The sequence below is a fragment of the Sulfuricurvum sp. genome (assembly GCF_049587615.1).
Taxonomy (GTDB): Bacteria; Campylobacterota; Campylobacteria; order Campylobacterales; family Sulfurimonadaceae; genus Sulfuricurvum.
This window is the reverse complement of sequence record NZ_JBAVEF010000028.1, coordinates 57,672-103,316: the sequence shown is the minus strand read 5'-3', so window position 1 is coordinate 103,316 and position 45,645 is coordinate 57,672. Positions and strand designations below refer to the sequence as shown.

At 45.7% G+C, this 45,645-nt stretch carries 51 protein-coding genes and 1 tRNA gene (1 of these 52 cut by a window edge); 27 read left to right on the top strand and 25 right to left on the bottom strand.

Annotation, left to right across the window (positions count from 1 at the left end):
- From WB308_RS06615 to dxs, 3 genes are all read left to right on the top strand, one after another.
- Positions 1-449: FliG C-terminal domain-containing protein (locus WB308_RS06615; RefSeq protein ID WP_424190199.1), on the top strand; the 449-nt coding region annotated here is incomplete at its 5' end.
- 5 nt (positions 450-454) lie between these two features.
- On the top strand, positions 455-1,231 hold the full coding sequence (gene fliH / locus WB308_RS06610) for a flagellar assembly protein FliH (RefSeq protein WP_424190197.1): 777 nt from the start codon (positions 455-457) through the stop codon (positions 1,229-1,231).
- Between the two features lie 73 nt (positions 1,232-1,304).
- Entirely contained in the window at positions 1,305-3,125 is a 1,821-nt protein-coding gene (gene dxs / locus WB308_RS06605; RefSeq protein WP_424190195.1) for a 1-deoxy-D-xylulose-5-phosphate synthase, read from the top strand.
- On the opposite strand, the gene pgeF is transcribed toward dxs, so the two are convergent.
- A complete protein-coding gene (gene pgeF, locus WB308_RS06600; protein ID WP_424190193.1) occupies positions 3,109-3,858 on the bottom strand; it encodes a peptidoglycan editing factor PgeF in 750 nt (249 codons plus the stop codon). The two genes, dxs and pgeF, sit on opposite strands and share 17 nt — an antisense overlap.
- A gap of 77 nt (positions 3,859-3,935) precedes the next feature.
- On the opposite strand from pgeF, the gene WB308_RS06595 reads away from it, so the two are divergent.
- Positions 3,936-4,013, top strand: a tRNA-Pro gene (locus tag WB308_RS06595).
- Between the two features lie 321 nt (positions 4,014-4,334).
- Positions 4,335-4,895: a hypothetical protein gene (locus tag WB308_RS06590; RefSeq protein ID WP_424190191.1), complete on the top strand. Its 561-nt coding sequence runs from the start codon at positions 4,335-4,337 to the stop codon at positions 4,893-4,895.
- Positions 4,896-5,371: 476 nt separating this feature from the next.
- On the opposite strand, the gene WB308_RS06585 is transcribed toward WB308_RS06590, so the two are convergent.
- The 6 genes from WB308_RS06585 to WB308_RS06560 all read right to left on the bottom strand — a co-directional run bounded on the left by WB308_RS06585 (position 5,372) and on the right by WB308_RS06560 (position 8,995).
- Positions 5,372-5,761 carry a terminase small subunit gene (locus WB308_RS06585; RefSeq protein WP_424190189.1) on the bottom strand — a complete coding sequence of 130 codons (390 nt, stop codon included), beginning with the start codon at positions 5,759-5,761 and terminating at the stop codon, positions 5,372-5,374.
- 97 nt (positions 5,762-5,858) lie between these two features.
- Positions 5,859-6,542 (bottom strand): hypothetical protein, encoded by a 684-nt coding sequence (locus WB308_RS06580; RefSeq protein WP_424190187.1) that lies wholly within the window; start codon positions 6,540-6,542, stop codon positions 5,859-5,861.
- Positions 6,543-6,640: 98 nt separating this feature from the next.
- The gene (locus tag WB308_RS06575; RefSeq protein ID WP_424190185.1) at positions 6,641-6,907 is read right to left on the bottom strand and encodes a hypothetical protein; all 267 of its coding nucleotides are present in this window, start codon (positions 6,905-6,907) and stop codon (positions 6,641-6,643) included.
- Positions 6,907-7,128 (bottom strand): helix-turn-helix domain-containing protein, encoded by a 222-nt coding sequence (locus WB308_RS06570; RefSeq protein ID WP_424190183.1) that lies wholly within the window; start codon positions 7,126-7,128, stop codon positions 6,907-6,909. The genes WB308_RS06575 and WB308_RS06570 overlap by 1 nt, the downstream gene beginning before the upstream one ends.
- Positions 7,129-7,254: 126 nt before the next feature.
- Positions 7,255-7,896: a hypothetical protein gene (locus WB308_RS06565; protein ID WP_424190181.1), complete on the bottom strand. Its 642-nt coding sequence runs from the start codon at positions 7,894-7,896 to the stop codon at positions 7,255-7,257.
- The gene (locus WB308_RS06560) at positions 7,889-8,995 is read right to left on the bottom strand and encodes a tyrosine-type recombinase/integrase (protein ID WP_424190179.1); all 1,107 of its coding nucleotides are present in this window, start codon (positions 8,993-8,995) and stop codon (positions 7,889-7,891) included. The genes WB308_RS06565 and WB308_RS06560 overlap by 8 nt, the downstream gene beginning before the upstream one ends.
- 430 nt (positions 8,996-9,425) lie before the next feature.
- Here WB308_RS06560 and WB308_RS06555 point away from each other — a divergent pair, with 430 nt between their 5' ends.
- Together WB308_RS06555 and WB308_RS06550 are read left to right on the top strand one after the other, a co-directional pair.
- The gene (locus tag WB308_RS06555) at positions 9,426-9,653 is read left to right on the top strand and encodes a CopG family ribbon-helix-helix protein (RefSeq protein ID WP_424190177.1); all 228 of its coding nucleotides are present in this window, start codon (positions 9,426-9,428) and stop codon (positions 9,651-9,653) included.
- Positions 9,640-9,981, top strand: coding sequence for a type II toxin-antitoxin system PemK/MazF family toxin (locus WB308_RS06550; protein WP_424190175.1), 342 nt, complete (start codon positions 9,640-9,642; stop codon positions 9,979-9,981). Before WB308_RS06555 ends, WB308_RS06550 begins: the two co-directional genes overlap by 14 nt.
- Before the next feature lie 30 nt (positions 9,982-10,011).
- On the opposite strand, the gene WB308_RS06545 is transcribed toward WB308_RS06550, so the two are convergent.
- Together WB308_RS06545 and WB308_RS06540 are read right to left on the bottom strand one after the other, a co-directional pair.
- Positions 10,012-11,223 (bottom strand): sensor histidine kinase, encoded by a 1,212-nt coding sequence (locus WB308_RS06545; protein WP_424190173.1) that lies wholly within the window; start codon positions 11,221-11,223, stop codon positions 10,012-10,014.
- The gene (locus WB308_RS06540) at positions 11,204-11,854 is read right to left on the bottom strand and encodes a response regulator transcription factor (protein WP_424190171.1); all 651 of its coding nucleotides are present in this window, start codon (positions 11,852-11,854) and stop codon (positions 11,204-11,206) included. The genes WB308_RS06545 and WB308_RS06540 overlap by 20 nt, the downstream gene beginning before the upstream one ends.
- Before the next feature lie 122 nt (positions 11,855-11,976).
- Here WB308_RS06540 and WB308_RS06535 point away from each other — a divergent pair, with 122 nt between their 5' ends.
- Entirely contained in the window at positions 11,977-13,833 is a 1,857-nt protein-coding gene (locus WB308_RS06535; protein ID WP_424190169.1) for a hypothetical protein, read from the top strand.
- Between the two features lie 163 nt (positions 13,834-13,996).
- Here the strand turns inward: WB308_RS06535 and WB308_RS06530 are convergent, their stop codons facing one another.
- Positions 13,997-15,901: a methyl-accepting chemotaxis protein gene (locus WB308_RS06530; RefSeq protein WP_424190167.1), complete on the bottom strand. Its 1,905-nt coding sequence runs from the start codon at positions 15,899-15,901 to the stop codon at positions 13,997-13,999.
- Positions 15,902-16,080: 179 nt separating this feature from the next.
- Between WB308_RS06530 and ovoA the strand changes: the two genes are divergently transcribed.
- Genes ovoA through WB308_RS06510 form a run of 4 tightly spaced genes read left to right on the top strand, consistent with a single transcriptional unit; the run spans position 16,081 to position 20,372 of the window.
- A complete protein-coding gene (gene ovoA / locus WB308_RS06525) occupies positions 16,081-17,514 on the top strand; it encodes a 5-histidylcysteine sulfoxide synthase (protein ID WP_424190165.1) in 1,434 nt (477 codons plus the stop codon).
- Complete coding sequence (locus tag WB308_RS06520; RefSeq protein ID WP_424190163.1) at positions 17,486-18,682, top strand: PatB family C-S lyase; 1,197 nt, start codon at positions 17,486-17,488, stop codon at positions 18,680-18,682. Before ovoA ends, WB308_RS06520 begins: the two co-directional genes overlap by 29 nt.
- Positions 18,675-19,943: an MgtC/SapB family protein gene (locus WB308_RS06515; protein ID WP_424190161.1), complete on the top strand. Its 1,269-nt coding sequence runs from the start codon at positions 18,675-18,677 to the stop codon at positions 19,941-19,943. The genes WB308_RS06520 and WB308_RS06515 overlap by 8 nt, the downstream gene beginning before the upstream one ends.
- A 9-nt stretch (positions 19,944-19,952) precedes the next feature.
- Complete coding sequence (locus tag WB308_RS06510; RefSeq protein WP_424190159.1) at positions 19,953-20,372, top strand: hypothetical protein; 420 nt, start codon at positions 19,953-19,955, stop codon at positions 20,370-20,372.
- A 44-nt stretch (positions 20,373-20,416) separates the two neighbouring features.
- Here the strand turns inward: WB308_RS06510 and WB308_RS06505 are convergent, their stop codons facing one another.
- The gene (locus WB308_RS06505) at positions 20,417-20,593 is read right to left on the bottom strand and encodes a uracil-DNA glycosylase (RefSeq protein ID WP_424190157.1); all 177 of its coding nucleotides are present in this window, start codon (positions 20,591-20,593) and stop codon (positions 20,417-20,419) included.
- A 45-nt stretch (positions 20,594-20,638) separates the two neighbouring features.
- On the opposite strand from WB308_RS06505, the gene WB308_RS06500 reads away from it, so the two are divergent.
- Entirely contained in the window at positions 20,639-21,325 is a 687-nt protein-coding gene (locus WB308_RS06500) for a dUTP diphosphatase (RefSeq protein WP_424190155.1), read from the top strand.
- Here the strand turns inward: WB308_RS06500 and WB308_RS06495 are convergent.
- Positions 21,313-22,194 (bottom strand): lipid A biosynthesis lauroyl acyltransferase, encoded by an 882-nt coding sequence (locus WB308_RS06495; RefSeq protein WP_424190153.1) that lies wholly within the window; start codon positions 22,192-22,194, stop codon positions 21,313-21,315. The two genes, WB308_RS06500 and WB308_RS06495, sit on opposite strands and share 13 nt — an antisense overlap.
- Positions 22,195-23,184, bottom strand: coding sequence for a lipopolysaccharide heptosyltransferase I (gene waaC / locus WB308_RS06490; RefSeq protein ID WP_424190151.1), 990 nt, complete (start codon positions 23,182-23,184; stop codon positions 22,195-22,197). It abuts the gene before it with no gap.
- A gap of 66 nt (positions 23,185-23,250) precedes the next feature.
- On the opposite strand from waaC, the gene WB308_RS06485 reads away from it, so the two are divergent.
- The 8 genes from WB308_RS06485 to pssA all read left to right on the top strand — a co-directional run bounded on the left by WB308_RS06485 (position 23,251) and on the right by pssA (position 30,148).
- Complete coding sequence (locus WB308_RS06485) at positions 23,251-24,159, top strand: PDC sensor domain-containing protein (protein ID WP_424190149.1); 909 nt, start codon at positions 23,251-23,253, stop codon at positions 24,157-24,159.
- On the top strand, positions 24,156-24,767 hold the full coding sequence (gene hisH / locus WB308_RS06480) for an imidazole glycerol phosphate synthase subunit HisH (protein WP_424190147.1): 612 nt from the start codon (positions 24,156-24,158) through the stop codon (positions 24,765-24,767). The genes WB308_RS06485 and hisH overlap by 4 nt, the downstream gene beginning before the upstream one ends.
- Positions 24,768-24,776: 9 nt before the next feature.
- The gene (hisA, locus tag WB308_RS06475) at positions 24,777-25,475 is read left to right on the top strand and encodes a 1-(5-phosphoribosyl)-5-[(5-phosphoribosylamino)methylideneamino]imidazole-4-carboxamide isomerase (protein ID WP_424190145.1); all 699 of its coding nucleotides are present in this window, start codon (positions 24,777-24,779) and stop codon (positions 25,473-25,475) included.
- A gap of 72 nt (positions 25,476-25,547) precedes the next feature.
- A complete protein-coding gene (locus WB308_RS06470) occupies positions 25,548-25,922 on the top strand; it encodes a chemotaxis response regulator CheY (protein ID WP_424190143.1) in 375 nt (124 codons plus the stop codon).
- Positions 25,922-26,758 (top strand): 50S ribosomal protein L11 methyltransferase, encoded by an 837-nt coding sequence (locus tag WB308_RS06465; protein WP_424190141.1) that lies wholly within the window; start codon positions 25,922-25,924, stop codon positions 26,756-26,758. The genes WB308_RS06470 and WB308_RS06465 overlap by 1 nt, the downstream gene beginning before the upstream one ends.
- 1 nt (position 26,759) lies before the next feature.
- The gene (ftsH, locus tag WB308_RS06460) at positions 26,760-28,712 is read left to right on the top strand and encodes an ATP-dependent zinc metalloprotease FtsH (protein WP_424190139.1); all 1,953 of its coding nucleotides are present in this window, start codon (positions 26,760-26,762) and stop codon (positions 28,710-28,712) included.
- Between the two features lie 13 nt (positions 28,713-28,725).
- Positions 28,726-29,373, top strand: coding sequence for a phosphatidylserine decarboxylase (locus WB308_RS06455; RefSeq protein WP_424190137.1), 648 nt, complete (start codon positions 28,726-28,728; stop codon positions 29,371-29,373).
- 52 nt (positions 29,374-29,425) lie between these two features.
- Positions 29,426-30,148, top strand: coding sequence for a CDP-diacylglycerol--serine O-phosphatidyltransferase (pssA, locus tag WB308_RS06450; protein ID WP_424190135.1), 723 nt, complete (start codon positions 29,426-29,428; stop codon positions 30,146-30,148).
- Here the strand turns inward: pssA and WB308_RS06445 are convergent.
- From WB308_RS06445 to WB308_RS06435, 3 genes are read right to left on the bottom strand one after another with little or no spacing between them, the layout of a single operon-like run.
- Positions 30,136-32,487, bottom strand: coding sequence for a tetratricopeptide repeat protein (locus WB308_RS06445; RefSeq protein WP_424190133.1), 2,352 nt, complete (start codon positions 32,485-32,487; stop codon positions 30,136-30,138). The genes pssA and WB308_RS06445 overlap by 13 nt on opposite strands.
- A 17-nt stretch (positions 32,488-32,504) precedes the next feature.
- Positions 32,505-33,749, bottom strand: a complete 1,245-nt coding sequence (gene serS, locus WB308_RS06440) for a serine--tRNA ligase (protein ID WP_424190131.1) — start codon at positions 33,747-33,749, stop codon at positions 32,505-32,507.
- 55 nt (positions 33,750-33,804) lie between these two features.
- Positions 33,805-34,707, bottom strand: coding sequence for a methylenetetrahydrofolate reductase (locus tag WB308_RS06435; protein ID WP_424190129.1), 903 nt, complete (start codon positions 34,705-34,707; stop codon positions 33,805-33,807).
- A gap of 53 nt (positions 34,708-34,760) precedes the next feature.
- Between WB308_RS06435 and serB the strand changes: the two genes are divergently transcribed.
- The 5 genes from serB to WB308_RS06410 all read left to right on the top strand — a co-directional run bounded on the left by serB (position 34,761) and on the right by WB308_RS06410 (position 37,814).
- Positions 34,761-35,390: a phosphoserine phosphatase SerB gene (gene serB, locus WB308_RS06430; RefSeq protein ID WP_424190127.1), complete on the top strand. Its 630-nt coding sequence runs from the start codon at positions 34,761-34,763 to the stop codon at positions 35,388-35,390.
- 107 nt (positions 35,391-35,497) lie between these two features.
- Positions 35,498-35,833 carry a hypothetical protein gene (locus WB308_RS06425; RefSeq protein WP_424190125.1) on the top strand — a complete coding sequence of 112 codons (336 nt, stop codon included), beginning with the start codon at positions 35,498-35,500 and terminating at the stop codon, positions 35,831-35,833.
- A gap of 65 nt (positions 35,834-35,898) precedes the next feature.
- Positions 35,899-36,225 (top strand): c-type cytochrome, encoded by a 327-nt coding sequence (locus WB308_RS06420; protein ID WP_424190123.1) that lies wholly within the window; start codon positions 35,899-35,901, stop codon positions 36,223-36,225.
- A gap of 206 nt (positions 36,226-36,431) precedes the next feature.
- Complete coding sequence (locus WB308_RS06415; protein ID WP_424190121.1) at positions 36,432-36,764, top strand: c-type cytochrome; 333 nt, start codon at positions 36,432-36,434, stop codon at positions 36,762-36,764.
- A 186-nt stretch (positions 36,765-36,950) separates the two neighbouring features.
- Positions 36,951-37,814 carry a TIGR01777 family oxidoreductase gene (locus tag WB308_RS06410; RefSeq protein WP_424190119.1) on the top strand — a complete coding sequence of 288 codons (864 nt, stop codon included), beginning with the start codon at positions 36,951-36,953 and terminating at the stop codon, positions 37,812-37,814.
- On the opposite strand, the gene WB308_RS06405 is transcribed toward WB308_RS06410, so the two are convergent.
- The 7 genes from WB308_RS06405 to WB308_RS06375 form a co-directional block, all read right to left on the bottom strand.
- Complete coding sequence (locus WB308_RS06405) at positions 37,768-38,751, bottom strand: 6-phosphofructokinase (RefSeq protein WP_424190117.1); 984 nt, start codon at positions 38,749-38,751, stop codon at positions 37,768-37,770. The genes WB308_RS06410 and WB308_RS06405 overlap by 47 nt on opposite strands.
- Positions 38,748-39,350 (bottom strand): ABC-type transport auxiliary lipoprotein family protein, encoded by a 603-nt coding sequence (locus tag WB308_RS06400; RefSeq protein WP_424190115.1) that lies wholly within the window; start codon positions 39,348-39,350, stop codon positions 38,748-38,750. Before WB308_RS06400 ends, WB308_RS06405 begins: the two co-directional genes overlap by 4 nt.
- A gap of 2 nt (positions 39,351-39,352) precedes the next feature.
- A complete protein-coding gene (locus WB308_RS06395) occupies positions 39,353-40,321 on the bottom strand; it encodes an MlaD family protein (RefSeq protein ID WP_424190113.1) in 969 nt (322 codons plus the stop codon).
- On the bottom strand, positions 40,305-41,060 hold the full coding sequence (locus WB308_RS06390) for an ABC transporter ATP-binding protein (RefSeq protein WP_424190111.1): 756 nt from the start codon (positions 41,058-41,060) through the stop codon (positions 40,305-40,307). The genes WB308_RS06395 and WB308_RS06390 overlap by 17 nt, the downstream gene beginning before the upstream one ends.
- The gene (locus tag WB308_RS06385) at positions 41,057-42,175 is read right to left on the bottom strand and encodes an ABC transporter permease (protein ID WP_424190109.1); all 1,119 of its coding nucleotides are present in this window, start codon (positions 42,173-42,175) and stop codon (positions 41,057-41,059) included. Before WB308_RS06385 ends, WB308_RS06390 begins: the two co-directional genes overlap by 4 nt.
- A 64-nt stretch (positions 42,176-42,239) precedes the next feature.
- Entirely contained in the window at positions 42,240-43,649 is a 1,410-nt protein-coding gene (locus WB308_RS06380) for a hypothetical protein (RefSeq protein ID WP_424190107.1), read from the bottom strand.
- Positions 43,650-43,701: 52 nt separating this feature from the next.
- Positions 43,702-43,971, bottom strand: coding sequence for a hypothetical protein (locus tag WB308_RS06375; protein ID WP_424190105.1), 270 nt, complete (start codon positions 43,969-43,971; stop codon positions 43,702-43,704).
- Positions 43,972-44,125: 154 nt separating this feature from the next.
- On the opposite strand from WB308_RS06375, the gene WB308_RS06370 reads away from it, so the two are divergent.
- Positions 44,126-44,926, top strand: coding sequence for a D-alanyl-D-alanine carboxypeptidase family protein (locus tag WB308_RS06370; RefSeq protein ID WP_424190103.1), 801 nt, complete (start codon positions 44,126-44,128; stop codon positions 44,924-44,926).
- Positions 44,927-45,002: 76 nt separating this feature from the next.
- On the opposite strand, the gene WB308_RS06365 is transcribed toward WB308_RS06370, so the two are convergent.
- Positions 45,003-45,506, bottom strand: coding sequence for a DNA-deoxyinosine glycosylase (locus WB308_RS06365; RefSeq protein WP_424190101.1), 504 nt, complete (start codon positions 45,504-45,506; stop codon positions 45,003-45,005).
- Positions 45,507-45,599: 93 nt separating this feature from the next.
- Positions 45,600-45,645, bottom strand: partial view of a DUF1987 domain-containing protein gene (locus WB308_RS06360; RefSeq protein ID WP_424190099.1) — the end only. It continues 326 nt past the right edge of the window; the window shows 46 of its 372 coding nt (coding positions 327-372); the start codon falls outside the window, past its right edge; its stop codon occupies positions 45,600-45,602.

Sequence of the window (45,645 nt, the reverse complement as noted above, 5' to 3'; positions counted from 1 at the left end):
TCGAAGCGTTGGCCAGTTATAAAGTCGAAGTGGGCGGACCGAGATCGGTTGCCGATGTCTTTAACCGTTTGGGTGCGAAAGTATCCAAAACAACCCTGGCACAAATCGAGCAGTTGGATCAGGAACTTGCCTCATCGATTAAAGAGATGATGTTTACCTTTGATGATATCGTCGATCTGGATGGAAACAGTATCCGCGAGATTCTCAAATCGGTAGATAAAAACGATCTTATGCTGGCGCTTAAAAATGCGGTTGAAGAGCTTAAAGAGAAATTCTATGCTAACATGTCCCAGCGGGCTAAAGATGCTTTTATCGAAGAGATGCAGTTTTTGGGTGCGGTTAAAATGAAAGAAGTCGAAGGGGCCCAGCGAAGAATCGTCGATGCGGTTCAGGTATTGGCCGAACAGGGCGTATTGCAGCTGGGCGAATCTGAAGAGATGGTGGAGTAAAGACAATGGATGTGGTCCTTCAGCACAATTCTCAGGGTGCTCATGCCATCAGCAAATATCAGTTTAAAATTCTCTCGTCCCTCTCGGGAATGAGTATCGGTGAAGCAACCCATGAAATTAACCATTTTGCGGGTGATGAGCCGCCGGTTGAGCGAGTGAGAGAGACCGCCCATTCATCTAAAGACGAGCTGATCGAATCGTTGTTAAAAAAAGCCGATGAGATGAGTTCGAATGTTATTAAAATGCAAATGCGGCTTGAATCGATGCAAGAAGAACATGCGTCCGCACTTGAAGAGGCCAAAAAAGCCGGATATGCAGAGGGATTGAGTGCCGGAATTGCCCAAGAGCAGGCTCAGCATGCGGGGCAAAGCGCACAGTCACATGAGCTGTTGGCACAGTCGGTTAAAACGCTCGAAAATGCGGCTTCAGAGTTTGTCATTGCGTTGGATTCCATTCAAAAAGAGCTTACCCATACGGCCCTTGATATCGCGAAAGAGGTGATTGGGATCGAGACTCAGGAACATAGCGCCAAAATAGCCGCTAAACTCTCCAATGATTTGATCGAAGAGTTGAAAGATGCGTCCAAAGTCACCCTCCGTGTGAATCCTGCTGATCATGGGTTTATCTCTGAAAAAGTGGGCTCGCTGGCCCACATTGAGGTGTTATCCGATCGTGCGATCAGTCCCGGAGGGGTAGTCGCAATCAGCGATGCCGGTAATATCGATTCGGAGATTAAAAAGCGTTACGAGAGACTTAAGCGGTCATTGTTGCTTGAATCGTAAAGCATTTTTGCAAACATTCGCTTTTATACTATGACATTTGTTATATAACTATTTTTTAGGACACTACCCAACAATGAATATCAAAAATTTTACCTTGCCGGAACTGGAAGCGTTATCCCAAAAAATACGGGACCGTATTTTGGAAGTGGTGAGTACAAACGGCGGGCACTTAAGTTCTACGTTGGGTGCGACAGAGATTATCGTCGCCATGCATAAAGTATTTGATGCTTCCAAAGATCCCTTTATTTTTGATGTATCTCACCAAGCGTATGCCCATAAACTGCTCACCGATCGATGGGAGGAGTTTTCAACACTTCGTCAATTCGGCGGGCTCAGCGGTTATACGAAGCCCTCTGAATCGGAGATGGATTATTTTGTTGCGGGGCACAGTTCGACCTCCATATCTTTGGGAGTCGGTGCGGCAAAAGCGATCGCTCTGAAAAATGAACAAGAGAGCCGTATTCCGGTCGTAGTGATCGGTGATGGTGCCATGTCGGCGGGGATGGCGTATGAAGCACTTAACGAACTCGGTGATCGAAAATATCCGATGGTGATTGTCCTCAACGATAATGAAATGAGTATTTCCAAACCGATCGGAGCGATCAGCCGAATGCTCAGTTCGGCGATGGCAAGCCCTTTTTATCAGCGGTTTAAACGAAAAACGGAGCAATTTGTCGATAACTTCGGTGAGGGAGCCCATTATCTTGCCAAGCGGTTTGAAGAGTCGTTCAAATTGATCACGCCGGGGATTATGTTTGAAGAGATGGGGATTGAATACATCGGTCCGATCGACGGGCATGATCTTAAATCCTTGATTGAGACGTTTGAAATCGCCAAAGGGATGGGGAAACCGGTACTGGTCCATATCCAGACCATTAAGGGCAAAGGGTATGAGATTGCGGAGGGAAAACACGAAAAATGGCATGGTGTATCCCCGTTTGATCTCAAAAGCGGTACGGCCAATGCCAAAAGTTCGTCAAAAAGTGCGACACAGATTTATGCCGATGCTCTGATGGAACAGGCAGCTGCAAACGATAAGATTGTTGGGGTTACGGCCGCAATGCCAAGCGGTACCGGATTCACACAGCTGATGGAGAGCTATCCCAACCGTTTTTGGGATGTCGCGATTGCCGAACAGCATGCGGTAACCTCCATGGGGGCGTTGGCAAAAGAGGGGTTTAAGCCGTTTTGTACGATCTATTCGACCTTTCTGCAACGGGGATTTGACCAAGTGATCCACGATGTCTGTTTGATGGATTTACCGGTGGTTTTTGCGATGGACAGAGCCGGTATCGTCGGAGAAGACGGTGAAACCCATCAGGGGGCATTCGACATCAGCTTTTTACGCTTGATTCCCAACATGACGTTGTGCGCTCCGCGTGATGAACTCTCGTTTCATCAGATTGTCGATTTCGCCTGCGCGTATGAACACCCTTGTGCGATCCGTTATCCGAGAGGGTCATTTTTTGAAGCCGATCTTCCTGTATCGGTTCCGTATGAGACCGGAAAATCGCAATTGCTCGTTTCGAACGATTCCGATCGGTTGTTTATCGGATACGGTAACGGTGTCGGACGTGCGGCACAAACGATGGCATTGATGGAGGATCAGCCCTCATTGCTTGATCTGCGTTTTGTGAAGCCTTTGGATACGCAGATGCTACACCAAATGGCGTTACAGCATAAACGATGGTATGTATTCAGCGACTCGGCACGGATGGGAGGGGTCGGAAGTGCCCTTTTGGAATGGCTGTCCGAAGCAAAGATTACCGATGTACAGGTGGTGAGTTTCGAATACGGGGATACGTTTATCAAGCACGGCAATACGAAACTCGTGGAAGAGTCGCTCGGATTGCTTCCTGTGCAATTGGCGGCAAAGGTTATCGCAGGAGAATAACTCCCGCAATCCTCCCCGTATGCTGTTGATCGGCTCGATACGAGAAGTATCGGTCATGATGGCATGCGGTACACTCCTCTATGACTTCCACGTTTTTAACCTTCATCCGCTGCAACTGCATGAGCAATATGGTGTTCACATCCAAAAAGATTTTTTCTCCCTCTTTGCGGAGGGCTTCAGAATACCCTTTTGAAGTGGTTTCTTCCGCTATTGTCGGGTTGATTTCATAACAGCAACCGCTGATGGAGGGACCTAAAACGGCATGGATATCAGATGCTACCGAACCGAAATGCTCCCTCATCATCATAATCGTTTTGGGCAGGATCTCGTTTAACGCTCCCGCACGCCCCGCATGGATCGCAGCACACGCATGGTGAACCGGATCATAGAGCAAGATCGGGGTACAATCGGCGCTCATCACCATAAGCGGAGTATGGAGACGGTTTGTGATCAGCGCATCGCATTCGGGCGGGGTATCAAAGGTGAACGTCTCATCGATGATGACGATCCGATCCGAATGGATTTGGCGCATATGGATCAGCCGACTCCGTTCATATCCGAGTGTTTGGGCGAGAAGATCATGGTTTTTTACAACATCCAGAGGATTGTCGCCGACATGAAAGGCGAGATTGGCGCTGGAATAGGGGAGTGATGAGACGCCGCCTAGACGGGTAGTAAAAGACGCTGTGACATTCGTGTACGATGATAAAAGAGAAGGGGATATCGTTTTCATGCGGTGAGTATACCCATAGAGCGTTTTAGTTGGAATTAAAGATCATTTGATTATTCTTCCATTCCGCTTTTTTATGTCGGGGCGTAGCGCAGTTTGGCTAGCGCACTACCTTGGGGTGGTAGAGGTCGCCTGTTCGAGTCAGGTCGCTCCGACCATGTAGAACCCCTTAAAATAGGGTTTTTGCTTCTTGATAATTGCTTTGGGTCTCCTCTTTGGTCTCCTATCTTTCAAAAAAATGCTTTTCTACGTACCTTTTACCTCATCGATATACTCAATTCTTTAAGCTCAAAATTGAGCGCATCATTCTGATATTAAAATTATGATGTTTCACGCTCTCCCCAAGTATGGGTCTATTGAATTTCATCCGCTTAGTGTTGATTTCTTTTGATGAAGCTCTAATAGATATCAGCCGATACTTCTATAAATTAACGTAAAAAATGATATCGTATTAACTAAAATTACAAGGGAAAAATTAAATGTCTGAAGAAAATCATAATTTAAATTTAGTATCTACACTACCAAAAGCTTCAGGGTGGAATAAATGGAAAATATTAGCTGTTGCAAATAGTATTGTAATCATAGCATTGACTATTGCCATGATTAATTATGTACATAATTTTAAAATAGAAATGGATAAGTCACATAAAATTATTTCAAATCATGGAGACTGGATATTTGAGTTAGCCACACAAGATGAATTTCATATGGTAAAAACTTTTGATTTACATGTAACTACTCTTCAGTATGTGAATCCTTTTGTATCAGTAGAGGTCATCAAAGCTGCACAATTTATAGATGGTCAAAAATTGACTATTGGCATATTGAATACAAGCGGAGCAGGAATGAGTGATATTACAATGAAAATTACCAAGGTCGACGATACAAATGATACAGGTGGCATCGATTTGAACTATTTAAATAAAATCCCTTCAGGTTTTATGGGTCAAACAACTGTTGTATTGCCAAAAGATTATGTAGGGCAAAATCTTGGAATTTCGTTTATTAGAAGTAATTCAGAATTCCAAATGATTCCATGAAGATAAAATATTTTTAGGGCTTAAAACATAATGAGAGTGCGCTTTAAGCATTCTTTTATTGTCCTTTTTTTCTGCTGACATACCCTTTGTGTACCTCATTAAATAACTAAATATTCCCTTTTTAATGAATAAAAAATGTTTTATAAGATACTATGATCGCTCCATAAAAAGAGGGAAACATGAAAGTCACTACTATTTTACTATTCATTGGAGTAATGTTGATGAGTGGATGCGCTCGTAGCATTGCTGATATTGATGTAAGTCACGCTGATAAGGGTTGCGTGCGCCAATGTACTATGGCATATTCGTCCAGCGTATCGCTACCTTTTGCTAATACCATAGCAATGAATAGAGCTGCTGATTCATATGAAATTTGTGTAAAGACGTGTACAACGGATAAATAACTTTGAGTCGATAGGCGCATTGTGCTACTGTCCTATCGACTATCATTTTCCCTTGTGTAAGGGTAGAGTCTATCAAATATTATCATCTCGCTTGGGTATGTAGATATGCAATTGCCCTCTTTCTTCAACTTCTATTTTTTGCGGAGCGTTATAGCCGTGCATAGCGTTTAACTCCTTCACGACGGATACAATGTCTGTTGCCTTGTCTGCTATGGATAAAGCCTCTTTGAGTTTTTTAACACTGTCTTCTCTACTCCATATTCCTGACTTAACAAGCTCGTTCCGTAATTCTCCGATACGTGCCGTAATATTGCCGTTCTGCATTAGTTCGGTTGCTTTACGATTAATGCTTTCAGGTTTCATATTTTGAACTTCATACGATACTCTGTACGCTTCGGAAGCGTTGCCCGTTTCAAGATATGAAGATACGAAACGCTCTTGTTTCAATGTAAGTTTTTCCATTTATTAATCCTTTTTTCTTGTACAAAGTGAAATACCCTCTTAAACCCGATGGTTACGGACTTTCAAAGTGGTTTTTAAAGACTGATTTTCTTATCACTTAACGGAATACCCTCTTTATAAAAGCATCCGTTTTGAGTGTTGCCGCTTCGATGATCTCATCCGCATTAATAGCTTCACCATTACGCCAAAATTGACCTATAAACGAGTATTCTATCCGTGTTAATGGATAGCTCAATCGGTTGGCGTGTTGTTTATCATACGCCGTTACCTTTGCATATTTCGGCTTGGGTGGTTGGTAGTAGATGGTTGTTTTTTCAAACACCGCCGCCCCGTGTCTTTTGCATAGCGTCCGATGAGTTCGGCTATTTGAGTAATCACACCACTTTAAGCCGATAAGGTCGATACAACGATCAAAGCGGGATAATCTGAGCGGTTCATCCCATACGCTCAAAAACTCCTCCAGTATCGCCCGTCTTTGGATTGCTCCATCATTCAAGGCGTGTTCGTTTCGTTCGTATTGCTGTAAGCCGTGAAAATGTAGCTCTATTCCCTTACCGTTGCCATATCGTACCAATGGGATAGATTGACCCCGTTCGTGATGCAAGAGAGCTACAAACGCCGCCGTCTTTGGTAGTGTTCGCCCCGTAATATTTCGCCATTCTTTCCGCTGTTCTTTTATCGGTCTGATCGGTGAACATTTCAAGATTTCAAGCTGTCCGCCTAAAATCGCCTCGATCTTCTTTGCCGTATGTAAATCAGCATCGCCCGTTATTACTTGCAAGACGACGCTATCAATAGCCGTCACCCGTTGCATATTCAGCACGGCAGGGGTATAATGACGGTATCAAACTTCCCGCATTACTCCCCGCCTGTCTCGGTTTAGGCGGATTTCTTTTTCGGCTTATACTTAGCTCTACAGTCGAATTGCGGATTATCTTCGAGTAACTGATTTTTAATCCTGCTCACCGTTGAAAGAACACTGTAAAATCTCGGCTCTAACTGCATAACATAACTGTTGGGATAAAACTCGTTTGCGTATTCGTGCATTATTAAAGCGTTACTATTATCACCGCCAAACTTTTGAGGGTTTGACTTGATTTTGTCATACGTCCAAACGTAAAGTTGTTTTTTAAAAAACTTATCCATTACGCCACCTTTGCTGATTCAAACAATGCGTCAATCTCTTGGCGTTTGTAGCGGACGACGTTTCCTATACGGTAATAGGGTAGTTTCCCTTTTGATCGCAGGTTTGCCTGTGTTTTGAGAGATAGCCCTGATTCGTCTTTTAACTGAGAGGGGTTCATCCACTCGCCTTTTAGGTATTCTTTGACGACTTCGATGAGTTGAGAAAGTTGTTTTGATTCCATAAAGTAATCCTTTGGAAAAGACTACTAAGCGCTTAGTGTAGTGGCATGATACGGGAATGGATAGGATATTGTCAGGTTTGTAAATCCACATTTGCGTGGATTCTCATTCTTGCGAAATTGAGTGATTTATGATACGTATTTCTTTTTAGATTTTTCTATTGCTTCTACAAGTTCCGTAATATTATTCCCACCTTTTAAGTTATATTTTTCTGTGAGTGATTTTAAGAACTGACGTAGCTCATCATTATTAGAACCTTCGATTTTTGGTTTGCAATACCGTCCAATCTGCAAATTGTTAAATAGCGATTGGTCTTTTTCATGTTTAGTACCTAATTTTTGCATCATATCTATTTCTTTGAGAGAATTATCGATAAATGTATTGAGTATTTTTTTAAAAGTATCATTTATGCCCGTCTCTATAAACTCTGTTCCATTCATCTGATATGGTAATTCTTGGTCATCAAAGAACTCTCGAAATCGTTCAAGCGTTTCTTTATCGCGTTGTAAAAGTCTTTTAGGATTTTTACAGGTATCTAATGTCTTTGAAAATTCCTTTAAATTACTTCCACTGAACACTATAATCAACTGCTTTACAAATGCTCTTACTTCTATTTCTTTGTAGATATCGGGAATATCGTTTAAAAACTCTAAATAACCTGTATTCAAAAAAGGGGGATATGATTCTTCCTCATCGTAATCAAAAATGAAGTATTCATCTTCTTTACACACTCGAATAAATACATCATAAAAAGAGTTTTGATTACCCATTAATCAATCCCCCCATCTTATCTGCCACAACGTCGCCCGATGCGGTGTTTTGTAGTGTGAGATACTTTCGTACCGTTGCCCCGTCCGTATGTCCTAAAATAGCCGATAAATGGATACTCTCTACTCCTTCAGCGGATGCGGCACTCACTAAAAGATTTCTCATCCAGTGAAACGAAAATTCAGCTATTCCACTTTTATCCCTGATGCGGTCTATACGGCTATTAAAATCATCCATCTTTGTCCCTTTGAGGGTAAGGAATATGTAGCCGCTTTTGGTAGGATGCAACGAATACCACTCCATAAGCGCATCGCGTACCATCGACGGTAATCGGTACTGCTGATCTCGCTTTACTTTATTATTCGCGGCTCTGACGACGTAGGTATCGTTATCGATGTCCTCCCATTGTAGTCCCGTTACTTCACTCTTACGGCGACCGCTAAATCCAAATAGAAATAATGCACGGCTCATCGGGTCGTTTGAAAATTCGCTAATGATTGTTTGGTAAATCTTTTGGTACTTTACTCCGGCATTGAGTACGATTTTCTTTTCGCTCATTTGATCTCGCTTGATACGATGCCCCGCCAAAAATGGGGACTCCGTAATAATGCGGTCTACGGTGAGGGCGTGTTTAAATAGGGGGATGAGTATTTCATCGTTTTGTTTTCGCGTCCCTTGGGAGAGGTGAGAGGTAGAGGTGACGATTTTGGTAATGTCCGATGAGGTTATATCGATGATGCGTTTCGCTCTGATAACGGGTGCAATGTAATCGCGCCAAAATGAACTATAAACGGCGTGACGCTTTGCCCCCCATGCTGTCCCCTTGAACTTTTTGAACCGTTCCCAATACTGAGACGCGGTTAATGTCCCCGCCTCTACGTTATCAATACCTTTGAGTTTTTTTAGTTCTTGTTCTAAATGTGCAATGTGATCGCGTTTACTAATATGCACGGGGACGGTAATAATCTTTACTCTGCGTTTGCCATCGTCATGGCGAAACTCTATTTTGTATTTTCCCTCATCGTGTTTGTGACGCTGAAAATAGCTTACTTCTTTACCACCTCGTTTGATAGGTAGCCAGTCATCCCGATTGATTGCCATTTGGTCGGTCTCCTCTTGGGTCTCCTCAAATTACGTTTTAGGTCTCCTCTGAGGTCTCCTAAAATTATATCTGATTTAGGAATAAATAGTATAAAAATGGGAATATACCCCATAAAATAGGGGTTTGTTTGGGAATGTATTTTCGCTTAAGGGAAAGGGTTGTTACCTGTTCGAGTCAGGTCGCTCCGACCATGTAGAATGCCTATAAATAGGGATTTTATCTCTTCAAGAAACTTTTTCCAAATCTTCATTTTTTCCAAAGTCACCCAAAATGTCACCCAACCCTTCAAAGAGATCAATCGAACGTTAACTTGCAGATGCAAAGGCCCAAAGTATTTCTCGTCATGAAAAAAAGATTTTCGTCCAAATGGTATGAATACCGATGTAGTGTATAATACTGTATTACAAAATTCACATTTGGAGAATATAGATGACAGCAACTGTTCGACTGGACAAAACACTGGAAGAAAAACTCGATTTTATTTCTCAATCGCTCCACAAAAAAAAGAGCGACATTATCCGTGATGCCATTTCATTTTATGCCGACAGTATTGAAAACAGTCAAAAAAGCCGCATTTTAAAAGCGGTAGCCAAAACCAAAGATGCCGATAAAGCTGAAAACAGTGAGTTCGAAGGAACCCTCGATGACGGTCTGTAAAGGGGAGATTTGGCTGGTCAATCTCAATCCTCAGAAAAAATCGAATGAAATCGGGAAAACCCGTCCTGTTGTTGTGATTCAAAATGATTTGCTGAATCACAGTGATTATGCCACGGTGATCGTTTTACCGATGACGACGGTTTTGATTGATGATGCAGAACCGTTACGGTTTCGAGTCAAAAAGAGAGCAAGTCTTGAATCGGATTCGGATGTTTTAGTGGCTCATGCAAGAGCGGTTGATAAAGAGCGATTGCTTCATAAACTTGGAGAACTTTCAACTGCCGAAATGGATAACGTCCGAAAATTATTTCACGAAGTTGTTTTTTAACACATTGCAATATCGTGCAAGGGAGCTACTTTATCCGTTGTGAGAGGGTGACGCTGCAAGTGAAAGGGTTGCACTGTAATGCTTCTCATCCTGTACATCCCTCAACTGCCATCCATAATAATCGCACAGTGTCTTGGCAATCTCCAGCCCGACTCCGGTGGAGTGGATGATCGGGGTATTCCGGTCACATACCGGATTTTCAATCTCAAAGACTCCATTATCGCATCTGAGGTAAATCGTGCTTCCATAACACGCATGGTTCAACGCATTTTCGATCAGAATCCGTGTTACCCGCTCAAACGGTGCTTTGGGAAGAAGAGCTGCCGATGTCTCCGGTATCGTGAGTTCAAAATGGAGCTCGCGGTGCTGCCAAAGGGGTTTGAGTTCTTCTATCCATCGCTCCACCGATTCTTTTAAATGGATAATTTCCATCCCTTCCGAACGCTGGGTCGCATGTAAAATAAGGGTTATTTTTTCGGCGATGGTATCAATCTCTTCACGGGCTTGCACGATGGCCTCAGGGTTCCACTCCCCCTTTTGATCGGCAATATCGATGCGAAGCCGCAGCTGTGCCAGAGGGGTTTTGAGCTCATGGGTCAATGCTTTCATCGAATCGTGCTGTGTCTTCTGGAGTCCGCTGATCCGCTGCTGCAACGAAGAAATGGCATCTCTTAATGCCATAATCTCCACTCCTCCTCCCGCAATTTCAGGCTCTTTATCGGGATCACTGCAGGTCAGGCAGTGATGGACAAGTTCGTTAAAAGGGGTAAACAAAAGACGGATGAAAAAATAGATGATTCCGCTTGTTAAGACAAATCCAAACAAAAAGAAAAACCATCGGCTGATGATCATCCGAATAAGCTCTTCATTGATTTTTGCCGTTGATGAACTGATGGTTAAATAGCGGCCGTCGTGGAGTTGCATGGATTGGGAGAGTCGATCGGGCGTCTGTTGAGAGATCTGCGGGAGCAATTCTATCCGTAAATCATCGATCACTCCCCCCTTTGAGAGGAGATCTAAATGGGGGTCGCTAAGAACTAAGGCAATGGTTTCAACACTCACCTCTTGCGGCATATGTTCATGCGTCACTTCGTTGATCAAAAACGAGAGGCTGCGTGAAAGGGATTGTTCCATGTGATGGTAATAAATACTTGCCAGCCCATATCCAAAGATCGTGACTGATACGATCGTCATTCCCAGCGAAACTGCGAGGATTCTCCCTTTAAACGTTTTTAAGAACATATCCTCGCCCTTTTACCGTTTCAATCGGATCGATCGGCAGCTTTTTGCGAATATTGCTGATGACAACATCAATCGTGTTAGAGGTCATTGCGCTGGGATCGTCATAAATCGCATTGGCAATATCCTCTCGTGTGAAAACTTTATCGGGTCTGGACGCGAGAAAGAAAAACAGATCGTGCTCTTTTTTGGAAAGGACGATCGGCCTTCCCTCTGTGCTTACCGTTTCATTTTTCATATCGATGCACAGCGGTCCTATCGTGATAACATTCGGGGTGTAACGCCGGATCAGTGCATCGAGCCTCATTTTAAGCTCCCGTAGATCATAGGGCTTCTCCAGATAATCATCGGCCCCCGCACTCAAACCGGCAATCCGTTCTTCTACCCCTCCGTAGGCACTCGCAATCATCACGGCGCATGCGGGCTGAAGCTTTTTGAGCTTGGGGATGATCTCCATTCCGCTGTCGGTTCCGGAGAGATTCCGATCCAGTAAAATCGCTTCATACGCATAGCTCTGAATCAACTCAAAAGCCTCTTTGAGGGTTCCTGCCGTATCAATGGTATGGAACACCTCCAATGCATCTTTTAGCATCGATCTCAATTTTAAATCGTCTTCAATAATTAATACTCTCATCTTTTTATTGTAATCTATTTTATTCTTTTTTGAGCTTTAAAAATTGTAAATAATATTTTTTCATGATTTTTTCATCTACTACCAGTACGATATAGGGGTTAAATGACCGAAGGAGTTCAATCATGAGAAAATTATATCATTCCCTTATAGGGACGATGTTAGGGGCAAGTATTCTTGCCCTATCCGGATGCGGAGGTGAGGATAGCACCACTTCCGATGTCAGTACCGCGTATTTCGTGGACAGCAATGTCGGTGGAGTGAACTACACCTGTGGAACCCAGTCGGGCGTTACGGGAGCGGACGGCTCATTTCGTTACCAGCACGGGCAATCGTGTACGTTTAGTATCGGTGCGACAAGTTTCACGGTTTCCGCCGATAGACTCTCGGCAGGAAAATCGATTACGCCGTTTGATATATTTGCAGGCGATGATGAAAAGGTGGTCAATCTTGCCCGTATGCTTCAAACGCTTGATAGCGATAAGAATGCAACCAACGGTATCGATATCAATGCCACAGCCCATGCCCTCATCCAAAATCCAATCAACTTCGGATCGAATTTTGATACGAATCTAACCTCCGCATTAAGCGGAAGCGTCTATCTCCCCATCGTTACCCCCGTAGCAGCACTTGCCCATCTCGCACCCAATGTTCCGGTACCAACGAGCTACACGACGTTTGAACGGATTGCTGAGATTGATGCATCGGACATTGCAGCAGATTCGGGATTTACCAACCCGACCGATCAAGCACGCTACGTCGCGCAGAAAATCGCCAAATATTTTTATCAGACGAATGATACGAATGTAACCTCGGCAGCGGATTGGGTGTTAGGCGGCGCTCCTGCTTCGATTACGGCTCTTGATGTGAATAGCACGGTTAAGCTTCTGAATCCTTACATTCTTGAGATCCCATCACCGGATAACAACAAGACGATGATTGTCGAAGTATGTAACAAGGCCCATGCCGGCGGTGCGATTTCCGGAAATACAATTCCTGGCGGAGAAGTTCATGGTGCGGCATTGCCGTGTGAAATCGCTATTTATACCGATACGACGACCGGGAAAATCTATGTCGATATCCTTGATCCTGTCGGAAGCTTCGCCGTATTCTTTAACGATTTAGGGAGTAACCCGGAATTAGCGGCAATGGCGTTGCAGGTCAAAACCGAAATCAAGTTGATCACCTACAAAGGTCTTGATACGGGAAAAGTGGACCATGTCAAAAAAGCGACCGGGATGGGGGCAACATTTACACCGACAGAAATTGCTGCACTTTCAGGACAGTATTTGACTTACACCTACGAGATCAACAACAATGATCCTATCTGGAATGGTAAAACGGCTGTCCAAAAACGTGCTGTTGCTCAAATAGCAGCGCAAGAGATGATCAAAGCAATGACCATCAATGTTCCTTACGATTATAACGCTACCTCGTATACGACTCTTTTGGGCGGTTCACTTTACGGAAGTTTGACATTTCCTCCGTATGTAACGGCTACAGAATCGGGTATTAATGCAAATACGGCAATCTATCCCTATCTGATGGATGATTATAATATCTCTTCGGCAGGTAAGTGGCGTTCGGCACGTTATGCACCGCTTAATGTTCCGCGTGCTGTGGATACGGCTACTTACGGATTTATGTACACCGTTGAAGCATGTTCGCCGACGTATGCCAAACTGGCACTCAGTATGGGGGGAGACAGCCGTGATCATGCGACAGCGCTTCCATGTCAAATGACGTTTTACATCGATGACAGTAATCAGTCATCCCCGAAACTCAAAGTGGTATTCTTGAACCCTGTTTTTATGTTCCAAACGCTCTTTAAAGACAAATTGGCAACACTCCAACCTAATGAGCAAGCGTCTCTGAGTACGATGGCTACAACGGTCAAAAATGACCTCGTCAACATGACCCGATACGTGATGGATCACAACCTGACCTGGGTTGTCCCTAATCCGACCATTACGGCAGATTAATCTCTTCGATTATCCCCCCTTTGGGGGATACATCACTGTATTGCACTTCCCCAAACCGATTCTGAAATCCATTTTAGTTTATAAAGTTTCAAGAGCGCCGTTCGATTCACGCGAGTTGATTTGCGATAGGGCTGAGTGAAAGATTCCGATACAACTTTGATCTTTATGACTCTGCCAGCATATTGTCCATCAACACAAACAATTCGTGAGATGCTTTTTCCATTGCTTCAAAGTTGGCAATAATCTCGTCGGCATGAGCGACACACTCCTCTTTTTTATGATGGACGAATTCCAAATTGATATTGGCTTTTTTGTGTACCAACACATGCGGCTCTTTTAGTTTTGGATAGCTGTTTGTTTTTCCAAAGCGTCGTTTTCCTTCATCATCATACCATTTGCCCATACGACATTGGTGCGAATCCATGGTGTCGAGTTGCTGTTCACAGGTCATGATGCTGTTGTACGCACGTGATTTGTAGAGGATATGATCGATTTTTGCCAATACGATAAATACATTGTTCTCCATTTGATAGGAAGAATTAACGATACGGGATGAACTTTCGTTGAGCTGGATGAGTGTGTCCTCAAAATTATTTATTTTTTCACTGGAGCTCTCTACGACACTGTTCATCTCTTCCGCACTGGTCTGAATATCACTCATATCCTGCTGCAACGAGTTAATGGAGACAGAGATCTCTCCGGTGGCTTTATGGGTTCGTTCGGCAAGCTTGCGCACTTCATCGGCAACAACGGCAAACCCTCGACCGTGTTCTCCTGCACGCGCCGCTTCGATAGCGGCATTGAGTGCCAATAGATTGGTTTGATCGGCGATATCGGTGATAAGCCGGATAATCGATGTGATTTCTGTCGTACGGCTGGCGATATGAGTGATGGCATCATTATTGTTGCTGACTTTTTCCGTCAGCATTCCGAGTTCCGCAACAATATCTCCGATCGTTTGACGGCTGTCATCGGCTAAAACTGCTGCCTCTTTCGTTGCCGAAGTAACTTGTTTGAGATTTTGTATATTGTTTTGCAGGTCATTTTGGATAACACTGAGGCTTTCGGTCACTTGGATGCTCAGACGGCTGAGATTGGCGTTAAGAGCATCACGCTGTTTTTTCCCTTCTTGCTCTTTCATGATATCGATACTCTCCCGTACCCGCGCTATGGCATCGATAAAGGCTCCGTGCATTCCAGCCTCGCTGATCGGGCGGGAGAAATCACCTACCGTAGCATTACTGATAGAGGTATTGATTTGGGAAATAAAGTTTTCGATTTGACCGAGAAGTTGTTGAAGCGCATCGGCCATGATTCCCAGTTCGGTTCCCGGAGTCGCATCGATATGGGTATCGGAAAAATTCCCCTCTGCCACCCGTTTGATAACGCGGGTAAAGCTCTCCAATGCCTTCACGATCGAAGATTGAACAAGAGTTGCAAACGCAAAAATAAGAATAGCAACGGCAATCCCGCAGACAAGAACGAAAAGTTTGTAAAAGCTGATTTCGTTATGTAAATCGGAAGAGGAACTCTCAAGCGCGGCTTGTTTGATAGTAACCACTTTCTTAAAATCATCGCGTGAAGCATCTGCATAATGGGTGAGATCGTCTTTGTACTTTTTGTAAATATTGACGGCATCCGATGCAATCGACCCGGGTTTGAGCGATTTCATCATCGCATACGAGTTATCCAGGAAGAGAACGGTGCTCTTTTTGGCATGGGTCACTAGGGTTTTGGATTCCATATCCTCAGAAGTGGCTTCGAGTTTACTGAAATCGGCTTTGATGGAGGCGATGGCATCATCCAGTTTGGCCATATTCTTTTCGTAGTCTCCCCCCAACATAATGTCCCGATTGGTTCGGCTGACGTAGTTGAGATCTTTTTCAATTTGAAGTGCCAGAAGGGTTCCTCTTACCGAATTTTTTTGGAGATCGTTATAGTTTGATTCGATACTGCTGAGGGCGAAAAAAACGAAAACAGATGCACCGACAACGGAAAATGTAGCGGCGATAACCAGATAGCGCATCCGTTGACGGATACTAAGATGATCTAACATAGTGCTAAACATGAGCAAACCTTTAGGAAGGGAGATACCAGGCATTAGAAATGCCGAAGTGATTTATACATTATAATCTTATAGTCTATTATCTTATGATAATCTTGAGTCGTATCATAAGGTTTTGTGATATGAAGAAGTGATTTGCACTTTCGTGTGGAATAAAATTGGATAAAATACTCTAAAAATGGATGAAGGATAGAATGGTGTTGCAGCGACAGATGAGATCGGTACGTTTGGAGGGAGCAGATATTGATGCCAAACGGAGGGAACTCAAAGAATATTTTCATCAAAGTTTTGATTTGTTTGAATCCCTTTTTGAACTCTTAGTCTCCGATGAGGTTTTTTATACTCAATCTGAACCGACTCGTCATCCGATGATTTTTTATTTCGGGCATACCGCCATTTTCTACATCAATAAACTGGTTGCCTCCGGAGCGCTGAAAGAGCGGATCAATCCCCATTTCGAAGAATTGTTTGCCGTCGGTGTCGATGAGATGACGTGGGATGCCGCCAGTGATTCGCTTAAATGGCCGAGTGTCGATGACGTACGCGAATATCGTCAGCGTGTACGCCGTGTCGTGGATCAGATGATCATGACCTTGCCGATGTGTTTGCCTATTACCAAAGAAGACCCGTTCTGGGCGATTTGGATGGGAATCGAGCATGAACGAATCCATATCGAAACCTCGAGTGTCCTGCACCGTCAGATGCCTTTGGATCGGGTCCGAAAACATGAAAACTTTCCGATTTGTCCGGTGCGAGGCGATGCACCGGAAAATGGCTTGGTCAGTTTTTTGGGCAAAGACGTTTCTCTGGGGAAAGGGGTTGCTGATAATGGGTTGTACGGATGGGACAATGAATACGGTCATACAACGTATGGCGTTGCCGATTTTCAAGCATCCAAATATTTGGTGAGCAACGGCGAATTTATGGATTTTGTTGCCGCAAACGGATATGGTGTTTCGCGATGGTGGGATGATGATGGGTTGAAATATCTCCAAATACGTAACGCATCCTGTCCCCCGTTTTGGATTCCAAAGGGAGAGGGGATCTACACGTATCGAACCTTGAGCGAAGAGATCCCGATGCCCTACAGCTGGCCGGTTGAAGTCAATGCTCTCGAAGCAGAGGCGTTTTGCCGATGGAAAAGTGCACAAGACGGCGAGACCTATCGTCTCCCGAGCGAGGCGGAATGGGTCGTGATGGCGGAAGAGGGGAAGGTATGGGAAGAGGTGTTTGACGATCAAAAGTCCAATATCAATCTTGCCCATTTTGCCTCATCCGTGAGTGTCGATACCTTTGCGCACGGAGAGCTTTACGATGTCGTGGGAAACGTATGGCAATGGACCCAAACGCAGATGGACGCTTATGAGGGGTTTGAGACCCATCCGTGGTACGATGATTTTTCAGAGCCCACCTTTGACGGGAGACATAACCTGATTAAAGGGGGATCGTGGATTTCGACAGGCAATGAGATCGTTGCCGCCTCGCGGTATGCGTTTCGCCGCCATTTTATTCAACACGCCGGATTCCGCTATGTCATAGGAGACGGGGAGAATGAAAATAAAAAATATGCCGTGATGGACAAAATGCATGAGGCTTGGATCAAACGGTATGGATGAATTTGGATTTATCGATCGAAGCACTTCCAATGCTGAAAAATACACCCTGAGGCAAAAACTCTTCGGTACCGAAGCGGTGCAGCCGATGTGGGTGGCCGATATGGATATCGCAACTCCGGAATGTGTCATGGAGGGGGTGAAGGAGCGCCTGCTCCATCCGATTGTCGGGTATGAGATGATGCATGAAAGGGCGTATGAAGCGCAGATCGGATGGGTTAGGGAGCATCATGCGTTTGCGATGAAGCGCGAATGGCTCAGCTATTCCCCCTCGGTCGTTGCATCAATCGGGTGTGCGATACGGGCCCTGAGCGAGGAGGGGGATGAGGTGATCGTGATGGATCCCGTTTATCCGCCGTTTTATTCGATGGTTAAAAATAATCATCGCCATCTCATCACCCATCCATTACAGCAAGATAGCGAGGGGATATACCGTTTAAATATCGATGTTCTACGCGCTCAAATAACCCCGAAAACCAAACTTCTATTGTTGTGTTCACCCCATAATCCGATCGGACGGGTATGGAGCCGCGATGAGCTAACAGCGCTCGGCACCTTGTGTCTGGAACATCAGATCCGGATTATCAGTGATGAAATTCATTCGGATATTGTGTATCAGCCTCATCACCATATTCCGATCGCTTCGATATCGCAAGCGTTTTTGGAGAACAGCGTGACGCTGTTGGGACCGGGGAAAACCTTTAATATGGCGGGATTCTCGATCTCTACCGTCTGCATTGCCTCCAAAGAACTGCGAGAGACGTATGAAAAAGAGCGTAGCCGTATCCATTGGGGGGATGGGGCAGCGCTGTCACACGTTGCGTTTGAAGCGGCGTATACGGACGGAGGGCAGTGGCACCGCCGATTGATGGAACATTTGAATCACAATCTATGTCTTATCGAAGAGTGGGCTCCCGATCAGTCTGTGATCACATTCCATCCTCCCGAGGGGACCTATCTGGCCTGGTTCGATTGCAGAAAAATGGGTTTGGGGGATCGGGAGTTGAGAGAATTCTTTGTCCAAAAAGCAGCTTTAGGCCTGAGCCCCGGCCTGAGTTTCGGCAAAGAGGGATCGGGGCATATGAGGCTCAACTTTGCCGTTGCGTCTGAAAAGCTTAAGGAAGCTTTAGTCAAGATATCGGATAGTCTTAAAGGAAATGGATATGTATGAGACGATTTTAGAACTGTATAAGACCGATTATTTCCGTTTTCTCCTCACGCTGGTGCTCAGTTTTTTGACCGGGTTTGAAATGCGTGAATATAAGCGGACTCTTGAAAATGCGACGTTTATCGGAACCGTACGTACATTTACCTTTATCGGTATTTTGGGATATATTCTCTATATCGTTGATCCGACCTATCGGCTGTATCTCGCAGGGTTGGGGATTTTGGCCATGCTTTTCGGGCTGTTTTATTATCATAAGCTGCAAGGGGATCAAAAAGGGATCATTAGCCTCCTGGTCGCTTTACTCGTTTATACCTATGCCCCTATAATCATGACGCAGCCGTTGTGGTTTACCGCTTTGATTTTTGTCTCCATTATTTTTGTCGTCAATGCCAAATCACAGGTTCAATCGCTGATGGAGGCTGTGGACAATACCGAGTTGATTACCTTTGCCAAATTGGTACTTCTGAGTGTTGTCATATGGCCGCTGTTGCCGACGACACCTATCTCATCATGGATCCCGATGTCGCTGAGCAAAGTGTGGATGGCCGTGGTGGTCGTTTCCGGGATATCGTACATCGGATATCTGCTGCAACGTTATTTTTACCGGGAAAAAGGGTTTTTGATCAACGGTATTCTGGGGGGTGTCTACTCTTCGACGGCAACGACGGTCGTCCTTTCGCGACATTCCAAAGTGGTACAGACCGATGAATATACGTTTGCCTCGGCGATTGTATTGGCCACAGGTATGATGCATCTGCGGCTTATCGTCATTATCGGTTTTTTAAATATTTCGTTGTTCCAATCCCTTTTGCTTCCGTTGGGGGCATTGGGGGCAATCGCATTGCTTGGAGGTTTTTTCTTATCACGGCTGAAAAAAGAGGGTGATTCCGTAGCGGCCGAATATAATCCGATGAATGTGAATCCGCTTGAAATAGGTGTTGCCCTCGTATTTGGGGTGATGTTTGTGGTCATGAGTATGGTTACCCACTATTTTATCAATGACTACGGAATCTCCGGACTAAATTTTTTAGCGTTGATTATCGGCTTTACGGATATTGATCCTTTTATCCTCTCTTTGATCAATGGAGCCTATCCGATTGATAAAGATGAGGTGATTTTAGCCATTTTATTGGCTATTGCGAGCAATCACCTCTTTAAAGGGTTCAGTGCATTTTTCTTAGCGTCACGCAAGGTGGGATGGATGAGTCTGGGGGCTTTGGCCGCACTTTCGCTGATGACGTTTGGCATCGCGTTTTCGCTTTAGGAGAAGGGCTTGGCGGAGGTATTGAACCGTGTGGAGAGGTTTCTTGCAAAACACCATTTGCTTTCTCTCGCAACGTCGGGAGAACGGTTATGGTGTGCGTCGATGTTTTTCGCTTATGATGAACAGGAGATTACTTTTATCGTCGCATCCGATCCGACAACGGAACATATGAACAATGGCATTCAAAATTCCGCAGTAGCAGGGACCGTTGCGTTAGAGACGAAAACGGTGGGAAAGATTCAGGGGATACAGTTTGCCGGAGCGATATCTCTTGCCGAGGATACCCGAAGTCAAGAACTGTATATGGAGCGTTTCCCCTATGCACGGCTCATGAACCCGACGTTGTGGAAAATTCGGCTTGATGAGATCAAAATGACCGATAATACCCTTGGTTTCGGAAAAAAGATGAGCTGGAAACGGGAACTCTAAAGATATATCCTAGGGCAAGCGTCGTGCTGTAACGGCCGGCGAAGCTAAAGGGATTTTGCCCCTTTGGCGACGAATAAATGGCACGGTTTTCCGCTGGAGCTGAGAACAACTTGGGAGGGGATGAATTTTGATTTAAAACCATACGCTTTGCACCCATGAGGCTGGTGGGCTTCCCATGTGACAAAATAATAGGCGCATTTATGACAGTTTATTTTTTCCATGGGTGGAATATTAGCGTATAATTTGAAAGATTAAAAAGGAACAAGATGAATAAATTACTCTGTATGTTGGAACTGCAACAAAAATTAAACGATGCGACGAATGGCAAGGGATGGGAACGCGGAACGACGAAAGAGGGAAAATCGATCAACTGGCGCCGTTGTGTCTACATGGAGTCTGCAGAGATGATCGATTCGTTTGGCTGGAAACATTGGAAAAGTATCGCTCAGCCGACCGATTATGCAAACTTGCAAATCGAGATTGTCGATGTGTGGCATTTCATTATGAGTTTGGTTCTTGAAGACGGTCTTTACCGTGAGGGGGAGAGCATTGAGCAAATGGCGGAATGGATGACGAAAACCAAAGGCTACACGGCGCTGAATACGCCAGAATCTCCTACATACGCTTCGGATGAGGCGCTGATGCTGAAAATTGAGACATTGATGCGTCGTTCTCTTGAACCGGCGATTGATGGAGATTTGGAAAAAATGGTGGATGACTTTTTTAAACTGTCCGTTATGGGAGGGTTGAACCTTGAGCAGCTTTATCGATTATACGTCGGCAAAAATATCCTCAATCAATTCCGTCAAGATCACGGGTACAAAGAGGGGCATTACATCAAAATGTGGAATGGGGAAGAAGATAATGCCGTGATGAAGAAAGGATGGGAAGCCCATCCGGACATGACCCCCGATGAATTGTACGAACTCCTTAAAGAGGCTTATCCCTCGTAAATTTCTTGATATTCACCCTTCCATCGCTTGTGGCACCAGAACCAAAGTTTCGGGTGCTCTTTGATGAGCCGTTCAAGGGTATTGACCTGCTGGGTCGTTGCTTTCAAAATGGCCTCCTCGTTAGCGGTTCCGACTTCAATAGGTTCTTCAAATGCGATGGTGTAGTGTTGTTCGTCTTCACTCGTGATATAAACCCCTATGATAGGAACCTGAAATTTGCTCGCGAGATGTGCGGCAGTCGATGAATGGTATGCGGCATGACCGAAAAAGTCGGCGGATACTCCGTATTTAGAATTACTCGACTGATCAATCATCAGTAAAACGGAACCGTTGTTTTTAAGGGTTTTTGCCATGTGTTTAAGGGCGCCGTTTTTTTCGGCCAGTACCATCCGGTGGTGCGAGCGTGCTTCTAGTAAATAGGGGTCAAACTCGCTTCGGCTAAACCCTTTATAGATTGATGCGACGGGGGTGATCAGCGAAGAAAGGGCCGCTCCTCCGAGTTCCCAGTTGCCGAAATGGGCAGAAACGAAGATAATTCCCCGCCCCTGCGCTAAGATTTCATCTACTTTTTGACGATTTTTAAACGTCACTTGACGGGCGAGATCCTCGGCAGTATTGCGCCGATTTTCCATCGTTTGGAGGAGATTTAGGGCTAAATTGCGATAGCAGTAGCGTTCGATTTGGTTTTTTTCATCCATCGAAAGCTCATTCCCGAAGGCAAAAGCGAGATTTTGCTGCACGATCTTATTCCGCTTCGGAGCGAATCGATGTGCCAGTGCGGCCAGTGTAGTAAAAAGCCTTTTTCGCCATGAGTGGGGGAGCAACATAAGCACGGTATCTAAAACTAAAAAGAGACGAAAGAGTACCATTTATAAGAGTTCCTTGGCTTTTTGAATAATAACAGAGGGATTAATATCACGGATGGAAAAATCGTTTCGGTCAATTTTGAGAATATTGACGGGTGAGGGCGATTTGATTCCGATATTAATGTCGGTCGGGAAAATCATCCGCTCATTGGTAGGGCCAAAAAGGGTAATGGAGGGACGGTTCATCGCCCATCCCATATGGGTAGGTCCCGTATCGTTGCCGATGACGAGGTCGCAATGGGCTATAAAACTGACCAGTTCACGGAGCCCCATTTTCGGGGTGATAACGGCGTTCGCAGCATGCTGCGCAATCCAGTGTGCATCCTGATATTCCTGCTCACTCCCCCAGACCAGATAGCAGGGGTGAGAGAGCGCCGAACAGATTTCCGCAAACTGCTCTTTCGGGTAGCATTTGCTCGGCCATGAAGCCCCGATGACACATGCTACGGCTTTTTCATTCAGCCATTGCGGTTTTTCCTGAATAGGAAATAAAGCCTTTTTTTCTACGATATCCTCTTCACGGTAAGGGATTTCCAACGCTTCGGTAATCACCAAGACGTTGCGCTTGATGACATTCATTTCATACGGTATGGAAGATGCCGTATCGTAAAACCGTGCGGCGAGTTTTTCGCGTGCACTGTTGCGGTCAAAACCGTGTTTTTTCCCTTTTAAAAAGGAGGTTACAATGGCCGATTTGAGTAACCCCTGCGCGTCGATAATCTGATCGTAGGGGGGGTGGGATTTCAGGGTGTGAATCGTCTCTCTGAGAAGCTGAAAACTTTTGGTTTTTTTGATCCGTTTAAGGGGGACGGTAATAACTTCATGGAGAAGCGGATGATCTTGTAAGAGGGGTGCAAATGCCTCTTCAACATACCAGTCAATGGTTGCATCCGGATAATGTTTACGGACGATCTGTAATGCAACAGCAGTATTGACGATATCGCCCAATGCGCTAAGACGTACAATGGCAATTCGGAAATTTCGAGTATTCATAAGCGTAACTATAGCGCAACTAAGCTACAATTCCCCTCAATTTCAGGTACAGCAAAGGGGGAGAAAATGGTCGTTCAAGATATACAGCAATATGCCGAAATTCGTCCGAAGGCGAGAGCCTATTTTTGTTATTTATTTCATAAAAATCTCCCCAATCATCTCCCCTCGGTTTCCATTGAATCGCTTACTGCCCGGTTATTGAAAATTCGGGGGGATCTTCAGGGGCTCGAAGCGGCCTATTTACTGGATGCCAAAGGGAACCAAGTCTCTCCGACCTACCTTAAAAGCGGAAAAAAAGAGGACGATATCGGGGCGAGCCGTTCCACGCGCGCCTACTATTACCGTGCTATGCATGAGCGTCGCTGTACGATTACGGACCCTTATCCCTCCTTGCTGAATGACGAACTGACCGTTACCGCATCGGAACCGATCTTTGATGAGCACGGTGAAATCGTGTATGTCGCCTGTATCGATATGCCGTTGGCTGAAGTATTGAAAATTGCTCATCCGATGGCCCTTGAATCGGGAGCCGGACGCTTTTTTAGATTGGCGTATGCCGCCTTTACCGTTGTCCTCTCTCTGGTTGCTTTGCTGCTGTTCGTCAAAGGGATAGAGAGCTTTTTAGCGTATGGGTTTGGCCATTATGACCGGATTGAGATCAAAGATATTTTCGAAGCGACCATTTTGCTGACGTTGTCTCTGGCCATACTCGATTTGGTGAAAACACTTTTTGAAGAGGAGGTGCTGGGGCGTCCCAAAAGCGACCCTACCTCCAGCATTCATAAAACAATGGTCCGCTTTTTAGGTTCGATTATCATCGCACTCTCGATTGAAGCGCTGATGCTGGTCTTTAAATTTGCGATGACGGAACCGGCCATGATTGTGAATGCGGTTTATATTATCGGCGGGGTGGCCATGCTCCTTGTCGGTCTTGCCGTTTATATCCGTTTTACAAATTTAGGAGAACGCCATTGATAGCTATTGTTGATTACAATATGGGCAATCTTGCCAGTGTTAAAAATGCTTTTGATCTGTTGGGAGAAAAGGTAGTCGTTGAATCCGATCCTGAGAAACTGATCACCTATGATCGGATTATCCTCCCCGGTGTCGGAGCATTCGGGGATGCGATGGAGCATCTCGGCGCGCGAGGTATGGATGAAGCGGTACGTGAGTACGCTGCGAGCGGAAAATATTTACTCGGGATTTGTTTGGGAATGCAGCTTTTGTTTGAATCAAGCGAAGAATTCGGTATTAACAAAGGGCTGGGATTGATACAGGGGCGGGTAGTCGCCTTTGATACAAGCCGTTTTTCCACTCCACTGAAAGTTCCCCATATGGGATGGAACCGGATGTTTACGACGGATCACCCTTTGTTTCAGGGATTAGACGAAGCCCATTATCTTTATTTTGTCCACTCTTATCATGCCCTATGCGCATCTGCGGATGACAGTATCGGTGAAAGCGTTTACGGATACCGTTTTACCAGTGCGGTTGCCCATGAGAATGTGATGGGGATACAGCCTCACCCTGAAAAAAGCCATAAAAACGGGCTAACTATACTTAAAAATTTTATTAACCTGTAAAGGAACCGGATGACTATTTTTCCAGCGATTGATCTTAAAGACGGTAAAGCGGTACGACTAACAAAAGGGGCTATGGAGAGTGCGAAAATTTATTCCGATACTCCATGGGAACTGGTCAAAACATTTGAAGAGATGGGAGCCAAATGGGTTCATTTGGTAGATCTTAACGGTGCCTTTGCCGGTGAGCCGAAAAATCTCGAGCAGATTCGTGCGATTCGTGAAAACTGCAACGTTAAACTCCAGCTTGGCGGGGGGATTCGAGACGAAGCGACGATTCAACGCTATTTGGAATTGGGGATTGATCGCCTTATTTTAGGTTCGATTGCCCTTCGTGATCCGGAATTTGTGAAAACGATGGCGGCAAAGTATCCTATTGTCGTCGGTATTGATGCGATCGATGGGTATGTCGCCGTTGAAGGGTGGGGCGAAGTCAGTACCATGAAAGCGACCGATTTGGCACGTGCATTCGCGGATGCAGGGGTAGAAGCGATTATCTGCACCGATGTGGGACGTGATGGAACGCTGAGCGGAGTGAACGTCGACTTTACCCTCGATATTGCCAGAGCGTCCGGGATTCCGACCATTGCGAGCGGCGGTGTCAAAGACGGCAGTGATATCGAAGCATTACTGAAAAGCGGCGAAGTCTCGGGGGTCATTGTCGGAAAAGCGTTTTATGAGGGGAGAATTGACCTCAAACATTTTCTTTAAACTTACCGCAAAGATGGTTAGGTTATTATTGGGGATTAATTCAGTCAAAATGTATCAAAAAAAGGACGTACTTTGAAATTATTGGTTGTAGATGATAGTTCGACAATGCGCCGTATTATCAAAAATACACTTTCGCGACTCGGCTATGAAGACGTTTTAGAAGGCGAAGACGGGCTTCAAGGATGGAGTGTTCTTGAGGCTAATAGCGATATCGGCATGCTGATTACCGACTGGAACATGCCAGAGATGAACGGATTGGAATTGGTCAAAAAAGTGCGGGCAGATGCACGTTTTGCCGATTTGCCGATCATTATGGTAACGACAGAGGGGGGGAAAGCAGAAGTGATTACCGCTCTTAAAGCAGGGGTCAATAACTACATCGTTAAACCGTTCACTCCTCAAGTTTTAAAAGAAAAGCTTTCTGCCGTTCTTGGTACTGAGGGTTAATGCAAGATTATTATTACATGCTGGTGGTTAAACCATCATCTCATTTAGAACTTTTCAGTGATTTTTTGGGCGATATCCTCCCTGTCGGATTTGAAGAGATTGATGATGGATTTATCATCCGTAGCGAAGAAGATCTCGAAACCGTCAGTTGGGGGATTGAACAATTTGCCGAAGCGCTTCAGCGGGCTCTGGGTGAAGTCGTTGATGTTGAATTAACCCTTACCAAAGAGAAAAACGACGACTGGATTGCGCAGTATCAGCAAGGGATTACTCCGATCGAAATAGACCCTTTTTATATCCATCCGACATGGGAAGAACCGCGTGAGGGGATGTTAAACATTGCAATCGATCCGGCATTGGCATTCGGAACCGGACATCATCCGACTACCGCTTCGTGTTTACGTGGCGTGGCGAAATATGTCAAAGCCGGTGATGTTGTGATGGACGTCGGATGCGGCAGCGGGATTTTGGCCATTGCGGCAATCAAAAAAGGGGCTATCGTTGATGCGTGCGATACCGATCCTCTTTCGGTTGAAAATGCGATTGTCAATGCTGAACAAAATAATATTACCTACCGCCGCTTATGGGAAGGCCCCATTAACGAAACTGATGAAAAATACGATGTCATTATCGCGAATATCGTTGCTGATGTTTTGGTTTTTATTGCCAGCGATCTTAAAAAACGGTTACGTGAGGGGGGAAAATTGATCCTCTCAGGGATAATGGACAAATATGAAGATAAAGTTCTGCGTGCGTACAAAACGTTTGAACTGAGTGAGCGTTTTGTCGAAAACGAATGGGTAACCCTTGTGGTAACCCAAAAAGGAAATGAATAATATGAGTCAACCCGAATCGAATCCGAATCCGGATAAAAACGGTAATTTTTTCAACAAAAACCCTTTAATTACCTTTGCAGTTTTTTCGGTCGCCGTCATCATCCTCTTTAAAGCGATTATCGGGGATGAAAATGATCTTTCCGGAAAAATAAGCGGACAAAGTGTTACCCGTACCCAAGAGATCAGTTATGCCGATCTCAAACGCCTTATTCAAGACAAACAAGTAGAAAAAGTCTCTATCGGGCAAACCTATATCCGCGCGATCGGCAGTGATTCAACCGGTAAAGTAGCGTACACGACCCGCATTGTCGGACCGGATGCGACACTGATCCCATTGTTGGATGAAAAAAAGATTAACTATGTCGGCTTCAGTGAGAGCAACTGGTTTACGGAAATGTTCGGATGGCTCTTCCCGTTCTTAATTATTATCGCGATTTGGATGTTTTTTGCGGGACGGATGCAAAAAAGTATGGGCGGCGGTATTTTGGGGATGGGGAATTCCAAAAAACTGATTAACTCTGAAAAACCGAAAACTAAATTTGATGATGTTGCCGGGGCACAAGAGGCGAAAGAAGAGGTGTTGGAAATCGTTGATTTCTTGAAGTCTCCGGATCGCTACGTTGAGCTCGGAGCTAAAATCCCTAAAGGGGTATTGCTCGTCGGTAGTCCGGGTACGGGTAAAACCTTATTGGCTAAAGCGGTAGCGGGAGAAGCGGAAGTACCGTTTTTCTCCGTATCAGGCTCTAGTTTTATTGAAATGTTCGTTGGAGTCGGAGCTGCGCGTGTTCGTGATTTGTTCGAGCAGGCAAAAAAAGATGCTCCCTCCATCATTTTTATCGATGAGATTGATGCGATCGGTAAGAGCCGTGCAGCAGGAGGGATGATGGGGGGCAATGATGAGCGTGAGCAAACCCTCAATCAGCTTCTTGCGGAGATGGATGGATTTGGTACCGATACCCCCATCATCATTTTAGCGGCAACCAACCGCCCTGAAATCCTTGATCCGGCACTTCTTCGTCCGGGACGGTTTGACCGACAGGTTTTGGTCGATAAACCCGATTACCAAGGGCGTATCGATATCCTGAAAGTTCATGTCAAAGGGGTAAAACAGGATGCCAATGTCGATCTCGAAGAGATTGCACGCCTCACTGCCGGATTAGCAGGAGCCGATTTAGCCAATATCGTGAATGAAGCGGCATTGCTCGCGGGACGTAAAAGCCAAAAAACCGTTCGACAAGAGGACATGCGTGAAGCGGTAGAGCGTGCGATTGCCGGATTGTCTAAAAAAAGCCGCCGCATTGATGAAAAAGAGAAGCGGATTGTTGCCTATCACGAATGCGGGCATGCACTGTTGGCCGAAACGACGAAGGGGGCGAAAAAAGTCTCTAAAGTCTCTATTGTTCCTCGAGGATTGGCGGCATTGGGGTATACCCTCAACACTCCGGAAGAGAACAAATATCTGATGCAGCGTCATGAACTGTGGGCCGAAGTGGATGTTCTACTGGGCGGACGTGCAGCGGAAGAGGTCTTTATTGGTGAGATCAGTACCGGAGCAGCAAATGATTTGGAACGCTCAACCGACATTGTCAAAGCAATGGTACAAATGTACGGTATGAGTGATGTTGCAGGATTGATGGTACTTGAAAAACAACGAAGCACTTTCCTCGGCGGCGGTATGACACAAGCACGCGAATACAGTGATAAAATGGCCGAAGATATGGATACATTTATCAAACAGTCGCTTCAAGAGCGCTACATTGAGGTCAAAAAACGGTTGGAAGAGTATCGGGATGCTATTGAAAAAATTGTAGAACTCTTGTATGCCAAAGAGAATATTTCGGGGGATCAGGTACGTGAGATTATTGAAGCTTACGAGGTGGAAAACAATCTTGAAACAAAACTCGAACCGCGTAAAGAGATAGCTTCGAGCAAAAAAATAGTCATTGACGAATAATAAGGAGTACCAGATGAGCGTTCAAAACGATACCTTTATCCTCTCTTCCCGAGGGTGGCTTTTATCGGGCGTGATAGGCGCTCTCTTCTTATTCTTTACCATGACAGGATTACACCTGTTCCAGTTTATGACAGGTGCATTATTGCTAGCGGTATTGGCAATTTTTAGAAATCCGGAACGCAACACGGCAGAAACGGAAGCCGAAGGGGTCATCAGCAGTGTGGATGGCGTTGTCCTTTCCGTCGAAGAGACGATGGTTGATGATCATAAAATGACGAAAGTAACCATCATGAATTCACTCTGGGATGTTTCGATACTTCGCGCTCCGTTTGACGGGGTTGTAGAAGGGTTTAAAGTTCGTCACGGAGTATCATTACCGTTGTATAACCCCCTTGCCGATACCCTCAATGAAAAAGTGGTTATCTCCTTTCGATCGCATAAAGGGGATGAAATCTATATCGAACATCTGAGCGAACAAAGCTGTTTTCCGATCGGTATTGAATTGGAAAAAAGCCAAAAGCTTAAAGAGGGGGCTCGGTATGGCTTTTTGGCCAAAGGACGTAGTATTATCTATCTGCCGGAAAACACCCGTTTAGCTGTAAATGCGGGCTCAAGTCTCCGTGCAGGTGAAAGTGTCATTGGATATTTGAACGCCGCCTAACGAGGTAAAGCCGGTGGCTGCTTCACTATTTTGCGCTTAAAAGGATATTTCCATGCGTCAATCTCCCCCCCCTATTGCCTATCTCCTTCCTAACCTTTTTACGGCTGCTTCGATTTTTACCGGATTTTATGCGATTGCTTTGGGACTTGAGGGCTCCTTTGTCTCGGCGGCATGGTTCATCTTCCTGGCCCTTATTTTTGACGGGTTGGACGGTCGCGTCGCCCGCCTCACCAATACGGCAAGCCATTTTGGTGTTGAATTTGACTCTTTGGCCGATATCGTCGCTTTCGGTGTCGCTCCGGCATTGTTGCTCTATCTGTACATCGGTGACACCTATGGAAGGCTCGGGATTGTCGTAAGTGCATTGTTCATTATTTTCGGTGCGGTGAGACTGGCCCGCTTTAATGTAACGACCTCGCGGATTGAGCCGAGCGTTTTTATCGGTCTTCCGATCCCTACGGCAGCGATTATGATTTCCATCGCTATTTTGTTATTGGAACAGTATCCGGGGTTGAGTCTCCATAAAGTGTTCATTCTCCCCCTCACTGCGGTCTTGTCAATTCTGATGGTGAGCAATATCCGTTATCCCAGCTTTAAAAAAATGAACTTTAAAACGTTTCATTTCATGCGCTTTCTTGTAGGATTAATCGTTGTTGCTCTAGGAATCTTTATCTATCCGATCGAGGGGATGGCGATTCTAGCAGCAGGGTATTTGCTTTATGGGCCTCTGCGTGCCTCTTTCTATCTCTTGCGGCGTCTTTTTTACAGAGGGTGATATTTCTCTGGCTCGTTCGCGAGTTTATCCGTATCGATTTCGAAATCAAAATAGCGGGAAAGAAACCCTGAATTTCCAATTTTTTTAAGATGAGGGACTGCTCCGGGGTTGTTTTGAATCTGCATATAGAGGAGTGCAAGGGCGTAGCGGCTCTCTAAATAGGTTGGATTTTTGAGTTTTGAAAGTTCCAGGAGGGTGATGGCATTTTCATAATGTTCTGCTCCGATAGATGCACAGGCCCCCATAAAGAGAGTATGCTCATCACGGATTTTATACGTATCAATCAGCTGGTTGTAGAAGGTATAGGATTTCTCGAAATCTTGATTGTAAAAATAAGCTTGTGCCAGAGCCCCCATGATATCGGCAGTATGATCGGTGGTTGTTTGGAGTCTCTCTTCCAGTCGTTGAATTAAAGGTGCGAGTTGGCCGGTGATGACGGCCATAAGAATGGCTTTATCGCGGGTAAGCTGAGGACCGAAGTAGAGATCATCATAATGGAACGACTGTTTTTTAAGATAGTTTATTGCCGATGAAGCGAATTTTTTTGGCTTTTGATCTTGGAAGCGGGTATCGATGAGCATCAGGTGGGGGAGGAGCGTATGGGGTTGTAAAGCGGACAACCGCTCTGCTCCCTGCACAGCACTCTCCTTTTTCCCTGTCTCCGTAGCAATAGCTATTTGGAGTGCGAGATAAAGGGGACGCTCTTTATAAGGGTTGTCGAGCCAATTCGAAGCACTCGGGAAATTATTATGGACAATGTCAAGCATTGTTCGGTAGAGGTCAAACTCCTCTTTTTTCGGTTCATGCGCGAGATTGTCGGTAAGAATTGAGCTAAGTTTCGGATTGTTTTTCCCTATCATTTCCGAGCTCATAAGGGCAAAAATTCCGGACATATAGTTATTGGCATCAAGATGATACGATCGTAAAAAATGGTCATACGCTTTTGACATGTCACCTAACTGGGCATAGGTGAGTGCCAGATTGTAATGCAAGATTGAGTGCTGCGGATTGGTTTTAAGAAGATCTTGGAGCTGTTTATTGGCATCTCTAAGACGAAATTTGAGTGCTTTTTGGATAGAGAGGGCAATGCCGTAATCGACGCTTGAGGCGCGACTGCTTTTTTGAAGGTACTCTTTGGCGGTAGTGACATCATCGATGTAGATATTCGCATTTCCTTTACGGATATAACTGATGGTTTGGTCCGCATTGAAAATTTTGTAGGGGGCAAAATAAAAGAGGCTTTGGTAAATTCTGGCTCGGTTGTTGGACTGGTGGCCTCGATAAACACGTTGAACATCATCGGGGTTAAAAAGAGAGGGTTTTAGAAAAACGCGCAGAGGATACGGGGTATAGACGTGCTCAGGATAGGCGATAGTGGTTTTTTGGATTAGCCCTGCGGCATCTGCTTGCAGGCCTGACTTGAGATAGACATAGGAGAGTGCCAACTGCTCTTGTATCGGTTTGTCATTTTGGATGATGGCATCATTTAAATATTGTTTGGCTAAGGGTAAATTCCCGACATTGGCATACATGAGCCCAAGTGAAAACGAATTTTCTTCGGAGAACGGATTTTCAAGTGCACTGATCGCATCGCTAAAACTTCCGAACATCGCACCGATTTTGGCACGAAGCGTATTCTGCGTCTCTTGATACTCATCGGTAGTGGGGTGTTTCAGGGCGCTGAGTGCTTCGAGATAGCGCCCTTTGTAGTAGTTGATCAAGGCGTAATAATACGAATACATCGGCGAGTTGCTCTCTTGAGGGAGATACGTTTGCGCCATGTTGATATAATAATTGAAATCCGCTTCGCGTTTGAGGTGGAGAGAGCAGACGGCTGCATTGATCGCACTGACGCATCGATTTTCACTATTGGCGATTGAGCGTTTGAAATTCTCCAATGCTCCTTCGTATTCCCCCTCTTTGAGTTGGACGACACCGAGATTGTATTGGGAGATCGCTTCGGAATAGAGGGCGATTTTTTCGTACAGTTTCAGCGCTTCGGTCAAATTACCGTTTGCGTAGAGCTGGTTGGCCCGCTCAACCATTTTTTCGAGTTCGCTGGATTCGATGATCGTCTCTTCGGCAGTGTTGATTTTTTCAGCGGTGGTCTGATGAGGGAGCGGGTCTGATTCTTTAGAATGACCGGAAAAAAAGAAAACCACTCCTCCTCCGATAGAGAGGAGGAGTACAAGAGCCCCTGCACCAATAATAATGAGCTTTTTATTTTTTAAAAGACTCGGTTTCTCATCAGAGGGTACTTCAGACGCATCGACCTTTTTTTCGACGCCGGCTGCATCCGATTCTTCGATGATGATTATCTCTTCTTGCTCTTCCGGCATAGGGTCTCTTTACGTCTTTAGAGGTATTTTTGCAATGCGACAGGAATAGTAATCGAGCCGTCTTCTTGCTGGAAATTTTCCATAATAGCTATCATCGTCCGTCCGACCGCTAAACTTGAACCGTTTAGGGTATGAGCGAGGATATTTTTCCCCTCTTCTTTGTAGCGAATCTTCGCACGGCGGGCTTGGAAGTCCCGTGTATTGGAGACGGAGCTGATTTCACGGTAGGTGTTTTGACCCGGAAGCCATACTTCGAGGTCTACCGTCCTAGCCGCACCGAAACCTAGATCCCCCGTGCAGAGGGTGACGAGACGGTGAGGAAGACCGAGTGCGGCGAGGAGATCGGATGCACAGGTGACCATCTCTTCGAACACCGCGTCACTTTGATCGGCGCGGGTAATGGAGACGAGTTCGACTTTGTGAAACTGGTGTTGACGGATCATCCCGCGAACATCCCGTCCGCCGCTTCCCGCCTCTTTACGGAAACACGACGTGTAGCCCGTCATTTTGATCGGCAACTCGGCACCGTTTAGAATCTCGTCTTGGTAAAGATTGGTGAGAGGGACTTCCGCCGTCGGGATCAAATAGAGCTCTTCCTCTTCGACTTTGAACAAATCCTCTTCGAATTTCGGAAGCTGTCCTGTCCCTTCCAGTGCGCGACGGTTGACGAGCATCGGAACACTGAACTCTTCAAACCCCCGTTCACGGTTGAAATCGAGCATAAAGTTGATGAGGGCACGTTCCAGTCGTGCACCCATCCCCCCCACAACGCTGAAACGGCTTTTGGCGAGTTTAACACCCCGCTCGAAATCGATCCAGCCATTTTGATCGGCGAGTTCCCAGTGCTCTTTCGGAGTAAAAGTAAATGTCGGAGGGGTGAGAACTTTGCGGATTTCGATATTGTCGTTTTCATCCGCACCGTCGGGTACGTCTGCATCGGGGATATTAGGAACACGCATAATGATCGCATCGAGGGCTTCTTCGGCACTGCGTTGGACATCAAGGAGATCATTCAACGTCGCTTTGTTAGCATCGACTTCGATTTTCAGCTCGTCGGTGCTTTTCCCCTCTTTTTTATATTGACCGAAAAGTTTACTCAACTCATTTTGTTTCGCTTGCAATGTTTCGTAGGCGAGTTTGGCCGTTTTGAGGGTTTCATTGGCGGATTTCAGTTCAGCGATTGTTTCCGCTGAGACCTTTTTGCGCATCAACGCCGTTGCGGTTTCGTCAAAATTTTTCTGGAGAAGTTTTACATCGATCATAAAGGGTTATTCCTGCAATTATATAGTGATCGATTATAGCCAAAAGAGGCTGAAATTAGCTCAAAATCGCCTTGGCTAACTCAAACTGATTGGCGGTCATGATATGGATTTTTGGATGGAGTGCTTTTAGCTCTTCGAAAAGGGTTTTACTCAGCTCAAACCCCACTCGGTATTCTTCCTCAGGGCTGATAAGTGAAGCTTCTTCGAGGGCTTCGACCCATGTACTCGGTACAAATATCCCCGGAACATTTTCATCTAAAAATCGGGCGGTGCGGAGTTTCGTGATCGGGAAATAGCCCAAAACGAGGACGCACGCAGTATCATTCTCGCGGTTCGCTTCGGCCATCATGTCGAGCAGTTTGCGGGCATTTTCGAGATCGTAGACGGGTTGGGAGATGATGGCGATGGCTCCGTGTGCCACTTTTTTGGTCATTTTCTTTTGCAATGTTGCGGCACTTTTGGCATAGGCATCGATAACGGCGAAAGGGTAAATCTCCTGCACAGGGGCGAGGAGTTTTTGCTCCGCCATATCGGTGCCGTGGTTGAGGGTGGTGATGATGTCGAGGAGGAGTTTGCTGTTCCCCTCGAAAACCCCTTTGGCATGGGGCTGATCGGAGTAGTGGGCGCTGTCACCCGTGAGGGCGAGGATCGCTCGGACATTGGATTCATTAGCCCCTAGTAAATCGCTTTGCAACGCGATACGGTTGCGATCGCGCATACTCATGGTGGCAAGGGTAGGTTTGCCAAAACGTTCTTGAAGCTTCATTGCCGCAAAGAGGGCATTGTATTTGAGTTTGGCCAGAGGGTTATCGGTGGTGCTGAACCCATCGACGAGCTTATCGAGTTCCAAAGCGGCAATTTTTTCAATGGTGGGGGCAAATTGTGCCGAACGAGACGGAGTCGTTTCCAAGGTGATATAGGTTCCGTGACGGAGTTTATGGATAAATGATTCGAACAAAAGCTACCCTTCGATATAATTACGTCATTATAACAAAATGTGGGAAATCTATTTTGATAAAATTAGCGGTATTTGATTTTGATTCGACATTGATGGATGGCGAAACCATCGATTTTTTTGCGGAAGCGCTGGGAATCGGCGAGCAAGTGAGTGCCATCACCGAACGGGCGATGAACGGGGAACTTGATTTCTTTCAGAGTCTTCAAGAACGTGTCACTCTTTTAAAAGGGCTGGAATTTGGTCTTGTCGAAGAGATTTGCCAAAATCTTCCGTACATGAACGGTGCGGTAGAGACGATTGCTGCACTCAAAGAGCGGGGAATCAAAGTCGTCTGTTTCAGCGGCGGCTTTCGGACGGCGACGTCGTATGCGAAAGATATCCTCGGGTACGATGCCGATTTTTCCAATGTTCTCCACACCAAAGAGGGTAAGCTTACCGGGCTTGTCGGTGGCGATATGATGTTTGATTTCTCGAAAGGGGACATGCTGCAGCGCCTGCAAGGGCTTTTCGGTATCAGTGAAGAAGAGACGATGGTGGTAGGAGACGGTGCTAATGACCGATCGATGTTTGCCCACGCCGGAACCCGCGTCGCTTTTTGCGCGAAAGAGATTCTTAAAAAAGAGGCCAATGTTATCGTCGATATAAAAGATCTCACACAGATAATAAGTAAAGTGTTTGAATAAGCACACAAGTGTGCACGGGCTCTCTGCCGAAGAGAACTTAGTGTTAGCGTAGCCAAGCGGAGCTTTGCTCCGTTGGCGTAAAAAAATAATATTACAAAGGTATTTTAATGTTAGAAAATTCATTGTGGTTGCGTTACAACCCGACTAAAACCATTCGCGAAGTATTGGCGCGGCTTTATGAGTGTAATGCTGTGGAGATCGGCGATGACGAACGTGAACTCTACGCATCCCTCAAACGTCATCTGACCAAAAAAGAGTTTCGGATGATTATGATGAACGAAGCGGGACTTTCGTCTGATGAAATCGGAGCGGAAGTGGGTTTAAGCGGTGAGGAGCTTACCCGAGCGCAATACAAAGCGTATCGTAAACTTCGTCAAGACAAAATCCGTTTGGAAGTGCGTGCGAGTAAAGTAAAAGAAGAGACGGAAGAGCCGTTAGATTAATAGGCCCAACATAGAGTTTTCGATATTATAGTATTTAGGCTTAAAATGAAGAAAGGAATCAAAGGATGAAATTGCGTTCATTTTTTCTTGTAACGGTTATATCTTTCGGGATAATGGGGAGTGTAGTATCTGCTGATGTCACAAAGGGACAGAAGTGGTACACAAAAGGGTGTAAAAGTTGTCACGGAACAGGCACTAAAGGTGCAGCAATGCACACACAAGACGAATGGGATGATCTCTTCGCTAACGGTGGCGAAAAAATTATCAAAGCGCACGCAAATGATAAATCTGCAGCCTATTTTAATAGTGATGATTTCAAAAACAGAGCAAAAGATATTCGAGACTTTTTATTTGAATACGGTTCGGACTCGGGGAATGTTCCTGCTTGTTAAGATTTGATTTCTAAGCAGATTTTAGTTTAACAAAGTGTGAGAGTTTGATACATTTTTGATAAAAAACCTGAAAAAACATCACATTAACATTCCGTTAAACCTCCATTTATCCTTTATCCGATATGATTATGGGGTATCAAGATACCTTCACCTTTTTTTCGAAAATGTTGAAGGTATCTTAAATCAATATTTCGTAGGAGAACGACATGAAAAAGTCAGCTTCATGCTTCCTTGCAGCTCTTGTTGCCGTAGGGATGATGAGTACAGCGGCATCTGCCGATGTTAAAAAAGGTCAAAAAGCTTATTTGAAAACCTGTAAGAATTGTCATGGTACCGGTACTAAAGGTGCTGCTATGCATACACAAGACGAGTGGGATGATCTTTTCGCTAACGGTGCCGAAAAAATTATCAAAGCACATGCAAATGATAAATCGGCTGCATATTTCAATGGTGAAGCATTTAAAATGCAATCACAAGATTTACGCGATTTCTTGTTTGAATACGGTTCCGATTCAGGCAATGTCCCTTCTTGCGGCTAATCCCTTAATACCCCTTTTACGGGGTGTTATTTCTCTCCTCTTTTAAAAACTTTCTTTTTATTTTCCCTCCACATGCTTTTTCATCCGTTTTGAATAAGAGTTGGTTTAAACACGCAAGTCAATTCTATCTTTAAACCCTCCTATGCACCCATTAGGCTACAATAAATTCGAATTAAAGGGATACGCATGAAAATAGTCATATGTGGGATAAGCGGATTTGTAGGAAGTGCACTCAAAGTTTTCTTTGAAGAGAGAGGGGATGAGGTTATTCCTCTCAGCATCCGCACCAAGGTTTCAGCTGAAGCGGTTGCTCAAAAGCTAAACGGGTGTGATGTTTTGATTAATCTCTCCGGAGCCAATATTTTAGGACGTTGGAGTAAGCGTTATAAAACTCTTTTGCGACAAAGCCGTTTGGAAACAACGGAAAAAATCGTCACGGCATTATCCCTGTGCGAAGATCCTCCCCATACCCTTTTGAATGCCTCGGCCGTTGGGGTATATGATGCGTATCATCAGCATGATGAATTTTCACGCCATTTCGGAGACAATTTTTTGGCCTCACTGGTACGCGACTGGGAACATTCGGCGTGCCGTGCACACTCAGAGCTCACGCGCGTATGTACGATGCGTTTCGGTGTTGTCTATGGCAAAGGGGGCGGAGCGATGGCAAAGATGGTTCCTCCGTTCAATTTTGGATTTGGGGGAAAAATGGGAGACGGATTTCAGATGATTTCGTGGATCCATTTGGATGATTTGGTGCGTGCCGCTGCTTTTCTGATCGATCACAGGGAGATCCGCGGAGCGGTTAACTTTACCTCTCCCGAACCGATAACAAATTTTGAGCAGACCAAAGCGATGGGGCGTATTCTCCATCGTCCCACTTTTTTTGATCTTCCTGAATGGGTGGTTAAACTCGTCTTTGGAGAGGGGTCGATCGTTATGCTCGAATCCAAAGAGGTTTATCCGCGGATTTTGCAAGAAGCCGGATTTGAATTTGGCTACCCTACATTTGACAGTGCGATGGAGCAAATTGTTCATACCCAAGTCTGAGGAGCTCTTCATCGATACGGTAAGGATGCAGTGCAACCTCGTCAATTGTTTTAAAGGCAAAATGGCTTTTGGTGTAGCAGATAACCGAATGGGTTTTTCCCTCTAACAGTGCGTCAATCGCATAAGTAACGAAGCGATAGGCCATAAGCCGATCGTAGACGCTCGGATTTCCTCCCCGTTGAATATGCCCTAAGACAGAGACTCGCGATTCAAATCCCAACTCTTTTTCAAACCATTGAGACACTTCGGTACTGTTTTGGAGCGCTTCGGAAACGATGGCAATAAAATAATCGCGTCCTTTGGCAATTTGGGATTGAAAACATTCCTTGTAATCGTTGATATCGGTGGGAATTTCGGGGATAAGGCACAGTTCGGCACCCGATGTGATCGCGGAGATTAACGCGAGATAGCCGCAGTTACGCCCCATCGTCTCAATGACGAATGCCCGACGAAAGGAGGATGCCGTGTCGCGGATTTGGTCAACCGCATCTTTAATCACCCCGAGTGCCGTGTCAACCCCAAGACAATAATCGGTACCGTTGATATCATTGTCGATCGTAGAAGGGATGCCGCAGAAGGCGATACCGGTTTCAGCGTAAAAACGCTCCATCCCCCGAAAACTTCCATCCCCCCCTAAGACGATCAATCGATCAATCCCCAGTGCCCGAAGATTCTTAGCCGCAACGGCACGAAAGGAGGGATCCATAAAGCGTTTGGAACGGGCTGAGCCGATTTTTGTACCGCCTCGGGTAATGATTCCGGCAACATCGCGATAGTCTGCGGGTGCGATTGCGTTGTCGATGAGCCCTTCAAATCCGTTGCGGACAAAATAGGGCTGAAGATTACGGGCATAAGCGTATTCGACGAACCGCTTGAGAGCAGGATTCATCCCTGAGACATCTCCTCCGGAACAGAGGATCGCTATGTTTGATTTCATTTTTTCTCCTGAACTTGGATGGAAAGCCATCGGGTGGATTGTTCTGTCAGCTCCCGTGTTGCCAGTGTGAGAGCATCGATCCCTCCTTTGGCGTCTTCACTGGCAGCTGCCGTGGCAATCCTAAAACGTTTGGAGCTGATAAGGAGTTTGGTTTTGGTATCAATGAGGCGGTAGGTGATATCGATCACGCCGGCACTTTTTTGTCCCGTTTCAAAGCGGTGATAAAAGGCATTTAAATCCGATTCAAGAACCCAGTCGGCTTGTGCCGCGGAGGTGGGAGTCAGCAAAGATGTAAAGAGCCCTTGCTCGTGTAATGCACTGCTCAAGGAACGCTCGATAAGTATGGCGGGAGTATCACTCCACCTCGTGTAGAGATAGCTGCCGCTTTCCCCTCCGTCTTTTAGGTAGTAAAGGTTTCTGGAAGCCAGAGAAGGGAGGGGCTTAGTCGTCGAGAGACGGAGTATTTTCGATGAATGCGCTACGGTAGGAGCGGCTTGATCCGATGCGGGGTAAATGGTGTATTCCTGGATAGCCGGCGAGATTGCGGAAGAGCATCCAACCAACATAACTATAGGGATGATGAGAACGAGATGGCGCATGGTTATTCTCCTGGTCCGGGTTTAGAGGCAGATTTTTTGAACAGTAAATCGGAGGGATTTTCACGCAAATGACGCAGAGTGGACTCCATTTCATTGGTGAGGGTACGGCTTTGGGTTATAAGCTCGGCGAGTTCTGTCGATGTGGGAGACGCGATAGATCGGAGATCATAATCACCGCGTTCCAAAGAGGCTTCGATTTTGCGGATCAGGGTGTGGCTCTCCTGCGATGTGGCCGTGAGCGATTCGAGGGTAGCTGTCATTTTGGTCTGCAGGAGGGTATTGAAATTATCCGAGGTTGTTTTGACGCTTACCCCTGCATCTTTCATGGCTCCCAGCGATTCGCTGGCATTGGATTCCAATGCGATACTGTGGTTGAGCAAGGTTTGTACTTCGTCCTGGTAGCTGTCGATTTGAGCCGTCAGAGAACGTAAATACTCCAGCGATTGTGCGATGTTATTGATGTTTCGGTCACTGAAAAGTCGGTCGGCACGGTCCAGTGTGGTAGAGAGTTTGAAGGCGACATTGCTAAGTGATTCATCCAGCCGTTTAATCAACGAGGCAGAAGAGGGAATAGTACTGATCGCATGGTTGTTGGTCTCCAGTAAAGGGGCATTTTTCGATCCGCCGACGATTTCAATAAATGCCAATCCGGTAATGCCGTAAAATTTGAGGACAGCGCTGGAATCGGTTTTGATAGGGGTCTCTTTTTCGATTTTGAGGGTGAGTTCGACCTCTTCGCTATTGCGGGGATTGATTCGGATGGTTTCGACGTTACCCACATCGACCCCATTGAATTTAACGGCCGCTTCGGGAGCGAGTCCGGATACCGATTCGGTGATATAGACATGATAGCGGTGGTAGAGGCTCTCATCTTGATTGTGCTTCCCTAACCAAAAGGCAAAAGCAATCAGTGCTGCGGATAAAATCAGGACATATATCCCTACGGCCGTATAGTTAACTCTTGATTCCATGGGACCCCCTTTGGAAAAAATAATCGATCATCGGATGGTCGATTCGGAGCACTTCATCAAGGCTCCCCTCTGCGATCACCTTTTTGTCACCCAGTAAGGCAAACCGGTCGATAATGCGGTGTATCGTATCCAAGTCATGGGTGACCATTACTACGGTGAGTCCCAACAAATCGCGCAGTTGCTCGATGAGGGCGTCAAACTGGCGTGAGCTGAGCGGATCGAGACCGGAGGTCGGTTCATCTAAAAAGAGGAGCTTCGGATCGAGGGCGAGGGCGCGTGCGAGGGCGGCCCGTTTGATCATACCGCCGCTGAGCTCAGAGGGATAGAGGTAGCGGGCATGGGGAGGAAGCCCGACGAGATTGATTTTAAGGGCGATGAGTTCATTGATAAGCTTCATGGAGAGATCGGTGTATTCGCGGTAAAGCATTGCGATATTTTCCCCTACGGTGAGGGATGAGTACAGGGCACCGGATTGAAAAAGAACCCCCCACTGGCGCCGAAGGTTTTGGGCCTCGACGGGGGTGATGGTATTTAAATCGTATCCCAGTACCTTCAGTTGACCGCTTTGGGGGCGTTGCAAGAGGATCATCTCCCGAAGCAGGGTTGATTTCCCGGATCCGCTACCTCCCAGCAGAGCATAAATCTCGTTTTCACGAATGGTGAAACTTATATGATCGTGGATGAGGTTGCCTCCCAATACCGTCACAATGTCACGTCCTTCAATAAGAATACGGCTCATACTCTTAACTCGGTGAGGAGGATTGAAAAAAGTGCATCGCACGCGATGACCAAAAAGATAGAATTGACAACACTTTTGGTCGTGTAATGGCCGATACTCTCGGTATTTAAGGAGACTTGGAACCCGCGATAGGTGCTGACAATGGCGATCAAATAGGCAAAAAAAGGCCCTTTTACAATTCCGATGAGATAGTGTTTGAGGGCCAGTGCTCCCTGCAGGCGGTGGATAAACTCACCAAAGCTGAGATGGGACTCTGCTTGCGCAACAACCATTCCCCCGAAGATTCCGATAATGTCGGCAAAAAAGATCAGCAAAGGCATAACGATCATCAGGGCAAAGACACGGGGCCATACCAGAAACGTGAACGGGTCAAACCCCATGGTTCTCATCGCATCGATCTCTTGGGTCATTTTCATGGCTCCGATTTGGGCCGTAAAGGCTGAACCGCTCCGTCCGGCTACGACGATAGCGGTGATAAGAGGGGCGAGTTCGCGGGTCAGAGAGATTCCTATCGTATCGACGATAAAGATGTCGGCTCCAAATTTTTGGAGCTGTACGATAGTTTGATAGGCGATGACGACGCCGATCAAAAAAGAGCTGATGGCAATAATCGGGAGCGCTTGGACGCCGGTTGTGTAGATGTGGGCAACGATAGAGCGGTAACGGATTTGGCTGGGGTGGAAGAGGGTGTAGTACAAGAGGACAAACGCTTCCCCCAAGAAGGCTAAAAACTCTCCGATTCCTTGAATATTACGATGGGTATTGACCCCTAATGTGTAAAGCCATGAGGGTGTCGGGGGAGGAGCTGTTGCTTCGATGGCTTTGGGGTAAAGGAGATGATACAGTTTTGTCTGATCTTCGTTGGCACCGATGAATGTTGAGGGGATTCCTGCTTCTTCAAACGTACGGATTGTCACTTGATAGAGGGAAATCCCTGCCGAATCGAGTTCGCTCACCTCACGCACATCCCAAATGAGGGAAGAGGCAGGGCGGAGCGTTTTGAGCAGGCGTTCAACGTTCCCAAGATGCGAAAGGGTCCATGAACCACTGCATCTTAATGTGGTTGACGAAGCCTCTTGAACAATCGTAATAACAGCCGGATCGATGCTTTGCATTTTTTATTATAACGCATTCAGCACTTTTTGAATCTAGAAAGTGAAACGGAGGGAAAAGAGCTTTTTAAAACTCATGGTCGCTATGTTCTCCCAGCGTTATGTTGAATGAAAAAATGAGTGAATCCAAATTTTGACGTATTCCCTCTTCGTTAAAGAGTGCATTGGAATGGGTGTACTGCAAACGGTAGCGGGCAGACTCGCTGGTGCTGTATTCGATCATTGCCGAGTATTGGTCCATATTTTCGGGTGTAAAAGCTGTAGGAAGAGATATGTTGTTTTGGTAGATATTGTCATAACGGGCACCGATTTTCCAGTTGTGATCCGGGGCATAAACGAGCTGAGAGTAGTAGCCTGCCTGTTGTGCCTCCATTGACGAGTAGAGCAATTCATCAGGAGTTATGAGGTCGTTATCGCTGTCTGAAATATGGGTCCCTTTCGTATCGCGATAGAGCCATTCGCTTTGCCACATCACTGAGCGCTCATTGTCGAAACGGTGGATGAGTGTTAAATCCATTCCGTATAAATCACTTTTTCCACTGAAGGCGTAGGGCGTTTCATCAGTGAAATGATCCTGACGGCTATTGCCACGGGCGATGCTTGCACCTGCGAGGATCGTCGTGTTTCCGATGTCAGCGGCCGTTTTGATGTATCCGACATAGAGTGAAGGTTGATTCGCTGAAGGGGAAAGAACCTCTTCTTCTTGTCCGATATAAGGGTTATGAATCGCCGTTTGACCAAACATAGCTTCATTTTTTCCTTGCAACGCTTCAAATCCAAACAGGAGATAATGGCTCGTCGGAGCAACCCACTGCAACTGGACACCGATCTCATTGATCCCGTGAATCCCTAAAAATGCTTCGTAGACCAGAGGCATATCGGAAAAATTCCATTCGTGGTGATGCTGGTGGTTCAAACGGCCGAACTCGCTCAGAAACTTACCGCCGCGTACTCTGAGATTGTAGGGTAGATTGGTGCGGGTAATGTAGGCCTCTTCGATCTCTACCCCCTCTTCGGTAAAATGGAATACCGCATCGGCGTCGAGAGAGGGATTCAGGGTCCCGTGGAGCAACATCTCCGCATAATTGAGGTTAAATCCGTTAGATGCATTATAGGTAGCGTGATCGTGTCCGGCATGAGAGTCTGAACCGATCAGCCCATGCGCAATGCCGGGGAGCCCAAGATGGGTCAGCTCTTCATCTTTTTTTGATCGGCTCACGTAAGAGGCATCGAGGTTGAGAGAGATATCCAGCAGTGAACTTTCGTGCTCTGGATGAGACTCTGGCGAGAGATGGTGCTGCGACGTGTGCACGGAAGCAGGTTTGGGAGTGTCGGCATGCTCCAAGTGGTCGATTTTTTCCTGCATCTCTTTCATCATTTTCGACATTTGCTCCATTTGGGCTTTGAGGGTCTGGAGTTCAGAATCGTTGGCCAAAAGGGAAGCAGCCGCAAGGGTGGAGAGTAATAGTTTTTTCATAGAAGTATCCTAATAGTTTCAATAAATATTGTTTTGTTATGGGTGAAATCGATTAGGAGAGGGGTGGCGAACGGCTGCGTAAGGAGATGTCGCTCTGAAGTGTATTGGATAATTCGGGAGGACTAAAAGGTTCATAAACCAATACAATCTTCTGAAGTTGATAGGTTTCTATCGGTAAAACCGTTGTCTGGGTGAGGAGATAGAGGGGACAGCTCTCTTGGATATGGCTATCCATATCATGATGGTGAATCACCTCATGCAAAGCGCCCAAAAGGGTTGATGCGACAAACAGTATTACGAAAAATCGTCGAAATCGTCGCATCAACCCCCCTTTTTAATAACGCGAATTCTACCATAATCATTCGACGTGGGGTTTAAATAAAAAAGCTCCTTTCTCTGTTAAGAAAAGGGGAAAAAAGCTTTGGGCATACGGTTTGCTTCGCTGGATATGGTAAAATTACACAGAGGTATAAACGATGATAAAAAAACTGATTACTTTATGTTTAACGTGTTCGGTCTCCCTTTTTGCGGCTATAGACAAACAAGAATTAAATAAACTCGAGGTGGAAGCCCTTTTGGTCAAAGATATGACTTCCAAGCAGATGCTGTATGCCAAGGAGCCGTTCAAAGAACTTCAGCCTGCCAGTCTCACCAAAGTGATGACGGTGTTGCTGGCCATTGAGCAGGGCAATTTGAACCGTCCTGTGACGATCAGCAAAGAGATGACCAAAGTGGAACCGACGATTGCGGGGTACAGACGGGGCGATGTGATCCGTCTGGAAGATTTGCTTAAAGCGGCGATGATCAAATCGGACAACGATGCGGCAAAAGCGATTGCTATAACGGTTGGGGGAACGGAAGAACATTTTGTCGAAATAATGAACGCCAAAGCAAAAAAGATCGGGATGAATCATACCCATTTCACCAATCCGTGCGGTTACGACGATAAAGGACACTATTCGACTCCCCAAGATTTACTCAAAATGACCGAGCATGCGATTAAAAACAAAAAATTCAATGATATCAGCCGTCTCAATAAACACACCTATTATTCGCTTAACAAGCATAAAGAGTTTTTTGCTTATACCCATAACCGTCTTTTGAACCGTTATGAGTACGCCGTCGGAGTAAAGACGGGTTATACGGCCAAAGCGGGAGCTTGTCTGATCGCACGGGCGAAAAAAGACGGAAAAGATTGCGTGATTGTGATGATGAACGCCAAAGGGGATCGCTGGAAGACGGCAAAAAATATTTTTGAGCAGGTTTTAAACAGTTAAATACCCATGCTTATCCGTCATCCTCGGGCTTGATCCAGGGATCCATTCCCATATAAAAGCTGGATTCTCGATCAAGTTAGGAATGACGAGGTGTTGCAATATAGCGTTCTAAAAAACTTTCATAGATAGCTTTTTTTTCCTCCTTTTTCATTGCTGCATGAGCCGGTGAGGTAGAAGGAAGAAGCACCTTCTTGATACTTAAATCTTTGTAATACTTTATAAACAGATCATGGCTTTTTTTACCGGTAAATCCGAGGGCTTTGATATTCGGATACTCCTTCAATAGCTTTTCAAAATCATTGGGAATACAGTTTTTGAGATTCGTATCGCTCGAATTGCTCCGTTCACACGAGCCGATCACATCCCACAACCCGATCCCCTTTTCAAGACAAAACGCTTTTTTGGCCTCATTGGTTTCCAAATGTACATCAAAAATTGCTTCAAGTATCGGCCAAAAGGCGTTACGCGGATGGGCGTAGTAAAAAGCTTGCTCAAATGAGGCGATACTGGGGAAACTTCCGAGGAAAAGAACACGGGTATGGTGATCGAGGATGGGGGGGAAGGGGTGTGAAAAGAGCATCTGTACAATCTTCCCTTTTGTTTTGAGGGGATAGCGCTCTATCCCCCATTTTTATCCGTATGATATTACGAAGGGGAACGCAGTGTCAAGATCTCAAATGGCAATAAAGTTGAAGCGGACATTATCAAGATCTTCTTTG

Excerpts from the sequence above, each read along its gene's own strand:
- fliH (WP_424190197.1), top strand. The coding sequence starts at position 455 with ATGGATGTGGTCCTTCAGCACAATTCTCAGGGTGCTCATGCCATCAGC.
- dxs (WP_424190195.1), top strand. The coding sequence starts at position 1,305 with ATGAATATCAAAAATTTTACCTTGCCGGAACTGGAAGCGTTATCCCAA.
- pgeF (WP_424190193.1), bottom strand. The coding sequence starts at position 3,858 with ATGAAAACGATATCCCCTTCTCTTTTATCATCGTACACGAATGTCACA.
- WB308_RS06590 (WP_424190191.1), top strand. The coding sequence starts at position 4,335 with ATGTCTGAAGAAAATCATAATTTAAATTTAGTATCTACACTACCAAAA.
- WB308_RS06585 (WP_424190189.1), bottom strand. The coding sequence starts at position 5,761 with ATGGAAAAACTTACATTGAAACAAGAGCGTTTCGTATCTTCATATCTT.
- WB308_RS06575 (WP_424190185.1), bottom strand. The coding sequence starts at position 6,907 with ATGGATAAGTTTTTTAAAAAACAACTTTACGTTTGGACGTATGACAAA.
- WB308_RS06570 (WP_424190183.1), bottom strand. The coding sequence starts at position 7,128 with ATGGAATCAAAACAACTTTCTCAACTCATCGAAGTCGTCAAAGAATAC.
- WB308_RS06565 (WP_424190181.1), bottom strand. The coding sequence starts at position 7,896 with ATGGGTAATCAAAACTCTTTTTATGATGTATTTATTCGAGTGTGTAAA.
- WB308_RS06560 (WP_424190179.1), bottom strand. The coding sequence starts at position 8,995 with ATGGCAATCAATCGGGATGACTGGCTACCTATCAAACGAGGTGGTAAA.
- WB308_RS06555 (WP_424190177.1), top strand. The coding sequence starts at position 9,426 with ATGACAGCAACTGTTCGACTGGACAAAACACTGGAAGAAAAACTCGAT.
- WB308_RS06550 (WP_424190175.1), top strand. The coding sequence starts at position 9,640 with ATGACGGTCTGTAAAGGGGAGATTTGGCTGGTCAATCTCAATCCTCAG.
- WB308_RS06545 (WP_424190173.1), bottom strand. The coding sequence starts at position 11,223 with ATGTTCTTAAAAACGTTTAAAGGGAGAATCCTCGCAGTTTCGCTGGGA.
- WB308_RS06540 (WP_424190171.1), bottom strand. The coding sequence starts at position 11,854 with ATGAGAGTATTAATTATTGAAGACGATTTAAAATTGAGATCGATGCTA.
- WB308_RS06535 (WP_424190169.1), top strand. The coding sequence starts at position 11,977 with ATGAGAAAATTATATCATTCCCTTATAGGGACGATGTTAGGGGCAAGT.
- WB308_RS06530 (WP_424190167.1), bottom strand. The coding sequence starts at position 15,901 with ATGTTTAGCACTATGTTAGATCATCTTAGTATCCGTCAACGGATGCGC.
- ovoA (WP_424190165.1), top strand. The coding sequence starts at position 16,081 with ATGAAGGATAGAATGGTGTTGCAGCGACAGATGAGATCGGTACGTTTG.
- WB308_RS06520 (WP_424190163.1), top strand. The coding sequence starts at position 17,486 with ATGAGGCTTGGATCAAACGGTATGGATGAATTTGGATTTATCGATCGA.
- WB308_RS06515 (WP_424190161.1), top strand. The coding sequence starts at position 18,675 with ATGTATGAGACGATTTTAGAACTGTATAAGACCGATTATTTCCGTTTT.
- WB308_RS06505 (WP_424190157.1), bottom strand. The coding sequence starts at position 20,593 with ATGGAAAAAATAAACTGTCATAAATGCGCCTATTATTTTGTCACATGG.
- WB308_RS06500 (WP_424190155.1), top strand. The coding sequence starts at position 20,639 with ATGAATAAATTACTCTGTATGTTGGAACTGCAACAAAAATTAAACGAT.
- WB308_RS06495 (WP_424190153.1), bottom strand. The coding sequence starts at position 22,194 with ATGGTACTCTTTCGTCTCTTTTTAGTTTTAGATACCGTGCTTATGTTG.
- waaC (WP_424190151.1), bottom strand. The coding sequence starts at position 23,184 with ATGAATACTCGAAATTTCCGAATTGCCATTGTACGTCTTAGCGCATTG.
- WB308_RS06485 (WP_424190149.1), top strand. The coding sequence starts at position 23,251 with ATGGTCGTTCAAGATATACAGCAATATGCCGAAATTCGTCCGAAGGCG.
- hisA (WP_424190145.1), top strand. The coding sequence starts at position 24,777 with ATGACTATTTTTCCAGCGATTGATCTTAAAGACGGTAAAGCGGTACGA.
- WB308_RS06465 (WP_424190141.1), top strand. The coding sequence starts at position 25,922 with ATGCAAGATTATTATTACATGCTGGTGGTTAAACCATCATCTCATTTA.
- ftsH (WP_424190139.1), top strand. The coding sequence starts at position 26,760 with ATGAGTCAACCCGAATCGAATCCGAATCCGGATAAAAACGGTAATTTT.
- WB308_RS06455 (WP_424190137.1), top strand. The coding sequence starts at position 28,726 with ATGAGCGTTCAAAACGATACCTTTATCCTCTCTTCCCGAGGGTGGCTT.
- pssA (WP_424190135.1), top strand. The coding sequence starts at position 29,426 with ATGCGTCAATCTCCCCCCCCTATTGCCTATCTCCTTCCTAACCTTTTT.
- WB308_RS06445 (WP_424190133.1), bottom strand. The coding sequence starts at position 32,487 with ATGCCGGAAGAGCAAGAAGAGATAATCATCATCGAAGAATCGGATGCA.
- serS (WP_424190131.1), bottom strand. The coding sequence starts at position 33,749 with ATGATCGATGTAAAACTTCTCCAGAAAAATTTTGACGAAACCGCAACG.
- WB308_RS06425 (WP_424190125.1), top strand. The coding sequence starts at position 35,498 with ATGTTAGAAAATTCATTGTGGTTGCGTTACAACCCGACTAAAACCATT.
- WB308_RS06420 (WP_424190123.1), top strand. The coding sequence starts at position 35,899 with ATGAAATTGCGTTCATTTTTTCTTGTAACGGTTATATCTTTCGGGATA.
- WB308_RS06415 (WP_424190121.1), top strand. The coding sequence starts at position 36,432 with ATGAAAAAGTCAGCTTCATGCTTCCTTGCAGCTCTTGTTGCCGTAGGG.
- WB308_RS06410 (WP_424190119.1), top strand. The coding sequence starts at position 36,951 with ATGAAAATAGTCATATGTGGGATAAGCGGATTTGTAGGAAGTGCACTC.
- WB308_RS06405 (WP_424190117.1), bottom strand. The coding sequence starts at position 38,751 with ATGAAATCAAACATAGCGATCCTCTGTTCCGGAGGAGATGTCTCAGGG.
- WB308_RS06400 (WP_424190115.1), bottom strand. The coding sequence starts at position 39,350 with ATGCGCCATCTCGTTCTCATCATCCCTATAGTTATGTTGGTTGGATGC.
- WB308_RS06395 (WP_424190113.1), bottom strand. The coding sequence starts at position 40,321 with ATGGAATCAAGAGTTAACTATACGGCCGTAGGGATATATGTCCTGATT.
- WB308_RS06390 (WP_424190111.1), bottom strand. The coding sequence starts at position 41,060 with ATGAGCCGTATTCTTATTGAAGGACGTGACATTGTGACGGTATTGGGA.
- WB308_RS06385 (WP_424190109.1), bottom strand. The coding sequence starts at position 42,175 with ATGCAAAGCATCGATCCGGCTGTTATTACGATTGTTCAAGAGGCTTCG.
- WB308_RS06380 (WP_424190107.1), bottom strand. The coding sequence starts at position 43,649 with ATGAAAAAACTATTACTCTCCACCCTTGCGGCTGCTTCCCTTTTGGCC.
- WB308_RS06375 (WP_424190105.1), bottom strand. The coding sequence starts at position 43,971 with ATGCGACGATTTCGACGATTTTTCGTAATACTGTTTGTCGCATCAACC.
- WB308_RS06370 (WP_424190103.1), top strand. The coding sequence starts at position 44,126 with ATGATAAAAAAACTGATTACTTTATGTTTAACGTGTTCGGTCTCCCTT.
- WB308_RS06365 (WP_424190101.1), bottom strand. The coding sequence starts at position 45,506 with ATGCTCTTTTCACACCCCTTCCCCCCCATCCTCGATCACCATACCCGT.